Origin of the sequence: Solihabitans fulvus (assembly GCF_008386585.1) — a bacterium.
Classification (GTDB): domain Bacteria; phylum Actinomycetota; class Actinomycetes; order Mycobacteriales; family Pseudonocardiaceae; genus Solihabitans; species Solihabitans fulvus.
Map to the genome: position 1 here is coordinate 54,875 of NZ_VUOB01000037.1, position 54,324 is coordinate 109,198.

General features: G+C 71.4%; 50 protein-coding genes (1 of these 50 running past the window's edge). 33 read left to right on the forward strand and 17 right to left on the reverse strand.

Features of this window, described 5'->3' with window-relative positions; translation table 11 throughout:
- Positions 1-148, reverse strand: partial view of a ribbon-helix-helix domain-containing protein gene (locus F0L68_RS20570; protein WP_149851251.1) — the 5' portion only. 137 nt of this gene lie to the left of the window's left edge; the window shows 148 of its 285 coding nt (coding positions 1-148); it begins with the start codon at positions 146-148; the stop codon falls past the left edge of the window.
- 176 nt (positions 149-324) lie between these two features.
- Between F0L68_RS20570 and F0L68_RS20575 the strand changes: the two genes are divergently transcribed.
- Complete coding sequence (locus tag F0L68_RS20575; protein WP_149851252.1) at positions 325-531, forward strand: hypothetical protein; 207 nt, start codon at positions 325-327, stop codon at positions 529-531.
- 72 nt (positions 532-603) lie between these two features.
- Here F0L68_RS20575 and F0L68_RS20580 read toward each other — a convergent pair whose 3' ends face one another.
- Positions 604-1,458 carry an aldo/keto reductase gene (locus tag F0L68_RS20580; RefSeq protein ID WP_149851253.1) on the reverse strand — a complete coding sequence of 285 codons (855 nt, stop codon included), beginning with the start codon at positions 1,456-1,458 and terminating at the stop codon, positions 604-606.
- 231 nt (positions 1,459-1,689) lie between these two features.
- On the opposite strand from F0L68_RS20580, the gene F0L68_RS20585 reads away from it, so the two are divergent.
- The 3 genes from F0L68_RS20585 (at position 1,690) to F0L68_RS20595 (ending at position 5,389) form a co-directional block, all read left to right on the forward strand.
- Positions 1,690-2,502: an SAM-dependent methyltransferase gene (locus F0L68_RS20585; protein ID WP_149851254.1), complete on the forward strand. Its 813-nt coding sequence runs from the start codon at positions 1,690-1,692 to the stop codon at positions 2,500-2,502.
- Between the two features lie 139 nt (positions 2,503-2,641).
- Positions 2,642-4,804, forward strand: coding sequence for a putative bifunctional diguanylate cyclase/phosphodiesterase (locus F0L68_RS20590; protein WP_188316705.1), 2,163 nt, complete (start codon positions 2,642-2,644; stop codon positions 4,802-4,804).
- Positions 4,805-4,873: 69 nt separating this feature from the next.
- A complete protein-coding gene (locus tag F0L68_RS20595) occupies positions 4,874-5,389 on the forward strand; it encodes a DinB family protein (RefSeq protein ID WP_149851255.1) in 516 nt (171 codons plus the stop codon).
- 56 nt (positions 5,390-5,445) lie between these two features.
- Here F0L68_RS20595 and F0L68_RS20600 read toward each other — a convergent pair whose 3' ends face one another.
- Both F0L68_RS20600 and F0L68_RS20605 read right to left on the reverse strand, forming a co-directional pair.
- Positions 5,446-7,302, reverse strand: a complete 1,857-nt coding sequence (locus tag F0L68_RS20600; protein ID WP_223198981.1) for a glycoside hydrolase family 15 protein — start codon at positions 7,300-7,302, stop codon at positions 5,446-5,448.
- A gap of 115 nt (positions 7,303-7,417) precedes the next feature.
- The gene (locus F0L68_RS20605) at positions 7,418-10,129 is read right to left on the reverse strand and encodes a glycoside hydrolase family 2 protein (protein WP_188316706.1); all 2,712 of its coding nucleotides are present in this window, start codon (positions 10,127-10,129) and stop codon (positions 7,418-7,420) included.
- A gap of 216 nt (positions 10,130-10,345) precedes the next feature.
- Here F0L68_RS20605 and F0L68_RS20610 point away from each other — a divergent pair, with 216 nt between their 5' ends.
- The 11 genes from F0L68_RS20610 (at position 10,346) to arfB (ending at position 20,197) form a co-directional block, all read left to right on the forward strand.
- The gene (locus F0L68_RS20610; RefSeq protein ID WP_149851257.1) at positions 10,346-10,990 is read left to right on the forward strand and encodes a DUF3558 domain-containing protein; all 645 of its coding nucleotides are present in this window, start codon (positions 10,346-10,348) and stop codon (positions 10,988-10,990) included.
- Between the two features lie 105 nt (positions 10,991-11,095).
- A complete protein-coding gene (locus tag F0L68_RS20615) occupies positions 11,096-11,476 on the forward strand; it encodes a ubiquitin-conjugating enzyme family protein (protein WP_149851258.1) in 381 nt (126 codons plus the stop codon).
- Positions 11,477-11,552: 76 nt separating this feature from the next.
- On the forward strand, positions 11,553-12,929 hold the full coding sequence (locus F0L68_RS20620; protein ID WP_149851259.1) for a PPE domain-containing protein: 1,377 nt from the start codon (positions 11,553-11,555) through the stop codon (positions 12,927-12,929).
- Positions 12,926-13,732 (forward strand): ESX secretion-associated protein EspG, encoded by an 807-nt coding sequence (locus F0L68_RS20625; RefSeq protein WP_149851260.1) that lies wholly within the window; start codon positions 12,926-12,928, stop codon positions 13,730-13,732. The genes F0L68_RS20620 and F0L68_RS20625 overlap by 4 nt, the downstream gene beginning before the upstream one ends.
- A 295-nt stretch (positions 13,733-14,027) precedes the next feature.
- Complete coding sequence (locus F0L68_RS20630) at positions 14,028-14,411, forward strand: sterol carrier family protein (RefSeq protein WP_149851261.1); 384 nt, start codon at positions 14,028-14,030, stop codon at positions 14,409-14,411.
- A 166-nt stretch (positions 14,412-14,577) separates the two neighbouring features.
- Complete coding sequence (gene purF / locus F0L68_RS20635) at positions 14,578-16,143, forward strand: amidophosphoribosyltransferase (protein WP_149851262.1); 1,566 nt, start codon at positions 14,578-14,580, stop codon at positions 16,141-16,143.
- Positions 16,144-16,177: 34 nt separating this feature from the next.
- Positions 16,178-17,275, forward strand: coding sequence for a phosphoribosylformylglycinamidine cyclo-ligase (purM, locus tag F0L68_RS20640; protein WP_149851263.1), 1,098 nt, complete (start codon positions 16,178-16,180; stop codon positions 17,273-17,275).
- Between the two features lie 272 nt (positions 17,276-17,547).
- Positions 17,548-18,054 carry a SigE family RNA polymerase sigma factor gene (locus F0L68_RS20645; RefSeq protein WP_149851264.1) on the forward strand — a complete coding sequence of 169 codons (507 nt, stop codon included), beginning with the start codon at positions 17,548-17,550 and terminating at the stop codon, positions 18,052-18,054.
- Complete coding sequence (locus F0L68_RS20650; RefSeq protein WP_149851265.1) at positions 18,051-18,854, forward strand: hypothetical protein; 804 nt, start codon at positions 18,051-18,053, stop codon at positions 18,852-18,854. Before F0L68_RS20645 ends, F0L68_RS20650 begins: the two co-directional genes overlap by 4 nt.
- Before the next feature lie 63 nt (positions 18,855-18,917).
- Entirely contained in the window at positions 18,918-19,715 is a 798-nt protein-coding gene (locus F0L68_RS20655) for a hypothetical protein (RefSeq protein WP_149851266.1), read from the forward strand.
- A gap of 53 nt (positions 19,716-19,768) precedes the next feature.
- On the forward strand, positions 19,769-20,197 hold the full coding sequence (gene arfB / locus F0L68_RS20660) for an alternative ribosome rescue aminoacyl-tRNA hydrolase ArfB (RefSeq protein WP_149851267.1): 429 nt from the start codon (positions 19,769-19,771) through the stop codon (positions 20,195-20,197).
- Positions 20,198-20,228: 31 nt separating this feature from the next.
- Here the strand turns inward: arfB and F0L68_RS20665 are convergent, their stop codons facing one another.
- Positions 20,229-20,765, reverse strand: a complete 537-nt coding sequence (locus F0L68_RS20665; protein WP_149851268.1) for a helix-turn-helix domain-containing protein — start codon at positions 20,763-20,765, stop codon at positions 20,229-20,231.
- A gap of 60 nt (positions 20,766-20,825) precedes the next feature.
- On the opposite strand from F0L68_RS20665, the gene F0L68_RS20670 reads away from it, so the two are divergent.
- Positions 20,826-21,752 carry an alpha/beta fold hydrolase gene (locus tag F0L68_RS20670; RefSeq protein ID WP_223198982.1) on the forward strand — a complete coding sequence of 309 codons (927 nt, stop codon included), beginning with the start codon at positions 20,826-20,828 and terminating at the stop codon, positions 21,750-21,752.
- 86 nt (positions 21,753-21,838) lie between these two features.
- On the opposite strand, the gene F0L68_RS20675 is transcribed toward F0L68_RS20670, so the two are convergent.
- The gene (locus F0L68_RS20675) at positions 21,839-23,329 is read right to left on the reverse strand and encodes a CoA-acylating methylmalonate-semialdehyde dehydrogenase (RefSeq protein ID WP_149851269.1); all 1,491 of its coding nucleotides are present in this window, start codon (positions 23,327-23,329) and stop codon (positions 21,839-21,841) included.
- A 390-nt stretch (positions 23,330-23,719) separates the two neighbouring features.
- Entirely contained in the window at positions 23,720-24,727 is a 1,008-nt protein-coding gene (locus F0L68_RS20680; protein WP_149851270.1) for a LacI family DNA-binding transcriptional regulator, read from the reverse strand.
- 126 nt (positions 24,728-24,853) lie between these two features.
- On the opposite strand from F0L68_RS20680, the gene F0L68_RS20685 reads away from it, so the two are divergent.
- The 9 genes from F0L68_RS20685 (at position 24,854) to iolD (ending at position 34,368) form a co-directional block, all read left to right on the forward strand.
- Complete coding sequence (locus F0L68_RS20685) at positions 24,854-25,855, forward strand: Gfo/Idh/MocA family protein (protein WP_149851271.1); 1,002 nt, start codon at positions 24,854-24,856, stop codon at positions 25,853-25,855.
- The gene (locus tag F0L68_RS20690) at positions 25,852-26,745 is read left to right on the forward strand and encodes a TIM barrel protein (protein ID WP_149851272.1); all 894 of its coding nucleotides are present in this window, start codon (positions 25,852-25,854) and stop codon (positions 26,743-26,745) included. Before F0L68_RS20685 ends, F0L68_RS20690 begins: the two co-directional genes overlap by 4 nt.
- Before the next feature lie 37 nt (positions 26,746-26,782).
- Positions 26,783-27,811 (forward strand): sugar ABC transporter substrate-binding protein, encoded by a 1,029-nt coding sequence (locus F0L68_RS20695; RefSeq protein ID WP_149851273.1) that lies wholly within the window; start codon positions 26,783-26,785, stop codon positions 27,809-27,811.
- 27 nt (positions 27,812-27,838) lie between these two features.
- Positions 27,839-28,888: an ABC transporter permease gene (locus F0L68_RS20700; RefSeq protein WP_149851274.1), complete on the forward strand. Its 1,050-nt coding sequence runs from the start codon at positions 27,839-27,841 to the stop codon at positions 28,886-28,888.
- Between the two features lie 76 nt (positions 28,889-28,964).
- Positions 28,965-29,759, forward strand: a complete 795-nt coding sequence (locus F0L68_RS20705; RefSeq protein ID WP_149851275.1) for an ATP-binding cassette domain-containing protein — start codon at positions 28,965-28,967, stop codon at positions 29,757-29,759.
- Positions 29,759-30,700 carry a 5-dehydro-2-deoxygluconokinase gene (gene iolC / locus F0L68_RS20710; protein ID WP_149851276.1) on the forward strand — a complete coding sequence of 314 codons (942 nt, stop codon included), beginning with the start codon at positions 29,759-29,761 and terminating at the stop codon, positions 30,698-30,700. The genes F0L68_RS20705 and iolC overlap by 1 nt, the downstream gene beginning before the upstream one ends.
- Positions 30,690-31,589 carry a Cgl0159 family (beta/alpha)8-fold protein gene (locus F0L68_RS20715; RefSeq protein ID WP_223198983.1) on the forward strand — a complete coding sequence of 300 codons (900 nt, stop codon included), beginning with the start codon at positions 30,690-30,692 and terminating at the stop codon, positions 31,587-31,589. The genes iolC and F0L68_RS20715 overlap by 11 nt, the downstream gene beginning before the upstream one ends.
- The gene (gene iolB / locus F0L68_RS20720) at positions 31,586-32,479 is read left to right on the forward strand and encodes a 5-deoxy-glucuronate isomerase (protein ID WP_149851278.1); all 894 of its coding nucleotides are present in this window, start codon (positions 31,586-31,588) and stop codon (positions 32,477-32,479) included. The genes F0L68_RS20715 and iolB overlap by 4 nt, the downstream gene beginning before the upstream one ends.
- Positions 32,476-34,368, forward strand: a complete 1,893-nt coding sequence (gene iolD / locus F0L68_RS20725) for a 3D-(3,5/4)-trihydroxycyclohexane-1,2-dione acylhydrolase (decyclizing) (RefSeq protein WP_149851279.1) — start codon at positions 32,476-32,478, stop codon at positions 34,366-34,368. The genes iolB and iolD overlap by 4 nt, the downstream gene beginning before the upstream one ends.
- Here iolD and F0L68_RS20730 read toward each other — a convergent pair.
- A complete protein-coding gene (locus tag F0L68_RS20730) occupies positions 34,365-34,649 on the reverse strand; it encodes a hypothetical protein (RefSeq protein ID WP_149851280.1) in 285 nt (94 codons plus the stop codon). The genes iolD and F0L68_RS20730 overlap by 4 nt on opposite strands.
- Before the next feature lie 543 nt (positions 34,650-35,192).
- Here F0L68_RS20730 and F0L68_RS20735 point away from each other — a divergent pair.
- Both F0L68_RS20735 and F0L68_RS20740 read left to right on the forward strand, forming a co-directional pair.
- Positions 35,193-36,053, forward strand: a complete 861-nt coding sequence (locus F0L68_RS20735) for a helix-turn-helix domain-containing protein (protein ID WP_149851281.1) — start codon at positions 35,193-35,195, stop codon at positions 36,051-36,053.
- 5 nt (positions 36,054-36,058) lie between these two features.
- On the forward strand, positions 36,059-36,295 hold the full coding sequence (locus tag F0L68_RS20740) for a DUF397 domain-containing protein (protein WP_149851282.1): 237 nt from the start codon (positions 36,059-36,061) through the stop codon (positions 36,293-36,295).
- On the opposite strand, the gene F0L68_RS20745 is transcribed toward F0L68_RS20740, so the two are convergent.
- Positions 36,292-38,400 carry a tetratricopeptide repeat protein gene (locus F0L68_RS20745; protein WP_149851283.1) on the reverse strand — a complete coding sequence of 703 codons (2,109 nt, stop codon included), beginning with the start codon at positions 38,398-38,400 and terminating at the stop codon, positions 36,292-36,294. The two genes, F0L68_RS20740 and F0L68_RS20745, sit on opposite strands and share 4 nt — an antisense overlap.
- Positions 38,401-38,516: 116 nt before the next feature.
- Between F0L68_RS20745 and F0L68_RS20750 the strand changes: the two genes are divergently transcribed.
- Positions 38,517-39,581, forward strand: coding sequence for an NADH:flavin oxidoreductase/NADH oxidase (locus tag F0L68_RS20750; RefSeq protein WP_149851284.1), 1,065 nt, complete (start codon positions 38,517-38,519; stop codon positions 39,579-39,581).
- 56 nt (positions 39,582-39,637) lie between these two features.
- On the opposite strand, the gene F0L68_RS20755 is transcribed toward F0L68_RS20750, so the two are convergent.
- Complete coding sequence (locus F0L68_RS20755; RefSeq protein WP_149851285.1) at positions 39,638-39,826, reverse strand: DUF3073 domain-containing protein; 189 nt, start codon at positions 39,824-39,826, stop codon at positions 39,638-39,640.
- 184 nt (positions 39,827-40,010) lie between these two features.
- Here F0L68_RS20755 and F0L68_RS20760 point away from each other — a divergent pair, with 184 nt between their 5' ends.
- The 3 genes from F0L68_RS20760 (at position 40,011) to F0L68_RS20770 (ending at position 45,123) form a co-directional block, all read left to right on the forward strand.
- The gene (locus tag F0L68_RS20760) at positions 40,011-40,904 is read left to right on the forward strand and encodes a DUF8083 family protein (protein ID WP_149851286.1); all 894 of its coding nucleotides are present in this window, start codon (positions 40,011-40,013) and stop codon (positions 40,902-40,904) included.
- A gap of 98 nt (positions 40,905-41,002) precedes the next feature.
- A complete protein-coding gene (locus F0L68_RS20765) occupies positions 41,003-43,891 on the forward strand; it encodes an ATP-binding protein (protein WP_149851287.1) in 2,889 nt (962 codons plus the stop codon).
- A gap of 35 nt (positions 43,892-43,926) precedes the next feature.
- A complete protein-coding gene (locus F0L68_RS20770) occupies positions 43,927-45,123 on the forward strand; it encodes an FAD-dependent monooxygenase (RefSeq protein ID WP_149851288.1) in 1,197 nt (398 codons plus the stop codon).
- A 33-nt stretch (positions 45,124-45,156) separates the two neighbouring features.
- On the opposite strand, the gene F0L68_RS20775 is transcribed toward F0L68_RS20770, so the two are convergent.
- The 4 genes from F0L68_RS20775 to F0L68_RS20790 all read right to left on the reverse strand — a co-directional run bounded on the left by F0L68_RS20775 (position 45,157) and on the right by F0L68_RS20790 (position 48,356).
- Positions 45,157-45,747 carry an RsiG family protein gene (locus F0L68_RS20775; protein WP_149851289.1) on the reverse strand — a complete coding sequence of 197 codons (591 nt, stop codon included), beginning with the start codon at positions 45,745-45,747 and terminating at the stop codon, positions 45,157-45,159.
- Between the two features lie 64 nt (positions 45,748-45,811).
- Positions 45,812-46,666: a beta-keto acid cleavage family enzyme gene (locus F0L68_RS20780; protein WP_149851290.1), complete on the reverse strand. Its 855-nt coding sequence runs from the start codon at positions 46,664-46,666 to the stop codon at positions 45,812-45,814.
- 179 nt (positions 46,667-46,845) lie between these two features.
- The gene (ygfZ, locus tag F0L68_RS20785; RefSeq protein WP_149851291.1) at positions 46,846-47,973 is read right to left on the reverse strand and encodes a CAF17-like 4Fe-4S cluster assembly/insertion protein YgfZ; all 1,128 of its coding nucleotides are present in this window, start codon (positions 47,971-47,973) and stop codon (positions 46,846-46,848) included.
- Positions 47,970-48,356: a Fur family transcriptional regulator gene (locus F0L68_RS20790; protein WP_149851303.1), complete on the reverse strand. Its 387-nt coding sequence runs from the start codon at positions 48,354-48,356 to the stop codon at positions 47,970-47,972. Before F0L68_RS20790 ends, ygfZ begins: the two co-directional genes overlap by 4 nt.
- A 113-nt stretch (positions 48,357-48,469) precedes the next feature.
- Between F0L68_RS20790 and F0L68_RS20795 the strand changes: the two genes are divergently transcribed.
- A complete protein-coding gene (locus F0L68_RS20795) occupies positions 48,470-49,312 on the forward strand; it encodes an aminodeoxychorismate lyase (RefSeq protein WP_149851292.1) in 843 nt (280 codons plus the stop codon).
- A gap of 99 nt (positions 49,313-49,411) precedes the next feature.
- Here F0L68_RS20795 and F0L68_RS20800 read toward each other — a convergent pair whose 3' ends face one another.
- Complete coding sequence (locus F0L68_RS20800) at positions 49,412-51,997, reverse strand: glycosyl hydrolase family 18 protein (RefSeq protein ID WP_223198984.1); 2,586 nt, start codon at positions 51,995-51,997, stop codon at positions 49,412-49,414.
- Between the two features lie 212 nt (positions 51,998-52,209).
- On the reverse strand, positions 52,210-52,860 hold the full coding sequence (locus F0L68_RS20805) for a heme-binding beta-barrel domain-containing protein (protein ID WP_149851293.1): 651 nt from the start codon (positions 52,858-52,860) through the stop codon (positions 52,210-52,212).
- Between the two features lie 583 nt (positions 52,861-53,443).
- Between F0L68_RS20805 and F0L68_RS42510 the strand changes: the two genes are divergently transcribed.
- Positions 53,444-53,584 (forward strand): hypothetical protein, encoded by a 141-nt coding sequence (locus tag F0L68_RS42510; protein WP_188316708.1) that lies wholly within the window; start codon positions 53,444-53,446, stop codon positions 53,582-53,584.
- A gap of 400 nt (positions 53,585-53,984) precedes the next feature.
- Here F0L68_RS42510 and F0L68_RS20810 read toward each other — a convergent pair whose 3' ends face one another.
- Positions 53,985-54,293 (reverse strand): DUF1416 domain-containing protein, encoded by a 309-nt coding sequence (locus tag F0L68_RS20810; RefSeq protein ID WP_149851294.1) that lies wholly within the window; start codon positions 54,291-54,293, stop codon positions 53,985-53,987.
- Positions 54,294-54,324 lie beyond the last annotated feature (31 nt).

The window sequence follows — 54,324 nt, forward strand, 5'->3', positions numbered from 1 at the left end:
GGTCCATCACCAGCTCGAGCGCGCGCACGGTGTCCGGCGTGACCGCGACATTGATCCGTTTCGGATCAGGCCGCCGCTCCTTGCCCTGTTTCCCGGCATCCTGGGACGACCGGGTGCCCGCTGACTGGGGGCGACTGGCTGCGCTCATGTCCGTCTCCTCCGACGTGGGTTCAGCGAGGCTCCGGCACCCACAGTACGCCAACCAGCCACGTAAGTGAAGTCGAAAACGTGGTGAATCTGTGTCAGATCTGACAGAAGCCTACCAGGGCGAGCGGGTACGCTTGGTTGTCGTTCCCCAACCGACCGTGATCGGGAGATCCAACGATGACGAACGGAGCCGCCGGCGACGACGAGGTGCTGGCGGACGGCACCTGGACGGACGACGTCGACCGCGGCGACATCCCCACGACCAGGGTCATCGGCACCATCGACCGCCCCGACCTGGTGATCACCTCGACCAGGACGATGCCGATGACCCCGGCCCGGGCGCTCGAGGTCGTCAGGGACCTCCGCCCGGCCAAGCGCCGGTAGACAGTGCCGGTAGGCAGCGCCCGTAGACGACAGGCGGCGCGGGGCGGCCGCGCCCGCTCACGCCTCGCCCCCTTACGCCTGGCTTAGCCTGGCGACCTCCTCCTCGGACAGCGTCAGGTCCGCCGAGGCGGCCGAGTCGCGCACGCTCTGCGGCCGCGACGCGCCGGGAATCGGCACCACCACCGGCGACAGGGCCAGCATCCAGGCCAGGCAGACCTGCTGCGGGCTGACCCCGTGCCGCTGTGCGACCTCGGCGAACGCGCCGAACCGGTCGCCGAGCACGCCGGCGTTGGCGATGCCGCCGAGCGGGCTCCACGGCAGGAAGGCGACGCCGAGCGAGTCGCACAGCGCCAGCTCCGGCTCGCTCGACCGGAACGACGGCGAGAACTGGTTCTGCACCGAGGCGAGCCGGCCGTCGAGGACCTTGTTCGCCTCGGCGATCTGCTCAGGGTCGAAGTTGGACACGCCGGCCAGCCGGATCTTGCCGGCGTCGAGCAGGTCGGCCAGCGCCCCGACCGAGTCCGCGATCGGCACGCCATTGTCCGGCCGGTGGAACTGGTACAGCCCGATCGCCTCGACGCCGAGCCGCCGCAGCGACGCGTCGCAGGCGGCCTTCAAGTACTCGGGGCGGCCGTCGAGCCCCCATCCGCCGCCGGGGGTGCGGGTGTGCCCGCCCTTCGTGGCCACCAGGACGTCCGTGCGCCCGAACCCGCGCAGCGCCTCGGCGATCAGGTCCTCGTTGTGGCCGAAGTCGGTCTCGTCCATCGAGTAGGCGTCGGCCGTGTCGATCAGCGTCACGCCGGCGTCCAGCGCGGCCCGGATCGTCGCGACCGACCGTTCCCGGTCCGGCCGGCCCTGGATCGACATCGGCATGCCACCGAGCCCGATCGCGCTGACCTCGCTGTCGCCGATCCGCCGAAACTTCATGTCGCTCCCTTCACCACGTCTTGGCTGTGTCTTCGAGTTGACCAGAACCCGCCGGGTCCCGCACTCGGGCGGCCGTGAGCAGCGCCACCGATCGGTGATCACACATGCCGCCAAGCGGGCGGTGCGCGCCGTTGCCGAGTTGGCCATGATGGACCAGCCATGTCCGCCGAGCGGGGGCTGTGTCACTGTGACCGTGTCAGCACCGATCCCTGAACGACGGAGGTGACGAGCGTGGAACGACCCAACTGGGCTCCAGGAGACATCGATGTGGAGCGCGCCAGCGTCGCTCGCGTCTACGACTACTGGCTGGGCGGTGCGCACAACTTCGCAGCGGACCGGGCCGCGGCCCGGCAGGCGCTCGAGGCGATGCCCGAGCTCAAGAGCGTCATCCTCACCAACCGGGCGTTCCTGCGCAGAGCGGTGCGGTACCTGGCCTCCGTCGGCATCCGCCAGTTCCTCGACCTCGGGTCCGGCATTCCCACCGTCGGCAACGTGCACGAGGTGGCTGGGCAGGTCGACCCCACCACGCGGGTCGTCTACGTGGACATCGACCCGGTCGCCGTCGCGCACGGCAGGGCGATCCTCGCCGAGGACCCGAACGTCACCATGGTGCGGGCCGACGTCAGGGACACCGCGTCCGTGCTGGAGTCCGCCGAGATCAGGAAGCTGTTCGACCCGACGGAGCCGGTGGCCGTGCTGATGATCGCGCTGCTGCACTTCATGCCGGACGAGACCGACCCGTACGGCATGGTCGCCACCTACCGGGACAGCATGCCGTCGGGCAGCTACCTGGCCGTCTCGCACGCTGGCTTCGAGTCGGGCGAGGAACCGTTCGGCTGGCGGCGCGCGCGGGACCTCTACGAACGGCAGGTCACGCCGATGACGAACCGGACCGGCGCCGAGTTCGCCCGCTTCTTCGAGGGCTTCGACCTGGTCGAGCCCGGCCAGGTGCGGATCCCGCTGTGGCGCCCGGACTCGCCGGACGACGTCGAGGAGACGGCGGCCAGGTATCCCGGGTTCGGGGCGGTCGGCCGGAAGCCGTGATGTTCGACGTCGCCCATGCGCCGGTCGTATGCTCCGCAGTGTCCGGCCAGGGTCCCGGGGTTCCCACGGCCGGTACCGTGCACGGGGTCGCGACGCAGAGTCCCCACCACCGTCCTTGCCGACCCCCTGGCAGGCGAACATGACCGACCGGACGTTCCACAGCGTGTCGCCAAGCGCAACCGGGCTCGATCCCGCGGTGCTGGCCGGCGCGGAGTCGTTCGCGCGCAGCTGGGCCACGGCCGTCATCGGCAGCAGCTACGTGCCGATGACCAGGGCCGAGGTCGCCGATCACCTGCGGGCGCTGACCGAGCTGCTCGTCGGCGCGCTGTACACGAACCCGTTCCGCACCGCGCCCGGCTACGACATCGGCACCAGGCTGGTCGAGGCGCACTTCACCAGCACCGACACGCTCGGCCGCACCGTCCAGCTGCTCGGCGACGATTTACTCACCGCACTCGGCCTGGCGGGCGACGAGCGGATGCGGTCGCGGCTGGCCGCGCTCCAGGGCGCCCTGGCCGCCGGCTACTCCCGCGCGCTGCGCGAGCGGACCCTCGCCGAGCAGGAGGCGATCCGCGCCGCCGTGCTCGACGCGCGGGACCAGGCGGAGACCGCCCTGCGGGCCAGTGAGGCGCGGTTTCGGGCCATGTTCACCGAGGCCGCGATCGGCATCGGCATCGCCGCGATCGACGGCACCATCCTGGACGTCAACCAGTCGCTCCAGGACATGCTCGGCTACACCGTCGAGGAGATGCGCGCCCGCAACGTCCGCGACCTCATGCACCCCGAGGACGCGGCGAGCGTCTGGCGGCTCTACGACCAGCTGATCAGGGGCGAGTGCGACCACTACCGCGCGGAGAAGCGGTTCAACCGCGCGGACGGCGAGCAGGTGTGGACGCACCTGACGCTGTCGCTGGTCCGCGACGACCACGGCGAGCCGCAGTACCAGGTGGCGATGATCGAGGACGTCACCGACCGGCACCTGTTGCAGAACCGGCTGCGTTTCCAGGCCCTGCACGACCCGCTGACCGGGCTGCCCAACCGGGCGCTGTTCCTCGAGCGGCTCGGCAAGGCGTTCAACGTGCGCAGCCCGCGCGCCAGGGTCGGCCTGTGCTACCTCGACCTCGACGGCTTCAAGGTGATCAACGACAGCCTCGGGCACGACATCGGCGACCAGCTGCTGATCGAGGTCGGGCGGCGGCTGGACAGCTCGGTGGCCGGCGAGGGCAGGCTGGTGGCCAGGATGGGTGGCGACGAGTTCGTCATCCTGGTGGAGGGCTCGGCCGGCACGCAGGACATCGTCGAGGTGGCGGACCGCGTGCTGCGCACGCTGGAGGGCCCGGTGCGGATCGGCGGCCACGAGCTGTCGATCTCCGCGAGCATCGGCATCGTGGAGCGGGCTGTCGCCGGCACCACGGCCGCCGAGCAGATGCGCGACGCGGACATCACGCTGTACTGGGCGAAGGCGGACGGCAAGAGCCGCTGGGCGCTGTACGACCCGGAGCGCAACGCCCGCGAGGTCGCCAGGTTCACGCTGTCCGCGACGATGCCGGCCGCGTTGGAGCGGGACGAGTTCTACGTCGACTACCAGCCGTTGGTGCGGCTGGAGGACAGCACGGTGGTCGGCGTCGAGGCGCTGGTCCGCTGGCAGCACCCGGAGTTCGGGCGGCTCGCGCCGGACCGGTTCATCGAGCTGGCCGAGGAGACCGGGCTGATCGTGCCGCTGGGCAGGTGGGTGCTGCGCAAGGCGTGCGAGCAGGCCCGCCGCTGGTTGGTCGAGTTCGGCGACAGCGCGCCGTTCGTGAGCGTCAACCTCGCGGTGCGGCAGTCCCGCGACCCCGAGCTGGTGCGGGACGTGCGGCGGATCCTCGACGAGTGCGAGCTGCCGCCGACGCATCTCCAGCTGGAGCTCACCGAGAGCGCGATCATGGGCACTGCGGACGAGCCGCTGGAGGCGCTGCGCAGCCTGTCGGACATGGGCGTGCGGATCGCCATCGACGACTTCGGCACCGGCTACTCGAACCTGGCCTACCTGCGGCACCTGCCGGTGCACGAGCTGAAGGTGGCGGGCTCGTTCATGGAGGGCCTGCGCGCGGCGGACGGCGCGGACCCGGTGGACGCCCAGATCGTGGCGACCCTGGTGCAGCTGGCGCACGCGCTCGACCTGACCGTCACCGCGGAGGGTGTCGAGACGCCCGCGCAGGCCGAGCGGCTGCGCCGGATCGGCTGCGACGCGGGCCAGGGCTGGTTCTTCGCCAGGCCGGGACCGCCGGAGGACATCGACCGCCTGCTGCACGGCGACTAGGGCGGTGTCCGGTGGATCCCGCCCAATAATCGCTCGACCGCCCCACCGACTTGCGTGAAACTCCCGACGATGACGCAACGAACCGACACGCCTCCCACCTGGGACGAGCGCACGCAGCTGAGCACCTTCCTGGACTACGCCCGTGACACGGCGCGAGCCAAGTGCGAGGGCGTGTCCGAGGAAGACGCCAGCAGAGCCCCGCTTCCGAACTCGCCGCTGATGACCCTGTGCGGGCTGATCAGCCATCTGCGGTGGGTCGAGTACCACTGGGTCCAAGTGATGTTCCTCGGGGAGGAACCCTCGGGTCCGCTCACGCAGGCGAGCGACGAGGACCCCGACCCCGAGATGCGGACAGCGGTCGACATTCCGTTGCCCCGGCTGCTCGCCGAATACGAGGAGCAGAGCGACCGCTACCGTCGCCTGCTGGCCGACCACGACCTGAACTCACGGGCCAAGCGCTCCATCAGCGACGGCCGCCACGTGGACCTCCGCTGGGTGATCCTCCACCTCATCGAAGAGATCTCCCGACACAACGGGCATCTCGACATCGTGCGGGAGCTCGTCGACGGACGGACCGGCGTCTAGGTGTACTGACCTGTGCGGTGGATCTTGCGGGTGAGGCCGCCCCGGGAGCGTCCGGGTCAGGAGTCGCCGTTGCGGCGGTCGCGCTCGTGCCGGCTGTGCCCGTCGCCGTAGAGCACCGCGGCGCTGTTCACCAGCGCGAGATGGCTGAACGCCTGCGGGAAGTTGCCGGTGAACCGGCCCCGCTCGGCGTCGTACTCCTCGGCGAGCAGGCCGACGTCGTTGGCAAGGCCGAGCAGCCTGCCGAACATCGCCTCGGCCTCCGACCGCCGGCCGGCCAGCGCGAGCGCGTCGACGAACCAGAACGAGCACGCCAGGAACGAGCCCTCCGTGCCGACCAGGCCGTCCACCGTCGACTCGCCAGGCACGGTCGTGTACCGGTCGACCAGGTCGCCGTGCCTGAGCTGCGCGCTGACCGCCTCGATGGTGGCCAGCACCCGCTCGTCGCGGCCTGGCAGGAAACCGACGGCCGGGATGAGCAGGGTCGCCGCGTCCAGGTCGGTGCCGCCGTAGTACTGGGTGAACGCGCCGACCTCGTCGTTCCACCCCTTGGCCAGCACCTCGGCGTGCACCTCGTCGCGCAGCTCCCGCCACCGGTCGACCGGCCCAGGCAGCCCGTCCTCCTCGACGGCCCGGACCGCCCGGTCGAACGCCACCCACACCATCACCCTGGAGTGGGTGAAGTACCGGTCGGGGCCGCGCACCTCCCACAGGCCCTTGTCCGGCTGCTGCCAGATCTCCTCGAGGTGCCGCAGCAGCCCGCGCTGCATCGCCCACGAGTCGGCGGTCTCGCCGAGCCCCCGCTCCCGCGCGAGGTGCAGCGCGTCCATCACCTCGCCGTAGACGTCGAGCTGGAGCTGCCGGTAGGCGGCGTTGCCGATCCGCACCGGCTTCGCGCCCTGGTAGCCGGGCAGCCAGTCCACCTCCCACTCCACGAGGTGCCGCTCGCCGGACAGCCCGTACATGATCTGCACGTCGCCGGGGTCGCCGGCGACCGCGCGGCGCAGCCACTTCCGCCACGACTCGGCCTCGCTCGAGCAGCCGAAGTTGTCGAACGCCAACAGCGTCAGCGTGGCGTCGCGCAGCCAGCAGTACCGGTAGTCCCAGTTGCGTTCCCCGCCGAGCTGCTCGGGCAGCGACGTGGTCGGCGCGGCGACGATGCCGCCGGTCGGCGCGTAGGTCAGGCCCTTGAGCGTGGCCAGGGACCGGTGCACCTGCTCAGCGTGCGGTCCGTCGTAGGTGATCCGCCCCGACCAGTCGCGCCAGAAGCGCTCGCTGCGGCGGACCTCGCTCTCGGCGTCCAGCGGGGGCGGCGGCTCGTCCGGGACGGCCAGGAACTCCATCGTCCAGGCGAGGCGCTGGCCAGCCGCGACGGTGAACACCGCCTCGTGCGCCCGCTCGTGGTGCACCCGGTAGGGCAGCCGGTCGCCGTACAGGGCGACGGCGGACGGCCCGGCCACCGCGACGATGCACTCCTGCTCGTGCAGGTGGTGCCGGCGCACCCACGGCACCGAGTCGGCGTAGGCGAACCGCACCACCCAGCGCAGCGACACCTCGACCTCGCCGGACACGCCCTCGATCACCCGCACCAGCCGGGTGTTCGCGTCGGCGTCGTGTTCCTGCGGCGGCATGGTGTCGATCAGCCGCACCACCCCGTCGTCGGTGCGGAACTCCGTCTCCAGCACCAGGGTGTTGTCGCGGTAGCGCCTGGAGACCTCCAGCACCTCGCCCGTCGGCCCGATCCGCCAGTGGCCGCTCTGCTCGTCGCCGAGCAGCCTGGCGAAGCAGGACGGCGAGTCGAATCGCGGCATGCACAGCCAGTCGATCGAGCCGTCGAGCCCGACCAGCGCGGCGGTGCGCAGGTCGGACAGCAGTGCGTAGTCCTCGATTCGGCCTGGGCCGCTGTGTGACGCCACGACGCGAGGTTAGTTCCTCGATCCCCGTCGCGCGCCCCTCCCGGCCGCACGGGCGGCGGGTTCGACCGGGGTTCGACCGGGTCCGCTGCCGGACCCGGTCGAACCGTCGCCGTGGTCAGTGCGTGTTCATTCCGGAGACCTGCACGGTCGGGGTTGCGCCGCCGAGGTCGGCCTGCCGGTACTGCGCGTGCACCGTCACGGACTCGCCCGGCCAGATCGTCACGTAGTCGTCGGACCACGTCACCGGCGTCACCTCCGCGCCGCCGACGCCCCTGCGGATCGACGCGCGCAGGAAGAACGCGACGCTCGACCCCTTGTTGGACAGCGTCACCGCGGTGTCCATCCGGTCGCCGGTCGGCGTGCTGGTCGAGCTGACGTCCACGGTGGCCTGCTTGAGCCGCTGGAGCCCGGTCAGGTCCGCGTAGCCGCTCTGCGGGGTGTCGTACCAGGTCGACTTCGCCCAGTCGAGCTGATCGTCCTTTGTGGACAGCCAGTACACGTTCCTGTCGAGCACCTGGCCGCCGGCGTCGCGCACCAGCAGCCGCACGAAGTACGTCGTGGACAGCCCGGCGGGCTTCGGCATGGTGTCGACCGACACCGAGCCGTTTCCCTTGGCGGTGACCGACTTCCTGGTGCTGTCGGACCGCACCGTGCCGTCCAGGTCGAACACGGTGGTCTGCACGGACAGGCCGGCCCGGTCGGCGAGGCCGGTGTTCACCAGCGCGATGGAGCGGTCGTCGTAGGAGTACTGGGCGTGCAGCGGCCGCAGCGCGGACTTGGCCCCGAAGTAGGAGCCGGACGGCGCGAGCGAGTTGTCGAACAGGTGCCAGTAGATCGTCGGCCACGGGTTGTTGAGCATCCAGTAGATGACGCCGGTCGCCGGGTTCCGCGCGTCGGACTGGTCCCGCCCGTACGCCTCGAACTGCGCGCGGTTCACCTCGTAGTTGGTCAGCTGCGCCTTGCGGGTGAAGTCCTCGAGGCTGGTCGGCGCGCCGTAGCGGGCGGCGAGCGCGGTGTGGAACGAGCCGAGCTTGCTGAACACCCCGCTCGGCGACAGGTGGTACTGCGCCTTGGTCGGGTTCTTCCACAGGTCGGTCAGCTCGGTGGGGGACAGGTACTTCCTGAGCGCGTCCAGGTCAGAGATGGTCGGACCAGGCCCCACCTCCGAGGCGAACCCTGCCGCGCCAGCGCCACCGAACTTGGTGGCGTACCAGTAGTTCGGCGGCACCCACCAGTACGGACCCGCCATCTTGTTGCCGGAGTCGCCGAGCTGCGCGTTGGTGCGCTTGGCCGCGGACGGGATGATCGGCACCTGCCAGTCGGCCGCGTTCAGGCCGTCCACGTAGTCCTTGGTGGTGCGCGCCGACGGGGTCTCGTCGCTGCCGACGTAGAAGCCGACCACGCTGGGGTGGTTGCGCAGCCGCGCGCCCTCGGTCACCGCGGACGCCTTGGCCGTCGCGTGGTCCAGCTCGCTCCACTTGCCGTCGGACTGCCACCACGAGCAGCACTCCCAGCCGGGCAGCAGCATGATGCCGAGCTGGTCGGCCAGCTGGTACAGCTCGTCGTTCTCCTCCTTGCCCTCAAGGCGAACCGTGTTCAGCCCGAGGTCGCGGACGTAGGAGAGCTGGTCGGTCATGCGCTGCCTGTCGTAGCGCAGGAACAGGTCTGAGGACCAGCCGCCGCCGCGGATCAACATGTCCTTGCCGTTGACCGTCAGCCGCATCGAGCCCGCGTCGGTGAGCGTGGACTTCACGTCGCGGATGCCGAAGTCGGTGTCGGCCGAGTCGGACGGCTGGCCGTTGACGGTCGCGGCGAGCGAGAGGTGGTAGAGCGGCTGGTCGCCGTACTGGTAGGGCCACCAGACTTTCGGGTTCGCCACGCGCAGGCTTGGGTAGCCGTCCGGTGCGAAGGACACCGTGCGGGTCTCGTTTGGCTTGAGGGTGATCTGCTGGCTGAAGGCGATTGCGTTGATGGTGCCGGACACCTGGGTGTTGACGGACTGGTTGGTGTTGTTGCGGACCTCGGCGCGGACGGTCAGGTCGGCGCTGGCCAGGCCGGGCAGCGCGAGCGCGGTGACCACCCGCGCGTTGCGCACGGACACCGCGCCGGACTGGGCGAACTGCACGTCCCGCCACACGCCCATGTCGTTGTCCGGGGCGGGCGGGGACCAGTCCACGAAGCTGATCGCCAGGTCCTTCTTCGGATCGGCCGGGAACGCCTTGATGGCCAGGGCGTTGGCGCCGCCGGTGAGCAGGCTGGTGACGTCGAACTCGTGCGCCGGGTAGGCGCCGGCGACCTGGTCGGGGCCCGCGACCCTGGTGCCGTTGAGCCAGACCTCGGCGCGCGGGATCACGCCGCCCGTGAGCCGCAGGAAGGTGTGGCCGCCGGGCTGCGCGGTCCGTGAGGGCGCGGTCTGTGGGGTCTGTGGGGGCGCGGTCTGTGGGGGCGCGGTGAACGAGCGCCGGTACCACCAGGCGACCGCGAAGTCGGCCTTGTTGACCTTGTCCCTGAGGTTGGTCGAGTAGTTGACGTCCCCGTATTTGTTGTTGGCGAGCAGGCCGCCGAACACGGTCGACCTGGCCGGCACGGTGAGCCAGCCCCTGTCGTCGTAGGCGGGCCGGGAGATGGCGTCGCCGCCCTGGGTCGCGGTCGCGCTGGACTGGAGGCGCCAGTCCGGCACCGTGCTGACCTGCCCGGGTTGCGTCGGCGCGGCGAACCCCGGGCTCGGCCCTGGGCTTGGCCCCGCGCCGGCCGGGGCGTCCGGCACGAGCAGGGTCAGCCCCAGCAGGGTCGCCAGCAACCAGGGGACCTGACGTTTGCGCAGCATGCTGCTCCTCGGCGCGTCAGGGCGGCGGCGCATCGTTTCGTAAGGAGGCTTTCTTTTTGGGCCCGGTGCGGCAATGCCCCGTTCGAGTGCAATGTGCGGACTGTGCGTGTTCGTCTGGAAGGTCTGCGCGTGGTGCGAGTCACGCCGGCGTCATCCGTTGCGTGTTGTCCCCGGTTCGCTGCTCACCGTGTGCGGGTGTTCGGTAGGTTTGGCCCCATGCGGAGTACCTGGCAGCGCCTCGCGCTCGCGCTGGCCGTCGTGACCGTGCCCGTCCTCGCGATCACCGGCTGCTCGGACAAGACCGGTGGTACCGCGTCTGGAACCGGGAGCGTTGGCGCCTCGACCGCGCCGTCGACCGCAGGTTCGGGTTCGGCGTCGACCTCGGCCAGCTCGGCCGCGACGCCTGTGACCAGGCCTCGGCAGGTTGATCTCAAGAAGATCACCGACCCGTGCGCCCTCTACACGCCGCAGCTCAAGCAGGCGTTCGGCCTGGACCGCCCTCCGCTGGCCGGCGCAGCCTCGGCCATGTTCGGCAAGGGGCCCGCCTGTGATGACTTCAACAGCTCCGGCACCGGGGCGAAGGACATCGGGCTGAGTTTCGCGCCGGTCGCCAACCAGGGCATTGCCGACTGGTTGAAGGTGAACACTCCCAAGGACAAGACCAGCGTGCAGGCCGCCGGTTTCCCGGCGATCAGGTACACCACCGGCCAGGCGTGTTTCGTCCAGGTGGACGTCGCCGACGGCCAGTACCTCGTCGTCCAGTTCACCGACGTCTCGCTCAAGCCGGACCGGGCGACCACGCCCGAGGAGCGCTGTCAGGGCGCCGCCAAGGCAGCTGAGCTGGTCGTCGCGTCGCTGTAGCACGAATTTGGTGGGAACCACCCCGTTACGTCATGCATCAGAGTTAGAGTCGTCCCAAATGCACACTGGGGCAGGTACAGATTCACAGTCACAGGGAGGCGTGTCGTGTTCATCGCCGACGGTGGGGGCTCGTCGTCGAGCCCGTTGCCTGACTACGTTGGGAAGCAGCAGAAGCTGAGCATCGACCCCTCTGCGATTCCGGCGGCGCGGGCCAGCTTCGAGACTGCGCTCGACAAGGTCAAGCTGCAGATTCGGACCATTCAGGACCTGGACGTCTCGCCATGGGCGGGCGACCCGGTGAGCACCGAGACCGCCGACCACTTCAACAACCGCGCCCGCAGCGACGCGAACTCCGCGCTGGACGTCCTCAAGGGCTACCAGCAGCAGTTGCAGGGCACGGTCGACGCGCTCAAGGCGACCGAGGCGAGCTACCGACAGGTCGAGGGCGACAACGCGGCTCTCTGGGGCAAGCACAGCCGCGCCTGACCTTCCCGTCGAGTAGCAGCACCACCCACCAGACCTCACCGAACCGGCAGGACACGCACCCGAGGGGACGAAGCGGATGGCTGACCACCGCTGGCAAGGCCACGAGCACCAGCAGCTCTACGACTGGATCCACGCCGGTCCGGGACCGCAGGCGTCGACGACCTCCGAAGACGCCTGGGGTGGGCTCACCACCGCGCTCCAGGACATCAACAAGGAGCTCGACGACTCGCTGAAGAAGATCAACGTCGCCTGGGAGGGCGACGCCGGCGCCTCGGCGGTGCAGGGCCTGACTCCGCTCGGCCAGTGGGCGCAGGACGCGCAGACCGGTTCGACCACGATGAAGTCCTCCGCGACGCTCCAGGGCGAGTACGTCTCGACCGCGCGCAAGGAGATGCCGGAGCCGGTCAAGATCACCACCGAGAAGCCCGGCGCTGGCGCGTACGTCGCTGGCTTCTTCACCGGTGACCTCGGGCACGTGATCCAGCAGGCGAAGGACCACGAGACGCAGGAGAGCGCGCAGGACGGCGCGCAGCAGAAGGCCGTCGAGGTGATGAACAACTACCAGTCGAGCAGCGAGTGGAACCGCAACACGCTCGGCACGTTCGTCGCCCCGCCCGCTGTCGTCGTCGACACTCCGCAGCCGTCGAACAGCGACTTCAACTACAGCGTGCAGCCGGGTAGCTACACCCACAACACGCCCGGCCTCCCCTCGCACAGCGGGACCACCTCGCCGAGCTTCGCCGGTGGCGGTAGCGGTGGCGGCGGTGGTGGCGGCTGGACTCCGCCGCAGCAGGTCACGACGCCTAGCTACTCCCCGCCCCCGCCCCCCACGTTCCACCCCGGTGGCGGTGGCGGTCCCATCACGGCGCCGAGCCACTACATGCCGCCGCCGGCCCCGCCGCAGCAGACCCAGCCGCCGGGTGGCGGCTGGAACCGTCCGCCTGTCGGTGGCGGTACCGGCCAGCAGCCTCCGTTCGGCTGGGGCGGCATGCCCGGCCCCGGCGGCGAAGGCCCAGGCGGCCCCGGCTCGGGTCGCGGTCCCGGCGGCTTCCGCGGCGGTCCGGGCAGTGGCCCCGGTGGCGGCGGCTCCGGTCCCGGTGGTGGTCGCATGTCGCCTGAGGAAGCGGCTCGTCGCTTCGGCTCCGGCGGCTCCGGCGGTGCCGGTGGCGCTGGTGGCGCGGGCGGTTCGTCCAACGCGGCCGGCAAGGGCTCGTCCTCCGGTCTCGGCGCGTTCGGCGAGGAGTCGCAGCTCGGTCGCGGTGGCGCGGCCGGCGCGGGCGCGGCAGGTCGCGGCGGCCAGGGCGGCGCCCCGATGGGCGGCCAGGGTCATGGCGCGAACGGCGAGGAGGACACCGAGCACCAGACGGCCGACTACCTGGTCGAGACCGACGACGTGTTCGGTGACGACCGCAAGGTCGCCCCGTCGGTGATCGGCGAGACCCCGCGACAGTGACGTACTTCGGCGGGCCGGCGGAGCGCACGGCGATCAGTCTGTCGGCCCTGGAGTTCGACGTGCTGTGGGAGCACTTGGACCTCGGGCCGATGCCCCTGGTCGTCAAGGTGCCCTCACCGGGCAAGACGTACGCCGAGCGGCATGAGCTTGAGCGGCAGGCGTGGCACGGGATGGAGAGCAAGGGGCTTGGTCGAGCAGTCGACCTCGACCCCGAGCTCGACCATCTCGTGCGCATGCTGGCCAGGCCGCAGCGTGAGGTGGACGGCCGCATCTGGATCGGACACAGCGTCCGGGTGCTGGCCGTCGCCAACGGCGACTACGGTGCCGTCGCCACGCTCAGCCAGGGGCAGCTCACGCTGCGCAGGGCCGGTGGCTCCGGGCTGCCGTCCGCCGTGGTCGGCGAGCTGCCGGCGCACCCGGCCGGCACGGGTCATTCGGTGACGCTGCGCAGCGTTGACCTGGACGACGCGGTCAAGCAGGCCGACGGCACCCCCAAGGGACTGGAGAACGCCCTGCGTGGACGCGGCGTCCGAGAAGGCGACGCGGAGACCCTGGTGAAGATGTTCACCGGGCTCACCCACACCGGGAACTTCGGCGCCGCGGCACGGGACAAGTGGGGCAAGCGGCACCGCGCCGAGCGCGTGGTCGCCTTTTTCGACACCGAGAACGGGCGCTACCTACAGCAGCGCCGCTCGTCCAACGGCAGCGAACCGTGGAGCACCTTCTCCCCGGTGGACACCAGGCGACTGTCGCACCAGGTGGACGAACTCCTCACCGAGGCCGTCCGCAACGCCATGGGTTGATCTTTTGCGGTATCCACCGACCCCGACGCATTTGGCGTCGGGGTCGGTGGTGTTCTGTGGGTGTGGGCCGTATGGCAGGTGAGGGCGCTCTGGCCGTTTGAGAGGTGAGGACGCCCCGGCCGGCGACTCGCTTCGCTCGCTGCCCGGTTTCTTGGCTACCTGTGTTTTTTGGGCCTCGCGCGCCCCGCACCGTCACGAAGTGGAAAAGCGGAGCGCTGGGCGCTGGGCGTGGGCCCGCGCCGTCACGAAGTGAAAAACGGGCGGGGCGTGTGGGGTCGCGCCGTAGCCTTTGGGTGTGTCTCCTCGTCAGGCCGTTGATGCGCATGAGCTTCGGGCGGCTGTGGCCGTCGTTCTTCCTTGGTTGTCCGGCGGGGCGGACCAGCCGGAGCGATCTGTGCTGGCGGCTGCTGTTCGGCTTAGTCTTCGGACGCTTGAGCAGATTGCGCCAGGGCACAGTGTTGAGGTTCGGGTGCCGCCGTTTGCTGCTGTGCAGTGCGTTGCTGGGCCTCGGCACACCCGGGGGACGCCGCCGAACGTGGTCGAGACCGATCCCCGGACTTGGCTGGAACTGGCCACCGATCGACTGCGCTGGGCCGACGCGGTGCGCGACGGGCGGGTCAACGCGTCCGGTAGCCGGGCGGACATCTCGGCGTTGCTGCCGATCCTCCGGATGGACTGACCCCGGAACGGGTGGTTTCGCCAACCTGTCCCACTCGCCTCCGTGACCGCATGAACACCGCGAACAGTGCGTTTGCTCACGTCCGGGGGGTACTGACTAGCGTGAACAGCCCCTGTTGCCACTTACACTGAGGTGCAGTCCGACTCCGTCCTCCAGGGAGCACTCGGTGGTCACCGACCAGTCAGAAGCCGGACCCGGACAACCCAACCCCGAATTGACCGCGCATGAACAACCCGAGCGCGAGCCGCGCGAGGAGTGCGGCGTCTTCGGTGTGTGGGCGCCCGGCGAAGAGGTCGCAAAACTCACCTACTACGGGCTGTACGCGCTTCAGCACAGAGGGCAGGAAGCGGCGGGCATCTCCGTCGCCGACGGCCGCCAGATCGTCGTGTTCAAGGACCTCGGGCTGGTCAGCCAGGTCTTCGACGAGCAGGTGCTGTCCTCGCTGCGCGGCCACGTCGCCGTCGGCCACTGCCGCTACTCCACGACCGGGTCGACGACCTGGGAGAACGCGCAGCCGACGTTCCGCAACACCGCGGCCGGCAGCGGCATCTCGCTCGGCCACAACGGCAACCTGGTGAACACCGCCGAGTTGCAGGCGAAGGTCCGCGAGGCCGGGGTGGACACCCGCAACGGCGCGACGACCGACTCCGACCTCGTCTGCGGGCTGCTCGCGGCGGCCGCCGCGGACGTGGGCGTCGAGCAGGCCGCGCTGGACCTGCTGCCGACCCTGCGCGGCGCGTTCTGCCTGGTCTTCGCCGACGAGTCGACGCTGTACGCGGCGCGCGACCCGCACGGCGTGCATCCGCTGGTGCTCGGCAGGCTCGAACGCGGCTGGGTGGTGGCCAGCGAGACGGCCGCCCTCGACATCGTCGGCGCGTCCTTCGTCCGCGAGGTCGAGCCGGGCGAGCTGCTGACCATCGACGAGAACGGCCTGCGCAGCAGCCGATTCGGCAACCCGGAGCCCAAGGGCTGCGTCTTCGAGTACGTCTACCTGGCCCGCCCGGACACCGCGATCGCGGGCCGTTCGGTGCACGCCACGCGGGTGGAGATCGGCCGCAGGCTGGCCGAGGAGGCCCCTGTCGAGGCCGACCTCGTCATCCCGGTGCCCGAGTCGGGCACCCCTGCGGCGATCGGCTACGCGCAGGCGTCGGGCATCCCCTACGGCTCCGGCCTGGTGAAGAACGCCTACGTCGGCAGGACGTTCATCCAGCCGTCGCAGACGATCCGCCAGCTCGGCATCCGGCTCAAGCTCAACCCGCTGCGCGAGGTGATCCGGGGCAAGCGGCTGGTCGTCGTCGACGACTCGATCGTGCGCGGCAACACCCAGCGCGCGCTGGTGCGGATGCTGCGCGAGGCCGGCGCCCTCGAGGTGCACGTCCGGATCGCGTCGCCGCCGGTGCGCTGGCCCTGCTTCTACGGCATCGACTTCGCCTCCCGCGCCGAGCTGGTGGCCAACGGCCTCGACATGGACGGCATCCGCCGCTCGATCGGCTCCGACTCGCTCGCCTACGTCTCGCTGGAAAGCCTGATCGCGGCGACCGAGCAGCCGAAGTCCCGGCTGTGCCGGGCCTGTTTCGACGGCGTGTACCCGATCCCGCTGCCCGAGGACGCGTTGATCGGCAAGCACCTGCTCGAAGGCATCGGCACCGGCCTGGAGAAGGGCACCTCGGGCTCGGCCACCCCCGTGTTGCCGAGCGGGTACGGTGCCGAGGACGCCCTGCGCCGACCGTGAATCCAGCCATGACCCCGACGATGGAGATTCCGCAGTGACCAGCCAGACCGACCGGGACCTCGACGAGCAGAGCCCGAAGGCCACCTACGCAGCCGCCGGGGTCAGCATCGCGGCGGGTGACGAGGCGGTCGAGAAGCTCAAGCCGTGGGCGGACAAGGCCCAGCGGCCCGAGGTGCTCGGCGGCATCGGCGGGTTCGCCGGCCTCTTCCAGCTCAAGCTGGACCGGTGGAAGGAGCCGGTGCTCGCGGCCTCCACGGACGGCGTCGGCACGAAGATCGCGATCGCGCAGGCCCTCGACGTGCACGACACGGTCGGCATCGACCTGGTCGCGATGGTCGTGGACGACCTCGTGGTCTGCGGCGCGGAACCGCTGTTCCTCCAGGACTACATCGCGGTCGGCCGGGTCATCCCGGACAAGATCGCGGCACTGGTGAAGGGCATCTCCGAGGGCTGCGTGCAGGCGGGTTGCGCGCTGCTTGGCGGCGAGACCGCCGAGCACCCCGGCCTGATGGGCGACGGCGACTACGACCTGTCCGCCACGGGTGTCGGCGTGGTCGAGGCCAACGCGGTGCTCGGTCGGGACCGGGTCAAGCCGGGCGACGTGATCATCGGCATGGGCTCGTCCGGCCTGCACTCCAACGGTTTCTCGCTGGCCAGGCACGTGCTGCTGGAGATCGCCAGGATGCCGTTGACCGGGCACGTCGAGGAGTTCGGCAGGACGCTCGGCGAGGAGATGCTGGAGCCGACCAGGATCTACGCCAAGGACTGCCTCGCGCTGGTCGCCGAGGCCGAGGTGCGCACGTTCGCGCACATCACCGGCGGCGGCCTGGCCGCGAACCTCGCCAGGGTGCTGCCGAGGGGCCTGCGCGCCGACCTCGACCGGGGCACCTGGACGCCGGCCCCGGTGTTCGCCCTGATCGCCCAGCGCGGCAGGGTCGAGCGCGAGGAGATGGAGAAGACGTTCAACATGGGCGTCGGCATGGTCGCGGTGGTGGCGCCCGAGGACGTGGACCGCGCGCTGGCCGTGCTCACCGCCCGCCACGTGCCCGGCTGGGTGCTCGGCGAGGTCAGCAGGGCCGAGGACGCCGACGCGCCGCGCGCCGTGCTTGCCGGGGATCACCCCAGGTTCTGATTCCGGCTCCTGGGCCACGACGTGACGCCCGTTCGGCGTTGTGGCAGGTCGTGTCCCGTGGGTCTTTTCCGTCGCGAGCGGGGATCCAGGTGTCGTCTCGCAAGGCGCGCACGCGTCCCCATCCCGGTGTTGGATGGGGGCGTGGGCGCAACGCGGCGAGGCGGCGGCTGGGCCCCGCGCAGCAGGAAAGAGATCCGCGGGACACGACCTAGGACACCGGCAACCCCAGGGCGGCGTGCCTCGTAGTACGCGGTGACATCTGGGGAGGCTTCGTGCAGGACCGCGACGCTGAGTTCGTGGAGTACGTGGACGCGCGCGCGTTGGTCATGCGCCGGACCGCGTACCTGTTGTGCGGAGACTGGCACCGCGCGGAGGACCTCGTCCAGACCGCGCTGACCAAGATCTACGTCGCGTGGCCGAGGCTGCGCAAGGACGGCAGCGTGGACGCCTACTCCCGCAAGGTGTTGGTGCGCACCGCCATCGACGAGTCCCGGCGCGCCTTCCGGCGGAGGGAAACGGTGGTGGACACGCTGCCGGAGGTACCGGCCGCACCCGGCAACGTGGACGACACCGTGGACGTCCGCCGCGCCCTCGTCCAGCTGCCGGCGGGCCAGCGCGCCACCGTCGTGCTGCGCTACTGGGAGGACCTGACGGTCGCCGAGACCGCGCGCCTGCTGGGCTGCACGGAGGGCACCGTGAAAAGCCAGGCGTCCAAGGGGCTCGCCACGCTCCGCCGCCTGCTCGCCGCCGGTCGACCCGTTCTCGAGGAGCAGCGATGACCTCCAACGAACCCGACCTGAAGGCGCTGTTCCGCAACGCGCTGGACGCCGAGCCACCCCTGCGGATCGACACGGCCGGCCTGGTCAGGGCGGGCCGCCGCAGGGCGCGGGTCCGCCGCATGGCGATGATGGGCGGGGTGGTCGGCGCCGTCGTCGCGGTGGTGGTGGGCACCGCCACGATCGCCTCGTTCGGCCAGGCCGCCAGGCAGGTCACCCCGGCGTCCCCGTCGAGCACCAGCCGGACCACGAGCGCCCCGCCCTCCTCAAGCCAGCAGTCGTCGCCGACCCCCAGCTACGCCAACGTGCCGTCGAACGACGCGCATGCCCGCGAGCTGTCGGTGGTGCTCGGCCAGGGCATGCCGGCGCCCGCCGGGATGCAGGCGCTGCCGAGCCCGGGGTTCAACAGCGCCTTCGACTTCGTCAACAAGCCCGGCAGGTACACCGCCGTCGGTGAGCTCAAGGACGTGCAGGGCACCGGCAAGCTCTCCGTCGAGGTCGCCTACGGCAAGCCGGGCAGTCCCAACTTGACCTGCTTGGACGTCTCGCAGTCCAGCGGCCCCTGGGACAACTGCAACGCGGCGTCGATGGACGGCATGCCGGTCGTGATGACGGCCAGGACACGCGGTTCGGCCATCGTCTGGCAGCTCGCCACGCGGCGGTCAGACGGCAGCAGGGTCACCGCGGTCAGCGAGAACACCTCGGACAACCCCTCGTCGCCCGGGCCCGTCCAGCGGCCGTTCCCGCCGATGGACTTCGGCGCCCTCAACCGGATCGTCAACCTGCCCGGCCTCACCTACTGAGTCCTCACCTACTGAGTCGGCCGCAGGCCGCATCGAGCGAACGGAGAAGACGGAGGTGTGACCGTGCCGGGGAACGGAGCTGAGCAGGCCAGGGCGTTGCTCGCCAGGGCGCTTGACGAGGAACCGGCGATGCGGCGCACCCCGGCCGAGCTGACGCGGCGGGCGAGGCGGTGCGCGCGTCGGCAGGCGATCGCGGTGGTCTGGACGGTCGTCGCGGTGAGCCTGTGCGCGACTGTGCCGATGCTGGGCGCTGGGCTGTTCGCGTCGACACCGGCCGGTCCGGTTGGTCCGTCCGGGCAGGTCGTGCCGTCGACGGACCCGAGCCTTGGCCGGCTGCGGGCCGCCGAGCTGACCAAGACCGTGGCCGCCGCCGACGTGCTGCCCGCCGGGGTCGCCGCGCGTGACTCGCAGGTCAGCGGCGCGGCGCGGGCGCTGGAGTTCGTCCCGCAGGGCGACGGCTACCGGGCGACCGCGGACTTGGTGGATGCCGAGGGGTCCGCGTACCTGACGATCACGATCGGGTCGCAGCCCGCGTCGGCGAAGCCGTACCGGTGCAAGTTCGGCGACAGCGGGGACGGCCCGGTGTTGGGCGAGCCGACCGACCAATGCCTGCCGGTGCGCGGCCCCGGCGGCGCGTTCGGGGCGATGCTGATCGGCCAGCCCGCGACGGACCGGGCCGTCATCCGGGTGCTGCGGATCCTGCGGCCGGGTGGCGTCGACGTCGAGGTGCTGTGTTCGGTCGTCGACAGCAGGGCGCGGTCGGCGCTGCGGTCCGACACGGCTGGGCAGACCAGCAAGCGCTGCCCGCTCGGCGATGATCGGATACTTGCCATCGCTTTGCTGCCAGGTCTGCGGCCCTAGCCGTCGACGTATTGGAGTAGGTGCTGGTGGCCGCAGTGCTGGATGCTGGGCGGGTGGCTGATGATGTGGTGGTGACTCCCGCGCTGGTGATACCGGCGTCCGAGCTGAGCGAGCGGTTCTCTCGCTCGTCCGGGCCCGGCGGGCAGGGCGTGAACACCGCGGACAGCCGCGTCGAACTGTCCTTCGACCTCGGGGCGTCGCCGTCGGTGCCGGAGTCGCTGCGGCCGAGGCTGCTCGCCAGGCTGGCGTCCCGGCTGGTCGACGGGGTGATCACGGTGGTGGCCAGCGAGCACCGGTCCCAGCTACAGAACCGGCAGGCCGCCAGGACGCGGCTGGCCGAGCTGCTGCGCGCCGCCGCGCAGCCACCGCCGCCGACCCGCAGGCCGACCAGGCCGAGCAGGCGGGCCAAGGAGCGGCGGGTCACGGAGAAGAAGCGGCGCGGCGAGACCAAACGCGGGCGCCGAGCCTCTTCCGACGACTGACTTTTCGTCCTGGGCTTGCCGTCGCCGTTGGTCAGCTCTCTTTTTCCGCGGTGGGGAACAGGATCGTGCCGAGGAGATGGGGCGCGCGGCCCGGCGCGGGCCGGTTGGCCTGGCGGGAGAGTAGGACCTGGCGCATCTCGTTGATCATGTCGGCCAGCTCATCATGACTCAGCCACAGGGTGGCCTGCCGGTAGGACACCAGATCGGCGACCGGAGCGGCCTGGTCGCGGTCTAGGTAGGCGTCGAACTCGGCGAGCAGCACCGCCATGGCCGCGGCGAACCCTCGTCGGTGGTCGTCCCGCGACATCGCTTCGGCCGCCTCGACGCCGATTCTCGGGCGCGTCCCGCTCAGCTGGTACTGGCGCTCCACCGCGCCGTGCACCCGCTCCTCCTTGACCACCTCGAGCACGCCGGCGTCGGCCAGCACGCCGACATGCCGGTAGATGGTGGCCCTCGAAACGTCGGGCAGCCGGGCGCACAACTCCGCTGTGGTGTGCGCACGCCCGTCGGCCATGGCGTGCACGACGCGGAGCCGCACGGGGTGCAGCAGCAGGTCAACCGTGTCCATGGACAGAGGATCTCATGGCTGATACCGTTCTCAAAGATGAGATTGCGAGATGGGGAGACCATGAACAGTCACGAGGGGGAGACGATGATCAGTCAGTCGATGGGGCGTCAGTACGAGGTCAACGGCGATCAGTTGGTGCTCCGCCAGTCGGGCGTGGGCCGCCCGACCGTGGTGTTCCTGCCAGGGGCGGGACTGGTCGGCCTTGACTACCTCAACGTCCACAACGCGGCCGCCGAGCTGACCACCAGCGTGCTCTACGACCGCGGCGGCACCGGCTGGAGCGACCCGAAGGGCCTGCCCCGCACCGCCAGTGACGCCGTCGACGAGCTGCACGCCCTGCTGCGGGTCGCCGAGGTGCCCGGCCCCTACCTGCTGGTCGGCCACTCGCTCGGCGCGGTCTACGCCCGCCGCTACGCCCAGCGCTTTCCCGACGCGGTGGCCGGCATGCTCCTGCTGGACCCCTACCACGAGGACACCCCGGCCAGGATGCCCGAGGAGGTGGCGCAGCTGAGCGAGCAGATGCGGGACCAGCCCCTGCCCGAGCCCACCCAGGAGATCATCGAGTTCTTTGGCGGCCTGTTCGCCGGGAAGCTGGCGCAGTGGCCGGCCGAGGTCCGCCAGCCGCTCATGGAGTACCACCGCGACGCGTGGCGGACCGGGGCGGCGGAGGCGGCGAACGTCCACGAGGTCGGCGAGGAGGTCCGCGCCGGCGGGGCCGAGCCCGACGTGCCGGTGATCGTGCTGTCGGCCATGGGCGACGACCCGTTCCGGCTCGCGCAACTGCCCGAGCGGCTCGAACGCGGGTTCAGCGACGTCAGGTGCGCGCTGCACGGGGAACTGGCGGCGTCCTTCCCGCGCGGCGAACACCGGGTGCTCGACGACGCCGGGCACAACTTCATGCACGTCGACCGGCAGGACGCCGTGCTTCAGGCGATCAGGGATTTGCTCGTTCGGCAGGCCGCCCCGGCCGGGTCGGGCGGCGCATGACCCGGGCGGGGCTTCTGGAGCTGTTTCCTAGCCGTCAGGGGTTCTTCTTGATCGTCAGGGGTTAGGGGCCCCCTTTTGAGGGGCGTTTAACCGTGCGTAGGGAAGCCCAGGTCGATGCCGGACTGGCGGGGCCAGCGCGCGGTGACCGCCTTGGCCCTGGTGTAGAAGCGGACGCCCTCGGCGCCGTGTACGTGCGTGTCGCCGAACAGCGAGTCCTTCCAGCCGCCGAAGGAGTAGTAGGCCATCGGCACCGGGATCGGCACGTTGATGCCGACCATGCCGACCGTGACCCGGCGCTGGTACTCGCGAGCCGCCAGGCCGTCGCCGGTGTACACGGCGGTGCCGTTGCCGTACGGGTTCGCGTTGACCAGCTCGATCGCCGCCTCGAAGGTCGGCACGCGCACCACGCACAGCACCGGGCCGAAGATCTCGTCACGGTAGATCGACATCTCGGGGGTCACGTCGTCGAACAGCGTTGGCGCCAGCCAGAAACCGGCCTCGTGGCCGATCGGCGCGAAGCCCCTGCCGTCTACCGCGAGCGTGGCGCCTGCTTCGACTCCGGCGTCCACATAGGACAGTACGCGGTCTCGGTGCGCGCCGGTGACCAGCGGGCCCATCTGCGCGGTCGGATCGGTGCCCGGCGCGGTGACCAGGCCCGTGGTGCGCTCCGCGATGGCCGACACCAGCCGGTCCGCGACGTCGCCGACGGCGACGACCACCGAGATGGCCATGCAGCGTTCCCCCGCACTGCCGTACCCGGCGGACACGGCGGCGTCGGCGGCGACGTCGATGTCGGCGTCGGGCAGCACCACCATGTGGTTCTTGGCCCCGCCGAGCGCCTGCACCCGCTTGCCGGCCGCGGTGGCTCTCGCGTAGACGTGCCTGGCGATCGGTGTCGAGCCGACGAAGGAGGCTGCCGAGACGTCGGGGTGGTCCAGGAGTGCGTTGACGGCCGTGGCGTCGCCCTGGAGGACGGTGAACACGCCGTCGGGCAGGCCGGCCTCGGTGAACAGCTCGGCGAGGCGGACGGCGGCGGACGGGTCGCGCTCGGACGGCTTGAGGATGAAGGCGTTCCCGGTGGCGATCGCCACCGGGAACATCCACATCGGCACCATGACAGGGAAGTTGAAGGGGGTGATACCGGCGACCACGCCGACGGGCTGGCGGATCGAGTACGCGTCGACGCCCGTGGAGACCTGCTCGGAGTGCTCGCCCTTGAGGAGTTGCGGGATGCCGCACGCGAACTCGACGACCTCGAGGCCGCGCTGGACCTCGCCTGCGGCGTCGGAGAGGACCTTGCCGTGTTCGGCCGTGATGATGGCGGCCAGCTCGTCGCGGTGCTCGTGGATCAGGTGGCGGTAGGCGAACAGGATCCGCGACCTGGTGGACAGGGAGGACTCGGCCCAGGACTCGGCGGCCTTCGTCGCGGACGCTACCGCTCGGTCCACGTCGGCGTGATCGGCGAGGACGACCTGCCTGGCGACGGCACCAGTGGCCGGCTGGAACACGTCTGCGGTCCTCGTGGAGGTACCGGTGGTGCGGGTGCCGTCGATCCAGTGTGGGACTAGGTCTGTCACGGTTGTGCTCCTGTGTTTGGCCGTTTCTTGGGTGGGACGCTCTGGCCTTTTTGGGTGGAGCGCCTGGCGCTTTGGCCGTTTGATAGGTGAGGACGACGCTCTGGCCGTCTGCCAGCTACGACGCTCTGGCCGGCGACTCGCTTCGCTCGCTGCCCGGTTTCTGGACTACCTGTGTTTATTGGGCCTCGCTTCGCTCGGCCGGCGAGTTCGCCTCAAGTCGGCCCCTTCGGCTTCTCGGGCGACTCCGCTTCGCTCCGTCGCCCTCCTGCGCCTCCAGGGACCGACGGCGAACTCGCACGCCCCGCGCCGCCACGAAGTGAAAAAGCGGAGCGGGGCGCGCGCCGTTGCTAAGTGAAGACGCTGGCGCGGGGTGGGGCGTCGGCTCGTGGGTTAGTTGGGGGGTGGTGGGGGTTTGGCTGTTGTGGAGCGGATTACTAGGGAGGGGTTTAGTAGGTGGCGTTTGGGTTCTGCGCGTTGGGCTCGGACTCGTTGTAGTAGCGCTTCGGCGGCTAGGCGGCCGATCTCGTTGCGGGGCTGGTCGATGGTTGTTAGGGAGACGTGGCGGAGGGCGGCCAGGGAGGTGTTGTCGTAGCCGACCACCGAGACGTCGGCTGGTACGCGGAGTCCTGCTTCTTCCAGTGCGGAGATCGCGCCTACCGCGTTGAAGTCGTTGGCGGTGACCAGGGCGGTCGGGAGTTCGCCGCCACGGTCGATCAGGTGGCGGACGGCCTTCGCGCCTGCGGTGTCGGTGTATTCGCTGCGCACGACGTCGGCTGGCAGGCCGTGTCGCTGCATCGCCAGTAGGTAGCCCTTGCGTCGGGGTGCCGACTGGGAGCCCTCGCCGCCGTCGAAGTGCGTGATTCTCTTGTGGCCCAGGGAGATTAGGTGGTCCACGGCCAGGCCGGAGCCCATCTCACCGTCGTCGTTTACAGTGTCTACTGTGGACAGTCTGGACGAGCGGGCGACCAGGACTACCGGCGCCTGGTTGGCGGCTCCGGCTATCGCGGCGGAGGGGACCACCGGGCCCAGGAGGGCGAGGCCTGCGGGCCGGAAGGACAGCAGGCTGTCCAGGGCCCTGCGTTCCCGCGCCGCGCTTCGGCCGCCGGTGTTGATGATCAGCTCGAAGCCCTCGGCGCGGGCCACCGCGTCGAGGCCGTCGACGATCTCCGCGAAGAACGCGTTGTGCAGGTCGGAGACCATCACGCCGAGCACCGTCGAGGTGCGGCTGGCCAGCGAGCGGGCCATTGCGTGCGGGGAGTAGCCGAGGTCCTCGGCCGCGCGCAGCACCGCCGCCCTGCGCTGCTCGCTTACCTTCGGCGAGCCGCGCATGACGAGCGAGACGAGCGCCCTGGATACCCCTGCCCGGCGGGCGACGTCCTCCATGGTCGGCCGGGTCACGGCCACCTCCTCGTTACGAGCCGGAAACACACCCTTGACACCCGTGTGACGGAGGCTACACGATTAGAGCGCTCCAACAAATAGAGCGCTCTAACGCGATTCACCATCAGGACGGAGACCCTGCGGATGCGGATCGGAGTTGCCGGTGTCGGACGCATCGGCACGATGCACGCCACCAACCTCGCCGCGCTGGACCAGGTGGACGAGGTGCTGCTGTTCGACCCGGTCGCCGGGCGGGCCGCGCAGGCCGCCGACCAGCTCGGCGCCGGCACGGTCGCGGTGGACGACCTCGCAGGCCTGCTCGCGGCGAGCGACGGCGTGCTGCTCGCGACCCCGACGAACACGCACCCGGAGATGCTGCGCGCCGCGCTCGCGGCCGGTGTGCCGACGCTCTGCGAGAAGCCGATCGCCAGCGACCTCGCCGGCATGACCTCGCTGGTCGCCGACATCGAGGCGTCCGGGGTCGACGTGCTGGTCGGCTTCCAGCGCAGGTTCGACCCCGCCGTCGTCGAGCTGCACCGCAGGATCCGCGCGGGCGAGGTCGGCGACATCTACCTGGTGCGGTCCGTCGGCAACGACGCGCAGCCGCCGGACTTCGGCTACCTGCCCGCCTCCGGCGGCATCTACCGCGACCTGCTGATCCACGACCTCGACGCCGTGCCGTGGCTGGTCGGCGAGCCCGTCGTCGAGGTCTACGCCTCGGGTTCCGTCCTGGTGCACCAGGCGTTCGCGGACGCCGACGACGTCGACAACACCGTGGTCATGCTGCGGTTCGCCGGCGGCGCGCACGCCACGCTGGCCGGCGGCCGGCACGACCCGCTCGGCTACGACCACCGCATCGAGGTGTTCGGCAGCAAGGACTCCCTCGCCGTCGGCCTCGACCCGAGGACCCCGCTGACCTCGCTCGAACCGGACGGCCCGAAGGTCGCTGCGGACGTCTATCCCGGCTTCCCCGAGCGGTTCCGCCGCGCCTACCTCAACGAGATGGCCGTGTTCGTCGATGTGGTCGCCGGGCGCGCGGAGAACCCCTCGCCTGCCAGGGAGAGTCTGGTCAGCCTGCGGCTGGCCGAGGCGTGCGAGGCCTCGCGGCGCGGCGGCGTCCCGGTCCGGACGGAGGGTGCGGCATGACGGCTCCGCGAATCGCCGGGGCGCCCATCTCCTGGGGCGTCTGCGAGGTGCCCGGCTGGGGCAGGGTGCTCGACGCGAACACCGTGCTCGGCGAGATGCGCGAGCTGGGCCTCCGCGCGACGGAACTCGGCCCGCCGGACTACCTGCCGGCCGAACCGTCGGCGTTGCGGGAGTTGTTGGACGGGTATGGGCTCGGCCTGGTCGGTGGCTTTCTTGCGGTTGTCCTGCACGACACCGATGTCGTTGCGGCCACTGTGGATGAGGCCGATCGCGTTGCTGGGCTGCTTGCCTCGGCCGGGGCTGAGGTGCTGGTGCTTGCGGCGGCGACCGGCCTGGACGGCTACGACGAGCGTCCCGAGCTGACCGACGCGCAGTGGCGGACGCTGATCGACACCTCGGCGCGGATCAGGGACCTCGCGGCGGGGCACGGCCTGCGCACCGTGCTGCACCCGCACGTCGGCACGCACGTCGAACGCACCGCCGAGGTCGAGCGGTTCCTCGCCGACTCGGATCTGGCGCTCTGCCTGGACACCGGGCACCTGCTGATCGGCGGCACCGACCCGGTCGACCTGGCCCGCCGGTACCCGCACCGGATCGGCCACGTGCACCTCAAGGACGTCCGGGGCGACATCGCGGACCAGGTGCGCGCCGGCCAGCTCGGCTACGCCGACGCCGTCGGCAAGGGCATGTACGTGCCGCTCGGCGACGGTGACGTCGACATCGCAGCACTGGTCCGGCTCGTGCACGACGCGGGCTACCCGGGCTGGTTCGTCCTCGAACAGGACACCGCTCTCGCCACGGACGCCCCGACCCAGGGCCCCAAACAGGACACCGCGCGCAGCCTCGACCATCTCGACAAGATCGTCGGCAGCCTGTCCGATGCTAGTTAGGGTGAGAAACCTTTTTGTGCTCTGACGAGGAGAGACGATGACGTCTGATCGCTCGGTCCGACCCGGTTCCTCGCGCCGTAGGCGCGTGCTGATCGGCCTGGTCGCGACAACAGGTGCCCTGGTGCTCGCCGCGTGCAGCGGCCCGTCGTCGGGAAACCAGAACACCTCAGCCAACACGGCTAGCGGGTCGGCGCCGAGCAGCGGCGGACCGCTGCACGTCTCCGTCATCTCCCACGGCACCTCCGGTGACGCGTTCTGGAACGTGGTGAAGAACGGCGCGACCGACGCGGGCAAGCAGCTCGGCGTCACCGTCGACTACCAGTCCGACGGCGACCCGGGCGCGCAGTCCAAGCTGATCGACAACGCGGTGGCGCAGAAGGTCGGCGGGCTCGTCGTCTCGATGGCCAACCCCGACGCGCTGAAGAACTCCATCGACAACGCGGTGAAGGCGGGCATCCCGGTCATCACCATCAACTCCGGCGGGGACAAGAGCGCGGCCTTCGGGGCGCTCGCGCACGTCGGCCAGGACGAGGGCATCGCGGGCCAGGAGGCCGGCAAGCGGTTCAAGGACGCCGGCAAGTCCAAGCTGCTCTGCGTGATCCACGAGGCCGGCAACGTCGGGCTCAACCAGCGCTGCGACGGCGCGAAGCAGGGCTTCGGCGGCACCGTGACGAACCTCCAGGTGGACATCAACAACCCCACCGACGTGGAGTCCCGCATCAAGGGCGCGCTCCAGGCCGACCCAGCCATCGACGCGGTGCTCGCGCTCAACCCGCAGGTCGCGGTGAACGCGGTGAGCGCGGCCAAGGGCGCCAACGCGAAGGCGCAGATCGCCACGTTCGACCTGAACGCGGACGTGGTCAGCGCGATCAAGGCGGGCGACGTGCAGTTCGCGGTCGACCAGCAGCAGTACGAGCAGGGCTACCTGCCGGTGGTCATGCTCAAGCTGTACCACGACAACGCCAACACCGTCGGCGGTGGCCGTCCGGTGCTGACCGGGCCCGGCTTCGTCGACAAGTCGAACGTGGACAAGGTCGCGCAGTACGCCACGCGCGGCACCCGGTAAGCGATCGAGGCTGTGGAGGGAAAGAGGATGACTGCGTCGACCCAGCCAGCGGTGGCTGTCGATGAACGCCTGGTGAGACCGAGGTTCGTCGACCGGCTGATCGTCCGACCGGAGCTCGGTGCGCTGCTCGGCGCGGTGCTGGTCTTCGGGTTCTTCTCGGTGGTGACCGGGCAGTTCTTCAGCGCGCTCGGCGCGGCCACCTGGCTGGACGACTCGGCGACGCTCGGCATCGTCGCGGTCGCGGTGGCGCTGCTGATGATCGGCGGCGAGTTCGACCTGTCGGCCGGCGTGATGACCGCGTCCACCTCGCTGGTGACCGCGATCCTCTCGGTGCGGCTTGGGTGGAACGTCTGGCTGGCGCTGCTGGTCTCGCTGGCCTTCGCCCTCGGGGTCGGCGCGTTGAACGGCTGGCTGGTGCTGCGCACCGGGCTGCCGAGCTTCATCGTCACGCTGGGCACCTTCCTCGCCCTCCAGGGCCTCAATCTCGGCGTCACCAGGCTGGTCACCGGCACCGTGCAGGTGTCCGGCATGCGGGCAGCCGACGGCTACTCATCGGCCGGCTACCTGTTCGCCTCGACGGTGGAGATCGGGGGCACCTCGTTCCAGATCTCCATCGTCTGGTGGATCCTGGTGGCGCTGCTGGCTTCCTGGGTGCTGCTGCGCACCCGCTTCGGCAACTGGATCTTCGCCGTCGGCGGGTCGGCGGCCAGCTCGCGCGCGGTCGGCGTGCCGGTGCTGCGCACGAAGGTGTCGCTGTTCATGACGACGGCGTTCGCCGCGTGGCTGGTCGGCTCGATCAACATCCTGCGGTTCACCACCGTGCAGGCCAACCAGGGCATCGGCCTGGAGTTCCAGTACATCATCGCGGCGGTGATCGGCGGCTGCCTGCTCACCGGCGGCTTCGGCTCCGCGATCGGCGCGGCCGTCGGCGCGTTGATCTTCGGCATGGCCAGGCAGGGCATCGTGTTCGCGCAGTGGAACAGCGACTGGTTCCAGCTGTTCCTCGGCATCATGCTGCTGGCCGCTGTGCTGGTGAACAACACGTTCCGGCGGCGCGCGGAAAGGGTCCGGCGATGAGTGAGCGTAGCGAGCGAGTCATCGAGCACAGTGCGCTTCGTGCCTCGTCGGCGCCCGGACCGAAGGGAGGACGTCGATGAGTGCTCCTCTGATTGAGGTCACGGAGATCGGCAAGACCTACGGCAGTGTGCTGGCGCTGCGCGATGTCTCCACCATCGTGCGGGCCGGCGAGGTCACCTGCGTGCTGGGCGACAACGGCGCCGGAAAGTCGACGCTGATCAAGATCCTGGCCGGGGTGCACCAGCACGACACCGGCGAGTTCCTGGTCGAGGGCGCGCCGGTGCGGTTCGGCTCGCCGCGCGAGGCGCTGGACCGCGGCATCGCCACGGTCTACCAGGACCTCGCCGTCGTGCCGCTGATGAGCGTGTGGCGGAACTTCTTCCTCGGCTCGGAACCCACCACGGGGTGGGGGCCGTTCCGGATGCTGGACCGCCGAAGGGGCAGGGAGACCACCCGCAGCGCGTTGGCCGAGATGGGCATCGACCTGCGCGACGTGGAGCAGCCGGTCGGCACGCTGTCCGGCGGCGAACGGCAGTGCGTGGCGATCGCACGGGCCGTGCACTTCGGCGCGAAGGTGCTGATCCTGGACGAGCCGACCGCCGCGCTCGGCGTGAAGCAGGCCGGGGTGGTGCTGCGCTATGTCGCCCAGGCACGGGATCGTGGCCTGGGCGTCGTGCTGATCACGCACAACCCGCACCACGCCTACCCGGTCGGGGACCGGTTCCTGCTGCTCAAGCGGGGCCGCAGCCTCGGCTGCTTCGACAAGGCCGACATCAGCATCGAGGAGCTGACCAGGCAGATGGCCGGCGGGGCCGAGCTGGCGGCGCTGGAACACGAGCTGCGAGCGGCGGCCGGGGACGGTGCCGCGTAATGGTTCTCGAGGTGTTGACGGTCGGCAGGGTCGGCGTCGACCTGTACCCCGAGCAGTCGGGTGTGCCGCTGTCGAAGGTCAGCACGTTCGCCAAGTCGCTCGGCGGCACCGCGACCAACGTCGCGGTCGCCGCCGCGCGGCTGGGCAGGCGGACCGGGGTGCTCACCAAGGTCGGCCCGGACGGCTTCGGCGACTACGTGCGCGACGCGCTGCGCGGGTTCGGCGTCAGCGCCGACCACGTCGGCACCGCGCCGGACCTGTTGACCCCGGTGGTGTTCTGCGCGCTCGACCCGCCTGCCGACCCGCCGCTGCTGTTCTACCGGCTGCCGACCGCGCCGGACCTGACGCTGACCGACGACGACGTGCCGTGGGATCTCGTCACGGACGTGCCGCTGCTGTGGGTCACCGGAACCGGCGTGTCCGCCGAACCGGCCCGCAGCACCCAGCGGCGAATGCTGGAACACCGGGACCGGCGCGGACATACCGTGCTGGACCTGGACTTCCGCCCGATGTTCTGGTCCGATGTGGACAGTGCTCGCCGCGAGATCGGTTGGCTGCTCGACAAGGTCACCGTGGCCGTCGGCAACCGCGCCGAGGTCGAGGTGGCCGTGGGCACCGCCGATCCAGAGGAGGCCGCGCGCAGGCTGCTGGACCGGGGCGTGCGGCTCGCGATGGTGAAGAAGGGCGCCGAGGGTGTCCTGGTCGCCACCGAGGAGGGCAGCACGACGGTGCCGCCGCAGGCGGTCGAGGTGGTCTGCGGGCTCGGTGCCGGCGACGCGTTCGGTGGCGCGCTCGCGCACGGACTGCTCGCCGGCTGGGATCCGGTGCGCATCGCCAGGTACGCCAACGCGGCGGGCGCGATCGTCGCCGGCCGGCTGGCCTGCGCGGACGCCATGCCGACGTTGGACGAGATCGAGGAGCTTGTCGCACGTGATCACTGACGCGCAGTGGGCGGGACTACTGCACACCAGGGCGACCGATCCGGACGCGGTCCGGCGGGCCTACCGTGCCAGGCGGCGCAGGCCGAGCCTGCTGTCCGACCGAGGCACCCTGTTCCTGGTCGCCGCCGACCACCCAGCCCGGGGGGCGTTGGGTGTCGGCGGCGACCCGCTCGCCATGGCCGACCGGCGGTCGCTGCTGGACCGCCTGCTCACCGCGCTGCGCAACCCGGCGGTCGACGGCCTGCTGGCCACGCCGGACGTGGTCGAAGAGCTGTTGCTGCTGGATGGGTTGCATGACAAGGTCGTCATCGGCTCGATGAACCGGGGCGGCCTGGCCGGCGCGGACTGGGAGATCGACGACCGGTTCACCGCCTACGACGCCAAGTCTATTGTGGACAGTAAGCTGGACGGCGGCAAGATGCTGCTGCGGCTGGTCGACTCGGACCCCGGCACCATCCCGACCCTGGAGGGCTGCGCGCAGGCCGTGTCCGGCCTCGCCGAGCGCGGCCTGGTCGCGATGGTCGAACCGTTGCCCTACCAGCGCAACGGCGACGGCACGCTGGTGCTGCAACAGGACGCCGCCGCGCTGGCCAGGGCCGTGAGCGTGGCGTCGGGACTTGGCGCGACCTCCGCGTACACGTGGCTCAAGCTGCCGGCCGTCGCCGAGCCGGAGGCCGTGCTGGACACCACCACGCTGCCGGTCGTCGTGCTCGGCGGCGTGCCGTCCGCGCGGCCGGAGGACGACCTGGCCTCGTGGGGCCGGTCGCTGCGGCACGCCACGGTCCGCGGCCTGGTGGTGGGCCGCGCCCTGCTCTACCCACCGCACGGTGACGTGGCCGCGGCTGTCGAGGCAGCGGCCGAAGTGCTCCGCCAGGGAGTCCACGCATGACGCTGCACCGCCCGCTCGGCACGCTCGCCGATCACGAGGACCCCGTCCTGCTCACCCCGGCGGCGGCCGGCTGGTCCTACACGGGACTGCGGGTGCTGCTGATCCACCCCGGCGCGCCACGGCAGGTGGACACCGGCGAGTTCGAGGCGTTCGTGCTGCCGCTGTCGGGGGGCTGCGTCGTCGAGGTCGACGGCGAGCGGTTCGAGCTGGCCGGCCGCGACTCCGTGTTCACCAGAGTGACCGACTTCGCCTATGTGCCAAGGGATGCGACGGTGACGCTGTCCTCGGAGCACGGCGCCGAGGTGGCGCTGCCGATGGCCAGGTGCGAACGCAGGCTGACGCCGAGGTACGGGCCGGCCGAGAACGTGCCCGTCGAGGTGCGCGGCGCGGGCAACGCGAGCCGGCAGGTCACCAACTTCGGCGTGCCCGGCGTGTGGGAGCACGCGGACCGGCTCAACGCCTGCGAGCTGATCACCCCGGACGGCAACTGGTCCTCCTACCCGCCGCACAAGCACGACGAGACCGAGCCGTGCGAGGTGGTGAACGAGGAGGTCTACTACTTCCGGATCGCCGGCCGGGACGGCGTCACCCCGTCCCGTGAGGGCTTCGGCCTGCACCGCACCTACACCGAGGACGGCGAGCTGGACGAGGACGTCGTGGTGCGCGACGGGGACGTGTTCCTCATCCCGCGCGGCTACCACGGGCCGTGCGTCGCCGCCCCCGGCTATCCCATGTACTACCTCAACGTCCTTGCCGGGCCCGGAGAAGCGCGGTCCATGGCGTTCTGCGACGACCCGGCGCACGGCTGGGTCCGGGACACCTGGGCGCACCAGCGGCTCGACCCGAGATGCCCGGTCACCACGGCCGAAGGCCGCAGGGAGAGCCAATGACTACCCCCAAACTGACCACCGTCCGACTGACCACGGCTCAGGCGCTCGTGCGCTGGCTGATCGCGCAGCGCGCCGAGCTGCTCGACGGCACCAAGGTTCCGCTGTTCCCCGGCGTGTTCGCGATCTTCGGGCACGGCAACGTGCTCGGCCTCGGCACCGCCCTTGAGGAGCGCCGCGCGGAACTGCCGGTCTGGCGCGGCCACAACGAGCAGGGCATGGCGCTCGCCGCCGTCGGCTACGCCAAGGCAACACACCGCAGGCAGGTCGGGGTAGCAACCTCCTCGGTCGGCCCCGGCGCGCTGAACATGGTGACGGCGGCCGGTGTCGCGCACGCGAACCGGCTGCCGGTGCTGCTGCTGCCCGGCGACACCTTCGCCGGCCGCGCGCCCGACCCCGTGCTCCAGCAGGTCGAGCACTTCGGCGACCCGACCGCGACGGTGAACGACGCGTTCCGGGCCGTCAGCAGGTACTTCGACCGGATCACCAGGCCGGAACAGCTGATCGGGACGCTGCCGCAGGTGGCGAGGGTGCTCACCGACCCGGCCGACTGCGGTCCGGTGACGCTCGCGCTGCCGCAGGACGCGCAGGCCGAGGCGTACGACTTCCCCGAGGCGCTGTTCGAGCCGACGCTGCACCGCGTGCCGAGGCCGCGCCCCGATCTGCGCGCGCTGGCCGACGCCGCGCAGGTACTGCGTTCGGCGCGCCGGCCGCTGCTGGTGCTCGGCGGCGGCGTGCGCTACTCCGGCGCGGCGTCGCTCGCCCTGGACTTCGCGCGGCGGCACGGCATTCCGGTCACCGAGACCACCGCGGGCCGCACCCTGGTGCCGCACAACGACCCGCTGCACGCCGGCCCGCTCGGCGTCACCGGCTCGTCCTCGGCCAACCGGCTGGCCGCCGAGGCCGACGTCGTGCTCGCCGTGGGAACCCGCCTACAGGACTTCACCACCGCGTCCTGGACGGTGTTCGCGCCGGACGTGCGGCTGGTCGCGCTGAACGCGGCCAGGTTCGACGCCGTCAAGCACGGCGCGGTCGCCGTCGTGGCCGACGCCGCAGAGGGCCTGCGCGAACTCGGCGACGCGCTCGCGGACTGGCGCGCGGCCGAGGACTGGACCTCGCGCGCCGCCACCGAGCGGGCCCGCTGGGACGCGCACATCGACGGCCTCCGCGCCCCGACCGACGGCGCGGCGACCTACGCCCAGGTCGTCGGGATCGTCAACGAGGCCAGCGGGCCGGACGACTACGTGCTCACCGCGTCCGGCGGCCTGCCCGGCGAGCTGATCGGCGGCTGGCGGGCGCGTGGAGAGTCCACAATGGACGTCGAATACGGCTTCTCCTGCATGGGCTACGAGCTGGCCGGCGCGTGGGGCGCGGCGATGGCACGCGCCGCGACGCACCCCGACGGCACCGTGACCACGCTGCTCGGCGACGGCTCGTACCTGATGCTCAACTCCGAGCTGTTTTCCGCGGCGTTCGCCGGGCACGGGTTCGTCGCGGTGGTCTGCGACAACGACGGCTACGCGGTGATCGACCGGTTGCAGCGCAACCAGGGCGGCGCCGGCTTCAACAACATGTACGCCGACTGCCGCAGCACGCACGAACAGCGCCCCCGCACCGACTTCGTCGGCCACGCCGCCGCGCTGGGCTGCGCGGTCTTCGCCGTCGACTCCCCGACGGAGCTGGCGGAGGCCTACCGGAGGGCCCGCGAGGTGGCCCGCGCGGAACGGCGGCCCGCCGTCGTCGTGATCAGCACCGATCCGGCCAGCTGGACCGAGGCCGGCGCGTGGTGGGAGGTCGGCGTGCCCGAGGTGTCGCACCGCGCCGAGGTCGCGCAGGCCCGCCGCGAACTGGACGAGACCAAGGCGACGCAGCTGCGGTATCTCTCCAGCTAGAGCCACACGAGCCGGAGCGGTTCCGCGCAGCCCCGGCTGAAGAACCGCCTGGCACGTTCGGCGGTGGAGAAGACGCCGTCCTCGTGGCGGTGGGTCTCGGGATCGCGGAAGTAGACGAACGCGTGATCGGCGAACAGCAGGCCCCAGAGCACCGCGTCGTAGGGGTTGAACGGCGCACCGGGACCGTCGTCCGGATCGAGCGGTCCGGCCACCGCGAACAGGCGCGGCACAACGGGTTCGTGGCAGGCAGGCCCGTCGTCGTGGGCTGCGTGCTGATCCATGGACTCATCCATCGGAGCGGTTCTCCTCGGCGTCGTCGGCCGAGGCGGGCATCGGCCGCGTTGGGTGCGGTGGGCGTTGAGTGCAGCGGGTATTGGGCTCGGCGGGCATTGGGCACAGCGGGTACTGGGCGCGGTGGGCGTTGAGTGCAGCGGGCATCGGGCGCGGCGGCCGTTGGCCGCGGCGAGCTTTGGGTGCGGCGGGCGTTGGGTGCGGCGGGCATCGGGCCCGGTGGGTATTGAGCGCGGTGGGTATTGAGCGCGGCGGGTGTTGGCCGCGGTGGGCGTTGGGCACAGCGGGTATTGGGCTCGGCGGGCGTTGGGTGCGGCGGGCGTTGGGCGCGGCGGGCGTTGGGCACAGTGGGCGATGGGCGCCAATTCCCCACCTGCCCCGGCCGCTCCCCACCCACCCCGTCCGCTTCACATTCACGGGTTCCGCCCCACCCTGACAGATGCCCCACACACATGTGCACCACATATGTGTGGACCACACGAATGTGTGACACAGCTTGGCGCAGCACCCATATGTGTAAAAGGATTGGGCGCATGACCGACAAGCCCGGCCCCACCCTGCGCGCGCAATGGCTCGGACAGCAGCTCCATGAACTTCGCGCCGCGACCGGCCTGAAGCTGAAGGACGTCGGCGAAGTCCTGCAACGGGACGGCACGACCATCGGCAGGTTCGAGTCGGGCGAGTACCCGATTCGCCAGTCGGACCTGGTGGCACTGCTGGATTTCTACGGCGTGTCCACCAAACGGAAGCGGGACGCGCTCCTGCGCCTGCACGACGACGCCTGGCGGACCGACTGGTGGGACGACCAGTTCGACGACGCCGTCTTCGATCCCAGGTTCGTCGACTACGTCTGGCTGGAGCAGCGGTCCACGAACATCTTCGCCTTCGACACCACGGCCGTGACCGGGCTGGTCCAGACCGAACGGTATGCCCGCGCCGTCATCGACGCCGCCGAGCCGACCGCCTCCGCCGACCAGATCGAGCGCTGGGTGCAGCTCCGCATGGCCAGGCAGGAAATCCTCTCGCGGTCGGAGCCGCCCCGCCTCCATCTCGTTCTGGACGAGGCTATTCTGCGCAGGGAGGTCGGCGACGAACAGGTGCTCGGCGAACAACTCGTGCACCTGCGCCGCCTGGCCGCGCGGCCGAACGTCGAGTTGCGTGTGCTGCCGTTCAGAGTCGGCGCGCACATCTGCCCGTACGGCCCGTTCAGGATCTTCCAGATGGCCGATCCATATCCGGAAGTCGGTTACGTCGAGACGTTGGCCGGCTCGCTTTACGTCGAACCGCCCAAGACCGCGAAGTTCGTCGCGGCCTACGATGGTCTGCGGAAGGCTGCGCTGACTCAGCAGCGGTCGATCGAGCTGATCACGGCGATTGTCCAGAACTTGGAGTGATTCTCATGGCGACGCGCCAGGAGTTAGGCCCCGACGAGCTGTCCGGCATCGCCTGGCACGTCAGCACCTTCAGCGACAACGGCGGGGGCAACTGCGTCGAGGCAGGTCCGCTCGATGACGGCTCCGGCCGCGTTGCCCTGCGCCACAGCCATTTCCCGGACGGCTCGGTGATCGTCTACACCCGCGAGGAATGGACCGCGTTCCTCGCCGGCGCCCGAGACGGCGAGTTCGACTTCTCCTAGCCGGCCGCTCCGCCGAGAGCGGCCAGACAGCGGCGGACCTCGGCGGTGGAGTGCTGGTCGCCGCACTCCACAAAGGCCGTGGCCGCCTGCTCCCAGCAGGCGCGGGCTCGCCCGACCTGGCCGACGCGCTCGTGCAGGATGCCGAGGTTGTACAGGGCCTTGGCCTCGCCGTGTCGATCGCCGAACTGGCGATAGCCGACCAGCGCCCGCTGGCCGTAGCGGAACGACTCCGCGAACTCGCCGGTCAACCGTGCCAGGTTGCCGAGGTTGCTCAGCACATGCGCGACGACGCGGTCGGTGGCGACCTCCCGATAGATGGCCGCCGCCTCAAGGTAGCGCCGCCGCGCGAGCGGAAAGTCGTGCTGCCACAACGCCAGCGCGCCGAGCCGGTTCTGCACCCCAGCCTGCCAGTAGCGGTTGCCGATCTCCTCGAAGATGGCCAGCGCGTCGAGGCAGTGGCGTTCGGCTTCGTCGAAGTCGTGCTGGTCCAGCGCGAGATCGGCGAAGTTGGTCAGCGCGGCGGCCTGCCCCTGGCGGTCACCGAGTTCCAGGCCCAGCTCATGGGCGCGACGCGTGTACCCCCCTGCGCGGTCGTACTCGCGCGTCTCCAGCATCAGCATGCCCAGCCGGTTCAGCAGTACCGTCTCCTCCATGCGCCGCCCGGTCCGGACGGCGACGTCCAGTGCGGCCAGGTGCGTGCTGGCCCAGTCCGCCCAGTGCGCCCGAACGGCGAGGAAGTCCGACAGGGCAAGGGCAAGTTCGATCGTGTGGTCGTCCCGGCCGAGGCTGATCGCGCTGACCACGTTCTCCCGCTCGACCTCCAGCCAGGCCAGCGCCTCCTTCAGCGCGGCGAAGAACGAGCTGACCGAATGCCGCAGTGCCTTGGACTTCAGGTGCACATCGGCGTTCCGGACGGCGGTCACATAGTGGTCGAGCAGCCGGGCGAGCGCGGCCTCCCGGTCCGCCGCCGACTCCTCCTCCGCCGCGCGGTGCTCGGCGTAGAGGCGCAGCAGGTCGTGGAACAGGTACCAGCCGCGCGGCTTGCCTGGCAGGAGCAGATGCGCGCGGCGCAGCGCGAGCAGCAGCCTTCGCGCCTCCGGCACCGCGAGCCCGGCGAGTGCGGCGGCGGCCTCGACGCTGACCTGCGGGCCGGGATTGCCTGCGAGCAGCCGGAACAACCGCCGCTCCGGCTCGCTGAGCCGCGCGTAGGACAGGTCGAACGCGGCCCGCACCGACAGGTCCGTGCCGTAGGCGAACTCGCCGAGCCGGTCGACCGCGTTGCGCAGTTGGCCGACGAGTTCGCTGACCGGCTGGCCGGGGTCGTCGGCCGGCGTCGCGCTCAGCACGCTCAGCGCGAGAGGCAGGCAACCGCACAGCCGGCACAGCTCTCGGACGGCGGCGGGCTCGGCCGAGGCGCGCTCGTCGCCAGCGCGCCGCGTCCGTAGGGCCGTGCCGACCAGGTCGACCGCGTCCCGCTCGTCGAGCGCCGCCACCTCGACCTGCCTGGCCCCGGAGAGGTCGGCGAGGGTGTGCCGGCTGGTGACCAGGACCCGGTGCGCCGACCGGTTCGGCAGCAGGGGACGCACCTGCGTGGCGGCCGACGCGTTGTCGAGCACGATCAGCACGGGCTCACGCTCGGCGAGCCGCGAGCGGTACAGCGCCTCGCGGGCGGGCAGCTCGGGCGGGATGTGCTCGCCGGACACGCCGAGCGCCCGTAGGAAGGTGGACAGCGCCGCGTCGGGTTCGACCGGGTGTTCCGAGTACCCAGCCAGGTTGGCGAACAGCACGCCGCCGGGGAACCAGCCCGCCTCGACGGCGTCGTGGGCGGCCCGCACCGCGAGCGCGGTCTTGCCGACACCGGGCGAGCCGGCCAGCGCCGTCACGACCACCGACGGCCCCGAGCCGTCGGGGCGCAGCGCCGCCGCCAGGTCGGCCAGCGCGGTTCGCCTGCCGGTGAACTCGACATCGGCCGGCGGCAGGCCCGCCAGCGCGAGCTGGTCGGGCGGTCCGAACACGACCCGGTCGATGCGATGAGCCTGCACGACCGGGCCGCCGACCTGTCCGCTGACGTCGTTGCGGGTGTCGGCGTTGCGGGTGTCGGCCACGCCACTGTTTGTACTCCTGGTCGAGCCGGAGGTGGCTCACGACGCGTGCCGGGAACAACACGGGGAGCAACACGCTTGCACTAGTTCGTATAGCTACGAACTTCTGTGGAGGTTCCATGACGATGCTGTTCAGTCCCCTGACGCTGCGCTCCGTGACGCTGCCCAACCGCATCGTGGTCAGCCCGATGTGTCAGTACTCCGCAGTCGACGGCCTGCCGGACGAGTGGCACCTGGTGCATCTCGGCTCGCGGGCCGTCGGCGGGGCCGGCCTGGTGTTCACCGAGGCGACGGCTGTCGAACCGCGCGGCCGGATCAGCCCGCAGGACACGGGGCTCTGGTCCGACGCGCACGTGGAAGCGTGGCGCCCCATCGCCGAGTTCGTCCGGTCCCAGGGGGCCGTGCCCGGCATCCAACTCGGCCACGCCGGCTTCAAGGGGTCCACGCACCGGCCGTTCGACGAGCGTCGGGGCGGGGTGCCCGACGAGGCGGGCGGCTGGACGCCGGTCGGCGCGGGTGCGGAGCCGTTCGCGCCCGACTACCGCACGCCGGAACCGCTGGACGAGGCCGGCATCCGGCGGATCGTCGAGGACTTCGCCTCGGCGGCCGCCCGCGCCGTCGACGCGGGCTTCCAGGTCGTTGAGGTGCACGCCGGGCACGGCTACCTGCTGCACCAGTTCTACTCGCCGCTGGTCAACCACCGCACCGACCGCTACGGCGGCGACCTGGCCAACCGCATCAGGCTCGCCGTCGAGGTCACCGGGGCGGTGCGCGCGGCCGTCGGCGAGCAGGTGCCGGTGTTCGTCCGCATCTCGGCGACCGACTGGATGGACGGCGGCTGGACGGTCGAGGACAGCGCGGTGCTCGCGCGCGGGCTCGCCGCGGCGGGCGCCGACCTGATCGACGTGTCCTCCGGCGGCGTCGTGCCCTCGGCGACCATCCCGGTCGGCCCCGGCTACCAGCTGCCGCTGGCCGGGACCGTTCGCAGGAAGGCCGATGTGCCCACCGGGGCGGTCGGTTTGATCACCGACGCCCGGCAGGCTGAACAGGCCCTGACCGACGGCTCCGCCGACCTGGTGTTGCTCGGCAGAGAACTGCTCCGCGACCCGTACTGGCCGCTGCACGCGGCAGCCCAGCTTGGTGAGGCGGTCAGGCCACCGGCCCAGTACGCCAGGGCGTTCTGACACAAGTGTTGGGCTGCCGGATGACCCGGCAGCCCAACACTTGTGTCGTGTGGCGTTTAACGGCGGTAGACGTCGTACCCGTCATCTGGCGGGTCGTCGTGCCGGTCATCGCTCCCGTGGGCTTCACCATTGGACTCGCTGCTCGACAGCTCACGCTGTAGAGCATCGAAGTCCGTGTGGTGAGAGCTGTACTTGAGCTCCCGGGCCACCTTCGTTTGCTTGGCCTTCGCACGGCCGCGCCCCATGGCTCGACCCCCTCGCACAGGGACGGGGGCGGCCGGGGGAACGGCGGCCCCACTCGTCTCGACAACTAATTCCTGCTAACTACCGTACCGTGTCGATGGGGTTCCTCGCGACGCGGCTCCATGTGGGGGAGGCGACCCCCACCGAGGATTGGGACGGACGGGTGGGCATGCGACGATGACCAGCGTGCCTCGACCGTTCGTCGCCTACCTCAGGGTGTACGAACCGTTGTCGGTCCTCGACGCACCGTTGGCAAAACGCGTGCGTGCGGCCATCGAGGGCGGCGGAATCAGTCGTTCTGCTGTGGGCGAACGCGAGCGGGAACTGTGGCTACGGTCACAGTTGTCCACGCCGCCGAGATTGCTGCCGGGCGAGTCGGCCAACGGCACTGCCGCAGCGGACGCCCCCTTCGACGTCCTGACGATCAGCCCCGCTGAGGTACCGACCAGCGAGGCGGCTTCCGTGGGCCCAGGACCGCTGGTCTGCCCCATCGACCTTCGGCCCCGAGCCGCGGCCGCCCTCGTCGGCTTCCTGGCCACCGCGCCGGCCCCGCTGCGCGACGCCGCGCTGGCCATCAGCCCCGACGCCGTGCGCGCGAGGGCCTCGGCGGTCATGGAGGAACTGTCCGGCGGCGCGGTGCATGTGATCTCCACTACCTGGACCGTGCCGCTGCCCTGGTTCTGCATGGTCGACCCGGACGCGCGGCGCGTCGTGCTCGCCCCCAAGGACGATCCGGAACGGCAGCTGTCCTGGCGGGTCGCGATGGCCGACGCGCGCCGCAGGGTGGCCAGGGCGCTGGCGGTGGTGAAGAACTCCATCGGCGACAACGGCCCGGCCAAGGTCCTGCACGACACCGGCCGCTGGCTCGAACACTTCCACCCGCACTCCGCCGTCGAGCTGGACTACGGCGGCCTAGTGCAGCTCCTCGACGACGAGGAACTGCTGGAGGACAGCTCGGCCCAGGACGTGCACGCCATCATCGACGCGTTGGAGGCCGGGGAGGCCGAGGACGTCGCTGGCCTGTACCAGCAGCTGCGCGAGTTCTGGGGCGGCCTGGCGATCCGCGAGCGGCACAACTAGCACCCGCCCGACCCGCTCACCGTCGGTGGGTGACCGGACGGACGGTCGACGTCTCCTGCGGTGCCGGGACGGCGCCGAACAGGTGAATAATCCCCGGAATGCGGTTCGGAATCCTCGGCGAGACCCGGGCGTGGCGCGCGGACGGGGCCGAGGTTCCGCTCGGCGGCCCCGCCCGTCGCGCGCTGCTGACCCTGTTGCTGGTCAGCCCCGGCGAGGTCAGCTCGATCGACCGGTTGGCCGAGGAGCTCGATCCGGCGGGGACGACGTCGGCGCACGCGCTCCAGTCCCAGGTGTCCAGGCTGCGCGCGTCGCTTGGCACGGAGGTCGCGATCGAGCGGGCCGGGACGGGCTACCGGATCGTGCTGCCGGCCGAGGACGTGGACTCGTGCCGGTTCGAGCGGCTCGCCGACGAGGGCGGGCGCGCGCTGCGCGAGGACGACGCGGTTCGGGCGGTCGCGCTGCTGCGCGAAGCCCTCGGGCTGTGGCGGGGACAGGCGTTCGCCGACCTCGCCGAGAGCGAGACGGCGCGGGCCGCCGCCGTGCGGCTGGAGGAGCGGCGGCTCGGGGCGCTCGAGGACCGCGTCGAGGCGGAGCTGCGCCTCGGCGAGCACCGCGCCGCCGTGCCGGAGCTGCGCGAACTGGTCGGCCGCCACCCGCTGAGGGAACGGCTGGCCGGCCTGCTCATGCGGGCGCTGTTCGCCGAGGGCGGGCAGGCCGAGGCGCTGGTCGTGTTCGAGGAGACCAGGCGGCGCCTGGCCGACGAGCTCGGCGCCGACCCCTCGACCGAGCTGACCGCCCTGCACCGGGAGCTGCTGCGCGGCGACCAGCCGAGGGCGCAGGCCGCGCCGCCCGCCCAGCTGACCAGCTTCGTCGGCCGCGCCGACGAGGTGGCCGCCGTCGCCGACCTGTTGCGCGTGGCCCGGCTGGTCACGCTCGTCGGACCCGGCGGCGTCGGCAAGACGCGGTTGTCCGTCGAGGTCTCGGCCGTCGCGGGCGACGAGGTGTGCTTCGTCGAGCTGGCCGCGCTGCGCGACGGGGCCGGACTGCCGAGGGCGCTGCTCGGCGCGCTCGGCCTGCGCGAGACCGGGCTGCACCTGGCCGGCAGTGGGCAGTCGCCCGCCGACCGGCTGATCACGGCGCTGTCGGACCGGGTGCTGCTGCTCGTCCTGGACAACTGCGAGCACGTCGTCGAGGAGGCCGCCGCGCTGGCGGCACGGCTGCTGGCGACCTGCCCGAGGCTGCGCGTCCTGGCCACCAGCCGCGAGCCGCTCGGCGTCACCGGAGAACACCTGTGGCCGGTGCGGCCGCTCGCCGAGGACGCGGCCGTCGCGCTGTTCACCGACCGGGCGGCCGCGGTGCGGCCCGGATTCGCCGCCGACCCCGAGGCGGTGCGGCGGATCTGCACGGCCCTCGACGACCTGCCGCTGGCCATCGAGCTGGCGGCGGCGCGGCTGCGCACCCTGGACGTCGACGACCTCGCCGGGCGGCTGGACGACCGGCTCGGCCTGGCCGCCAGGGGCAGCCGCACGGCTGACCTGCGGCACCGCACGCTGCGCTCGGTGGTCGAGTGGAGCTGGGATCTGCTCACCGAGCCGGAGCAGCTGGCGGCGAGCCGGTTCACAGTCTTCGCGGGCGGCGCGACGGCCGAGGCCGCGCGGCGGGTGTGCGGCGCGGACGGCGAGACGCTCGAATCGCTGGTCGACAAGTCGCTGCTGGAGGTCGCGGGCGGCCGCTACCGGATGCTGGAGACGATCCGCGCCTACGGGGCCGAACGGCTCGACGCGGCAGGCGACCGCGAGGCCGTGCGGCGCGCGCACACCGGGTACTTCCTGGAGCTGGCGCGGTCCGCCGACCCGCAGCTGCGGCGGGCCGACCAGCTGCACTGGCTGCCGGCGTGCACGGCGGAACACGACAACCTGCTCGCGGCTCTGCGCTGGGCCGTCGGGGCGAACGAGCAGGCCACGGCCCTGCCGCTGCTCGCGTCGGCCGCGCACTACCTGTGGATCCGCGGCCTGTCCGCCTCGGTCGCGCCGGAGGCGATCGCGCTGCTCGACGTGCTGGACGGACCGCCGACCGGGCTCGGCGAGGAGTACGCGGCCTGCGTGCTGCTCGCGGCGTCCGCCCCGGCCGGGCAGCCGGCGTGGCGGCGGCACCGCGCGTCGGCCCAGTCGGCGCTGGCGCTGGCGTGGCCGGGCGACCGGCCGGGCCGGTACCCGGCCGTCCCGTTCCTGTGGATGATGCGCAACGCGGCCGAGCCCGACCCGCAGGACGCGTTCGCGCTGCTCACCGCCCAACTGTCCGTCCCGGACCTGGACCCGTGGGTGCGGGCTGCCGCCCAGTACATCGCGGGCTTCGGCGCGCTCGGCGGCGGCGACACCGAAGGGGTCGCGCACGCCATCGGCGACGCCGTCGAGGGGTTCCGCTCGCTCGGCGACCGGTGGGGCACCGCGCTGGCCCTCGACGCGCTCGCCGGCCTGGCCACCGCGGCGGGGGACCGCGCGAAGGCGCTCGCCCTGACCAACGAGGCGCTCGCCCTGACCGAGCAGGTCGGCGCGCTGGAGGACAGCGCGGACCTGCTGGTCAACCGGGGCGACCACGTCGTCGGCGAGGACGCCGAGGCGGCCCGCGCCGACTACGAACGCGCCGCCGGTCTCGCGCGCCGCGCCGGCAGTTCCACCTACCTGGCGGCGGCACTGCGCGGGCTCGGCGACCTCGCCGTCCTGGACGGCGACCTGGCCGGGGCGGCGCGGCTCTACGAGGAGGCCCTTGAGCGGATCGACCCGCACGGGGTCAGGAGCCTCGGCAACAGGGTGCGCACGCTCGTCGGGCTCGGCCGGATCGCCGAGCGGCACGGCGACGGCCCCGGCGCCCGCGCGCGCTACCGCGAGGCCGTCGAGTCGGCGGCCGCGATGGGCGCACCGGCCGCCGACGTGCTCCGCATGGCCGGCCTGCCGGAGAGCGTCATCGAGGCGGTGAGCGCGCGGTGAACCGCCGGTGAGCCCCCCGCCGCAGGCTCTGCCACATGACGAACACCACCGTGCTGATCTCCGGTTCCTCCATCGCGGGCCCCGCGCTCGCCTACTGGCTGCACCGCCACGGCTTCGAGCCGACGATCGTGGAGCGCACCCCCGCCCTCCGCGACGGCGGGTACGCGGTCGACTTCCGGGGCGAGGCGCACCTGTCGGTGCTGCGCGACATGGGCATCCTTGCCGACATCGAGCGCGCCAGGACCGGCGTCGGCTCCATGTCGTACGTGAACAGCGCTGGCAAGCCGCAGGCCAAGCTGCCGGCGGACATGTTCGCCGGCGACGTCGAGATCCTGCGGGGCGACCTGGCCCGCATCCTCTACGACGCGACCAGGGAGCACACCGAGTACGTCTTCGGCGACTCGATCACCTCGCTCACCGAGGACGCCGACGGCGTCACCGTCGCCTTCGAGCGCGGCGCGCCGCGCAGGTTCGACCTGGTGATCGGCGCGGACGGGCTGCGTTCCACCACGCGGCGGCTGGCCTTCGGGCCCGATGAGCAGTTCGTGAAGCACCTCGGCGTCTACTGCGCCATCTTCACCACGGCCAACCACCTGGACCTCGACCACACCGGGCACGCCTACCGCACCGCCAACCGGCTCGTCGCGATGTACAGCGCAAGGCACAACGCCGAGGCCAAGGCCATGTTCTACTTCGGCTCGCCCGCGCTGGACCTGGACCGCCGCGACGTCGCGCGGCAGCAGGCCGTGCTGGCCGAGCAGTTCGCCGGCAACGGCTGGCAGACCGACCGGCTGCTCGAGGAGATGCGGTACGCGCCCGACTTCTACTTCGACTCGGTCGGCCAGGTGCACCTGGACAAGTGGTCGCGCGGCAGGGTGGCTCTGGTCGGCGACGCCGCCTACAGCCCGTCCTCGCTGTCGGGCATGGGCTCGGGGCTGGCGCTGGTCGGCGCGTACGTCCTCGCAGGCGAGCTGGCGGCCGCGCGGGGCGACCACCGCGTCGCCTTCCGGCGCTACGAGGAGGAGATGCGGGCGTACGCGACGGGCTGCCAGAAGATGGGCGACGGCGTCGCCAAGCTGATGGTCCCCAGCAGCCACTTCCTCGCCTCGCTGCTCAACCGCTACTACAAGATCATGCCCTACCTGCCGGGGAAGAACATGGCCGCCAAGATCGCCCGCAAGGCCGCGGAGAACATCACGCTGCGCGACTACAGCGCACTGGCCAGGCGCTGATGCGGCGTCCAGCGCGCGCCGGGCGAGGCCGGCTCAGCCGGCCGCGCCGGCAGGCCCGCCGTCCTCGCCGTGGCCCCGCTCGGCCGCGAGCAGCTCGTCCACGGAGGCACTGCCGCGCTGGTAGCGGCCGGCGATCTCGGCGTTGAGCTGGTCCATCACGACCTGCACCTCGCGCCGCCGCTGGGAGACCGAGGCCTCCTCCCCGATGAACGCCCGCAGCGCCGACCCGAGCTTGTCGTCGGACAGCGACGTGACGTCGGAGAGGTCCACGTCGGACACCAGCGCCTCGACGTGCCGCCGGTGCGCCTCGGCGCGGGAGGGCTCCATCGTCTGATAGCGGCCGGAGCCGGTCGCCGGGCCGACCGCGTTGGCGGACAGGATCGCCGCCAGCTGCTCGACCACGGGCGCGGAGCCGCCCTCGGTGCGCCGCTTCTGCTCGGCCCGGACGATGTCGATCCTGGCGTGCAGCAACCGGCGCAGGTAGGAGAGGTCGGTCTCCTCCTGGGCCGCCTCGTCGCGCAGTCCGCGCACGTCGGCCAACGACCGCTGCTCGATGCCGTCGGTGTAACCCGGGGCGAGCACGCGGTCGATCCGACGGCGCCCACCGGGACGCACCTCGATCACGTGACCATCCTGGGGGACATCGTGGTCAGCCGCCAACACTTACCCGCCTCCATCTTGTCCAGTTCTAACCGATCCGGCCGACGCCGAGCAGCTCGCGGACCTCGCCGACGGGCAGTGGCGGCCGTTGGGCGATCTTGGCCAGCCCGGCCGCCCTGGCCACGAGCTGGGCATTGTCCCGCACTCGTTCGCCCCTGGCGTAGCTGACGGTGTCCTCCATGCCGACCCGAAGGTGCCCGCCGGTGGACAGCGCCGCCAGCAGCACCGGCAGCGAGGCCCGCCCGACGCCGGTGGCGGAGAACGAGGCCCCGTCCGGCAGCAGCCGCAGCGCGGCGACCAGGGTCTCCGCGTCGCCGGGCATCCCGCCTGGCACGCCGGTCACCAGGTCGACGTGCACGCGCCCGCCTGCCGGCGGCCCGTACTGGTCCAGCAGGCGGTGCAGCGTGGCCAGCTGGCCGAGGTCGAAGATCTCGTACTCCGGCACGATGCCGCGTTCCTGCATGCCCTTGTGCAGCTCGACGATGAACTCCCAGCGGTTCATGAACACGTCGTCACCGAAGTTGACCGTGCCCATGGTGCAGGAGGCCGAGTCCGGCATGGCGTCGAGGACCCGCAGCCGATCGGCCTCCGGGTCGGTGACCGCGCCGCCGGTGGACAGCTGCACGATCAGGCCGGTCTCCGCCCGCAGCGCCTGCACGGTGTCCTTGAGCCGACCGAGGTCCAGCGTCGGCTTGGTGTCCTCGCCCCGGATGTGCACGTGGATCATGGCCGCGCCGACCCGCTCGCAGTCCCTCGCGGTGGCCACCAGCTCGTCCAGGGTCACCGGGAGGTTGGGCACGTCCGACTTGGCGTGTTCCGCCCCGGTGGGGGCGACCGTGATGAGCGTGCCGTGGGAGCCGGGGCGGGGCGTCGACGCTGACATGGCGCGATCCTGACACATGCGGGGGGCCGGCAGGCAGCCCAAGTTCGGGCAATCTCCGGCGATCCACTGGGATAACCCCCTTTGCGCAGGGGCCACGGGAACGCACGTCCCTGGCGCTGCCGGTCGGCGCCATTTCCCGACGCCGACGCCGACGCGACCGGGGCGCGACCGGGCCGCCGCTAGCGGCCGAGATTGCGCGCGGCCGCGCGGCCAAGCGCCGGGGTGTCCGGGGGCACGGAGTCGGGGTCGACGGCGGCCTGCACCGCGCGGTCCTCCGCGCCGGCGATCAGCTCGGTGTCCACCGGCACGGACCGCTTGACCAGCGCCAGGGCGATCGGCCCCAGCTCGTGGTGCCTGGCCACGGATCCGACCCGGCCGACCACCCGCTCGCCGGCCAGCACCGGGTCGCCGGTCTCCGGCTGGATCTCCCGCGAGCCGTCCAGGTGCAGCAGCAGCATCCGGCGCGGCGGCCTGCCCACGTTGTGCACCTTCGACACCGTCTCCTGGCCCCGGTAGCAGCCCTTGTCCAGGTGCACCGCCCAGCCGATCCAGTTCGCCTCGTGCGGGATCGTGCGGTCGTCGGTGTCCACGCCGAGCCTCGGCCGCAGCGACTCGACCCGCAGCGCCTCGAACGCCCAGCTCCCCGCGGGCCGCGCGCCCGCGTCGGTGAGCCGCTGCCACCAGTCGACCAGCGCCTCGCGCGGCACCAGCAGGTCGACGGCGTCGTGGCCCGGCCACGGCATGCGCCGCGCCAGGCCGCCGTCGGCCAGTTCGACGACCCCGTTCGGCTTCGCCGGCACCGGGAGACCCAGCTTGGCCAGCAGCGCCTCGGCCTCCGGCCCGACGACGCTGAGCAGCGCGAACTCGCCGCTCGCGTCCCTCGGCTCAACCTTCGACCAGAACACCATGGCCGTCAGGTACTTCAGCAGCGGCGGCACCGCGCCCGGCTCGGTGTCCAGCCACACCGTGCCGCCCACGTTCGCGACCACCGCGTGGTGCTCCACCCGCCCGTGCACGTCGAGGATCAGCGCCTCGCTGCCGACACCCTCGGCGAGCCCGGTGAAGTCCTGGCTGGTCAAGGAGTGCAACCAGGTCAGCCGGTCCTCGCCGGGCACCGCGAGCACGCCCCGGTTCGACCGGTCGAACACCGCGACCCCCCGCGCCGCCGAGCGCTGCTCCGCGAACGGGTCACCGAAGTGCCACGGCACCCCGGTGTCCGGCGAGCCGTCCGGCGCGGCGACGGCGCCAGGCTGGCTCAGCACGGGCGAGACCTGCTCGGTTGGGCGAACCGCGGGATCAGAGGTCACGTGGTGTTCTCCTGGGTCAGGCAGTCCCGGCAGGTGCCGGACAACGCGAGGTGGCTGGCATCCAGTTGGAACCCGAACTCCGCGCGCAGTGTTCCGCCGAGGTCGCCGAGCACCTCACACGGCACCTCGTCGATCCGGCCGCAGCGGTGGCAGGCCAGGTGCACGTGCTCGTGATCGGAGACCGAGTACGTCGGGGCGCCGTGCCCGAGGTGGGTATGCCGAACCAGGCTGAGGCGTTCCAGCAGGTCGAGGGTGCGGTAGATGGTGGTGATGTTCACGGTGGGCGCGGTCTGCTGCACCCGCTGACAGATCTGCTCAGGGGTCGAGTGTTCCAGCTCACGCACGGCGTCCAGCACGAGCTGGCGCTGCGGAGTCATCCGCATGCCGCGTTCGTGCAGTGTCGTGCGCAGCGCCGCCTGCCCGGTCCGGCCTGCCTGGCCGCTCGCGGTCTCCACGTCTTGATGGTAGGCGCGTTCGCGCTGGGTAGTCTCGACGCATGCGCGTGCTTGCTCTGTTGGACGGAACTCTGGCTGACCCGGAGAGTCCAGTCGTCCGCGTCGACGATCTTGGGCTGCTGCGCGGCGACGGCGTCTTCGAGACGGTTCTGGTCGTCGACGGCCGGCCCCGCGAGCTCGCCGCGCACCTGGACCGGCTCGTCGCCTCGGCCGCCATGCTCGAGCTGCCGGCGCCCGACCGCGCCGCGTTCGACCGCGCCGTCGGGGCGGTCCTCGACGCCTGGGCGGGCGGCCGCGAACTGGTCATGCGGCTCGTGCACACCAGGGGCGTCGAGGGCGGCGACGGCACGCCGACCGGGTTCGTGCTCGGCTCCGAGATCAACCCGGCGACGCTGCGGCACCGGGCCGACGGCATCGCCGCGGTCACCCTGGAGCGCGGCTTCGACGAGGGCCTGGCCAGGCGCGCACCCTGGCTGCTGCTCGGGGCGAAGTCGTTGTCCTACGCGGTGAACATGGCCGCGCTGCGGGAGGCGGAGCGCAGGGGCGCGGCCGACGTCCTGTTCACCACCTCCGACGGCCTCGTGCTCGAGGGGCCGACGTCCACCGTGATCGCGGCGAGCGACGGCATCCTCCGCACCACCCCCACCGCGCTCGGCATCCTGCCTGGCACCACCCAGGCCGCGCTGTTCCGCGCCGCGGAGCGGGCAGGCTGGGTCACCAAGGTGGAGTCGCTGCGGGTGGCGGACCTGCGCGCGGCCGACGGCGTGTTCCTGGCCTCCAGCATCCGCAGGATCACCAGGGTGCACACGCTCGACGGCGAACCCCTGACGGACTCCGCCGCCCTGCACGCCGAACTGACCGCGCTCTACGAGTCCGAATACTGAGTCCAGGCCCCGAACGAGACGCCCCGCGCGACCACCCGGGCCGCGCGGGACGCTCCACGACGTAAGCCAGGTCAGCTACTTGAGCCAGCTCTGACCCAGCTACTTGAGGCCGCCGTCCACTGCGGACATCAAGGTGCCAGTGTCGCCGGACATCTCCCAGATCATCGCGCCGAGCAGCCCCTTGCTCCTGAGCCACGCGGTCTTCTTGCCGATCGACCAGGTGTCGTCGAAGGTCCACCACTGGCCGCCGTCGCCGGTGAAGCCGTAGGTCGCGACGGACACGTCGTCGTGGTAGATCGTCAGGTTCGGCACGCTGGCGATCAGGTTGGCGTAGCCCCTGGTGCCGGCCTCCTCCTGGAACTGGCCGGGCGCCGCGCCGTTCGCGGACTGCCACACGCCGTGCTTGCCGCCGTCCGCGACGCCCTGCCAGCCGCGTCCGTAGAAGGCGAAGCCGATCGTCAGCTTGCGCGGGCTCACCCCGCCGTCGAGGTACTTCTGCACGGTGCCCGCGACGTTGAAGTGGAACGAGTACGGGTCGTTCGGGTCCGGATACAGGTTGCCCTGGTGCCCGGTGCGGTTCGGCTCCCACGAGTTGTCGCTGCCCGAGCCGTGGAAGTCGTAGCCCTGCACGTTGAACACGTCCAGCGACCGCGCGGTGCTGGTCAGGTCCCAGCCGAGGTCGACCTTGTTCGGGTCGGCCGGGGTGAACGCGCTCAGCTGGTAATGCTTGCCCTGGCTGGCGCCGAGCGCGTCGAGCTGGCTGCGGAACTCGGTGAGCAGCGCGGCCAGGTTCGCCTTGTCCGAGGCGTTGTAGTGGTTGCCGGGGTGGCCGTCGGGGCTGCCCGGCCACTCCCAGTCGATGTCGATGCCGTCGAACAGCCCGGCCGCGACCCCCGTGCCGCCAGCCCCGCTGTAGACGGGCAGGTTGCCCTTGATCCACGTGTCGACGCAGGAGCTGACGAACTTCTTGCGGGAGGCGTCGGTCGCGGCGACGTCGGAGAAGTACTTCGAGTACGTCCAGCCGCCGATGGACACCAGCGTCTTCAGGTTGGGGTAGCGCGCCTTCAACTTCTTGAGCTGGTTGAAGTTGCCGCGCAGGGTCGCCCAGCCGTCGTCGGCGACCCCGTCGACGGACTGTGCCGCGCTCATCGGCCGCGCGTAGTCCGCGTCGGCGTCGCCTGCCCCGTCGCCCTGGCTGGGATCCTCGGGATTGGCGGAGGTGCCCTTGGTGACGCCCGCGAGGCAGGTGCCGTTGGCCGCGTCGATGTTTTCGAAGGCGTACAACAGATGCGTGAGCTTGCCGGCCGCGCCGGTGTCCACCAGGTTCTTCACGAAGTACTGGCGGCCGTAGATGCCCCACTGCACGAAGTAGCCGACCTTGGCGTAGCCGGAGACGATGTCGCCGGTGCTCGCGGTCAGCGGTGTGCTGGCGGGCGAGACGTTGTCGTAGAGGTCGCGCGCCCGCACGGTGAACGTGTACTTCGTCGACGGCGAAAGGCCGGTGACGGTCGCGGTGGTTCCTGGCACCGACAGCGCCAGCGCCGAGCCGTTGTAGACGTCGTAGCCCGCGACCCCGGTGTTGTCGGTGGAGGCGTCCCACGCCAGCGAGACACTGGTGGCGTCGTTGCCGGTGGCGCGCGGGTTGCCCGGCACGCTCGGGGGTGTGGTGTCGTCGCTGGGGTTCCTGGTCGACGCGCGCACGGCGGCACTGGCCGGGGACGTGTTTCCCTTGCGGTCCTTGGCTTTCACCGTGAACGTGTAGGCGGTGTTGGGGGTCAGCCCGGCGAGCGTCGCGGTGGTGCCGGTGACCGAGGCGGCCACGGTGGTGCCGTTGTAGACGTCGTAGCCCGAGACGGCCAGGTCGCCCGGTGTGGCGGCGTCCCAGGCGAGCGTGATGGTCCTGGTTGTGGTGATGGTCGCGCGCGCGTTCACCGGCGCGGCTGGCGGCGCGTCCGCACTGCCGTCGCACTTGATGTCGTTGAGGCGACAGGAGGTCGGCACGGCGGGGGCGCTGAGGGCGAAGGCCGGGCTGTAGGGCTCGGTCGAGCTGTGCGCCTTCACCGTCGCGTTGTAGTAGGCGGGACTCAGCGTGACGTGCGTGCCGCTCTGGCTGAGCGCGCCGTTCTGGGCGTTGCTCGCGGTGACCCCGGTGGGCAGGTCGAAGGTGATGGTCCAGTTGGCGAGCGCGGCGTCGCCGTTGTTGGTCACCACGTACTGCCCCTGCGTGCCGGCGCCGGTGTAGTCGGCGGTGACCGGGGCCTGCGGGGTCTCCCCGCTGCCGTCGCAGTTCGCGTTGTTGAGCCGGCAGCCGGTCGGCGTCGCGGCCGCGCTGAGCGCGAAGGTGGGGCTGTAGGGGTCGGTGGAGCCGTGCGCGGCGACGGTGTTGACGTAGTACGCCGGCTTGAGCGTCACGTGCGTGCCGCTCTGGGCTGTGGTGGAGTTCTGCGCGCCGCTGACGGTGACGCCGGCCGGCAGGTCGAACTGGATGCTCCAGCCGGTCACCGCCGTGGCGCCGGCGTTGCTGACCACGAATGTGCCCTGGGTGCCGGACAGGGTGAACGCGGCGGTGAGGCCGGGGGTCGCCTGGGCGGGCAGGGCGAGTCCGATCATGGCGACGACGGTGGTGACCGCCGCCGCGAGCGCGATGAGCAGTCGGTACCGGTGTCGGGCTGTCCTCGTGTACATGATTCTCCTTGGCGGACGAATCACGGCGGCTGGCCCGAACGTAAGTGGCCTGGACCACACCCGTCAATGGGTCTAGACCAATCAGCGCAAGGTGCCCAAGAAGGCCCTCTTGCCGGCCACACGGCAGGCATCAGCTCGACGGGGCAAGGCAGCTCACCTCGCCCCATTCGGGGGCAGCGAGCAGCGCCGCACCAAGACCGGACGGCGAGTGGCTAGCCGACCACGCGCTTGAGGTGCGCGGACACGTGCGGCTGGAGGGGCTGGCCGGCCATGGCGCGCTCCTCGACGTAGGCGAGGTCGCCGTTGTTGACGATGCCGTACAGCCGCGTCGCCGCGTTGACCTCCTTGGCCGTCGCGGTGCGCATCACGATGTCGGTGCCGATCTCCCAGGACGTCTGGTTGAGCGGCTTGCCGTAGTAGATCTCCACGATCCCGGTGGCGTGCGTGAGCAGCACCTCGATCGTGTCGTCGGTCTGCGGCCGCCACCAGCCGACCTCGCGGGTCGCCGGGCGGATCACCTTGCCGTCCGCGTCGAGCAGCCAGGAGCGCGCCTCGTAATACAGGAACGGCCGGCCGTCGTGCGCGAAGGTGACCTGCTGACCGAAGCGGTAGGGCCCCTCGATGGTGGGGTAGACGACCTCGCCCTCGCCGCGCCAGACACCGACCAGCGGCAGCAGCGCCAGGCACCGGTCGTGCAGGTCGGCGCCCATCCGCAGGTTCGCCGTGTCCACCTCGATGGGCAGATCCGCGAACTGCGGCAGGTTCTTCTCGCGGGTGCTCTCCGCGCGCTCGGCGGCGGCGCGCACAGCGGCGTCGCCGCTGCCCTGCTGCGGCTCGTCCTTGGCGGGGTCGGTCGAGGTCATCGCTCAGGCGCGCCGGTCGTTGAACAGGCGGTAGACGACGTAGCCGGCGAACCAGACCACGGCGATCGTCACCAGGACGAGCAGTGCAGTGAAGAAGGCTTCCACACGCAGAGGATATCCGCTGGCCCCCGACCGAGCCGTGTCAGCTCCGCCTAACGCGCCACAAGCCCCCACCCCAACAGGTAAACCCCCACCCACCCTGGGGGAACGGCCCTCGGCCAGCGTATCGCCGACCATCGGCGGGAGCAGCGAAATCCACCTGCCTGTGGATAGCTGCACGTGTTGTGGATAACTGGGCTTGGCGGATGGCCGGGTGCGACGGCTGGCTAGGTGCGGTGGCGGGTGGTCCGGGCGACCTGGCAGGCGGCGGGGAACCCGAGATCGGCCGGGGCGGGCAACACGTGCACGACACGGTGTTCGGTGCGGCCGTGCCTTGTGTCGGTGCTGGTGTGACGGGGGTTGTCGGGCCAGGGCAGGTAGTTCAGGTGGGCGACCAGGCGGTGCTGGTTGGCCTTGACGGTGAGCGCGTGGTGCGCGCTCTGGGCCGGTGAGGTGGTGGGCGTGGTCGCGGGTGGTGTGCAGGGTGTCGGCGGTGATCGCGGTGTTGGCCAGGGGCAGTGGGTCTGGCAGGGCGGGCGGCCAGGCGATCTCGCTGGTGCCGATGGGCACGGGGTATTGGGCCACCACGATTGCGGTGTGGTGGGTGAGGGCGGCCAGCTGGTGAACGCCTGCGTCGCCGGTGCGGGGCGCGGTGCCGTGCGGTGTCTTGCCGTCCACTGCGATCCGGGTCGGTTCCTGAGGCGCTGGCTGGGCAGGGTCAGGGCCGACAGAGTCCGGGTTGGCGGGGTGATCGCGGCCAGCGACCGGCCCCGGCCGCTGGCCGCTGCGGCGGCCAGCGCGAAATCCACCCGCCTGCGGACAGCTGCACGTGTTGTGGATATCCGGGCTTGGCGGATGGCCGGGTGCGGCGACGCGGTCAGGTGTGCGGCCGGTACGCGGAAGGCCGTCCTGCCGGTGTCGAGCGCCACTGGCAGGACGGCCTTCTGTCGCAGCCCTCAGCGGGCGCGGCGGGTTCAGCGTGTTCAGCAGGTCAGCGGATCGCCGGGCCTGGCGGCCCGGCGGGCTCAGCCGACAGCGAGTTCGACCGGGTGCAGGCCGGGGCCCGTCGCGGACACGGTGGTCTCGCCGTTGCCGGCGCGGTGGAGCGCGCGGATGGTCCAGTCGCCGGGTGCGGCGAAGAACCGGAAGTCACCCTCCGGGGAGGCGACCACCTCGGCGGTGAACTCGCCACTCGAGTCGAGCAGCCGGACGAACGCGCCGGCGGCCGGTGCGCCCGAGGCGTACACCTTGCCGATCAGCACGGTCTCCTTGCCTGGGTCGATGTTCGCCGGCAGCGTCGCGGTCTGCACGGGGGCTCCGCATCCATCGGACATGGTCAGCTCTCCTTTCCACTGCCGAGCTCGA

Coding starts and splice junctions, on each gene's coding strand:
- F0L68_RS20575 (WP_149851252.1), top strand. CDS start 325: ATGACGAACGGAGCCGCCGGCGACGACGAGGTGCTGGCGGACGGCACC.
- F0L68_RS20580 (WP_149851253.1), bottom strand. CDS start 1,458: ATGAAGTTTCGGCGGATCGGCGACAGCGAGGTCAGCGCGATCGGGCTC.
- F0L68_RS20590 (WP_188316705.1), top strand. CDS start 2,642: ATGACCGACCGGACGTTCCACAGCGTGTCGCCAAGCGCAACCGGGCTC.
- F0L68_RS20595 (WP_149851255.1), top strand. CDS start 4,874: ATGACGCAACGAACCGACACGCCTCCCACCTGGGACGAGCGCACGCAG.
- F0L68_RS20605 (WP_188316706.1), bottom strand. CDS start 10,129: ATGCTGCGCAAACGTCAGGTCCCCTGGTTGCTGGCGACCCTGCTGGGG.
- F0L68_RS20610 (WP_149851257.1), top strand. CDS start 10,346: ATGCGGAGTACCTGGCAGCGCCTCGCGCTCGCGCTGGCCGTCGTGACC.
- F0L68_RS20620 (WP_149851259.1), top strand. CDS start 11,553: ATGGCTGACCACCGCTGGCAAGGCCACGAGCACCAGCAGCTCTACGAC.
- F0L68_RS20650 (WP_149851265.1), top strand. CDS start 18,051: ATGACCTCCAACGAACCCGACCTGAAGGCGCTGTTCCGCAACGCGCTG.
- F0L68_RS20665 (WP_149851268.1), bottom strand. CDS start 20,765: ATGGACACGGTTGACCTGCTGCTGCACCCCGTGCGGCTCCGCGTCGTG.
- F0L68_RS20670 (WP_223198982.1), top strand. CDS start 20,826: ATGAACAGTCACGAGGGGGAGACGATGATCAGTCAGTCGATGGGGCGT.
- F0L68_RS20685 (WP_149851271.1), top strand. CDS start 24,854: ATGCGGATCGGAGTTGCCGGTGTCGGACGCATCGGCACGATGCACGCC.
- F0L68_RS20690 (WP_149851272.1), top strand. CDS start 25,852: ATGACGGCTCCGCGAATCGCCGGGGCGCCCATCTCCTGGGGCGTCTGC.
- F0L68_RS20695 (WP_149851273.1), top strand. CDS start 26,783: ATGACGTCTGATCGCTCGGTCCGACCCGGTTCCTCGCGCCGTAGGCGC.
- F0L68_RS20700 (WP_149851274.1), top strand. CDS start 27,839: ATGACTGCGTCGACCCAGCCAGCGGTGGCTGTCGATGAACGCCTGGTG.
- F0L68_RS20705 (WP_149851275.1), top strand. CDS start 28,965: ATGAGTGCTCCTCTGATTGAGGTCACGGAGATCGGCAAGACCTACGGC.
- iolC (WP_149851276.1), top strand. CDS start 29,759: ATGGTTCTCGAGGTGTTGACGGTCGGCAGGGTCGGCGTCGACCTGTAC.
- iolB (WP_149851278.1), top strand. CDS start 31,586: ATGACGCTGCACCGCCCGCTCGGCACGCTCGCCGATCACGAGGACCCC.
- iolD (WP_149851279.1), top strand. CDS start 32,476: ATGACTACCCCCAAACTGACCACCGTCCGACTGACCACGGCTCAGGCG.
- F0L68_RS20730 (WP_149851280.1), bottom strand. CDS start 34,649: ATGGATCAGCACGCAGCCCACGACGACGGGCCTGCCTGCCACGAACCC.
- F0L68_RS20735 (WP_149851281.1), top strand. CDS start 35,193: ATGACCGACAAGCCCGGCCCCACCCTGCGCGCGCAATGGCTCGGACAG.
- F0L68_RS20740 (WP_149851282.1), top strand. CDS start 36,059: ATGGCGACGCGCCAGGAGTTAGGCCCCGACGAGCTGTCCGGCATCGCC.
- F0L68_RS20750 (WP_149851284.1), top strand. CDS start 38,517: ATGACGATGCTGTTCAGTCCCCTGACGCTGCGCTCCGTGACGCTGCCC.
- F0L68_RS20755 (WP_149851285.1), bottom strand. CDS start 39,826: ATGGGGCGCGGCCGTGCGAAGGCCAAGCAAACGAAGGTGGCCCGGGAG.
- F0L68_RS20765 (WP_149851287.1), top strand. CDS start 41,003: ATGCGGTTCGGAATCCTCGGCGAGACCCGGGCGTGGCGCGCGGACGGG.
- F0L68_RS20770 (WP_149851288.1), top strand. CDS start 43,927: ATGACGAACACCACCGTGCTGATCTCCGGTTCCTCCATCGCGGGCCCC.
- F0L68_RS20780 (WP_149851290.1), bottom strand. CDS start 46,666: ATGTCAGCGTCGACGCCCCGCCCCGGCTCCCACGGCACGCTCATCACG.
- F0L68_RS20790 (WP_149851303.1), bottom strand. CDS start 48,356: ATGCGGATGACTCCGCAGCGCCAGCTCGTGCTGGACGCCGTGCGTGAG.
- F0L68_RS20795 (WP_149851292.1), top strand. CDS start 48,470: ATGCGCGTGCTTGCTCTGTTGGACGGAACTCTGGCTGACCCGGAGAGT.
- F0L68_RS20800 (WP_223198984.1), bottom strand. CDS start 51,997: ATGTACACGAGGACAGCCCGACACCGGTACCGACTGCTCATCGCGCTC.
- F0L68_RS20805 (WP_149851293.1), bottom strand. CDS start 52,860: ATGACCTCGACCGACCCCGCCAAGGACGAGCCGCAGCAGGGCAGCGGC.
- F0L68_RS20810 (WP_149851294.1), bottom strand. CDS start 54,293: ATGTCCGATGGATGCGGAGCCCCCGTGCAGACCGCGACGCTGCCGGCG.